General features: G+C 68.2%; 44 protein-coding genes and 7 pseudogenes. 32 read left to right on the plus strand and 19 right to left on the minus strand.

Going from position 1 to position 44,645, the window contains the following annotated elements:
• Positions 1–233 precede the first annotated feature (233 nt).
• The 3 genes and pseudogenes from ACFV2X_RS23195 to ACFV2X_RS23205 all read left to right on the plus strand — a co-directional run bounded on the left by ACFV2X_RS23195 (position 234) and on the right by ACFV2X_RS23205 (position 2,056).
• A complete protein-coding gene (locus tag ACFV2X_RS23195; protein ID WP_385619415.1) occupies positions 234–710 on the plus strand; it encodes a ferric reductase-like transmembrane domain-containing protein in 477 nt (158 codons plus the stop codon).
• A 98-nt stretch (positions 711–808) separates the two neighbouring features.
• A pseudogene (locus ACFV2X_RS23200) lies at positions 809–1,637 on the plus strand (IS5 family transposase).
• Positions 1,634–2,056: a hypothetical protein gene (locus ACFV2X_RS23205; RefSeq protein WP_385619417.1), complete on the plus strand. Its 423-nt coding sequence runs from the start codon at positions 1,634–1,636 to the stop codon at positions 2,054–2,056. The pseudogene ACFV2X_RS23200 and the gene ACFV2X_RS23205 overlap by 4 nt, the downstream one beginning before the upstream one ends.
• A gap of 414 nt (positions 2,057–2,470) precedes the next feature.
• On the opposite strand, the gene ACFV2X_RS23210 is transcribed toward ACFV2X_RS23205, so the two are convergent.
• Positions 2,471–3,658: an RNA polymerase sigma factor gene (locus ACFV2X_RS23210; protein WP_385619420.1), complete on the minus strand. Its 1,188-nt coding sequence runs from the start codon at positions 3,656–3,658 to the stop codon at positions 2,471–2,473.
• Positions 3,652–4,017, minus strand: a complete 366-nt coding sequence (locus ACFV2X_RS23215; RefSeq protein ID WP_385619422.1) for a YciI family protein — start codon at positions 4,015–4,017, stop codon at positions 3,652–3,654. The genes ACFV2X_RS23210 and ACFV2X_RS23215 overlap by 7 nt, the downstream gene beginning before the upstream one ends.
• A 680-nt stretch (positions 4,018–4,697) precedes the next feature.
• On the opposite strand from ACFV2X_RS23215, the gene ACFV2X_RS23220 reads away from it, so the two are divergent.
• Positions 4,698–6,278, plus strand: a complete 1,581-nt coding sequence (locus ACFV2X_RS23220) for a GMC oxidoreductase (RefSeq protein WP_385619425.1) — start codon at positions 4,698–4,700, stop codon at positions 6,276–6,278.
• A gap of 38 nt (positions 6,279–6,316) precedes the next feature.
• Here the strand turns inward: ACFV2X_RS23220 and ACFV2X_RS23225 are convergent, their stop codons facing one another.
• Complete coding sequence (locus tag ACFV2X_RS23225; RefSeq protein ID WP_385619427.1) at positions 6,317–7,882, minus strand: PucR family transcriptional regulator; 1,566 nt, start codon at positions 7,880–7,882, stop codon at positions 6,317–6,319.
• Positions 7,883–8,049: 167 nt separating this feature from the next.
• Here ACFV2X_RS23225 and hisD point away from each other — a divergent pair, with 167 nt between their 5' ends.
• From hisD to ACFV2X_RS23245, 4 genes are all read left to right on the plus strand, one after another.
• Positions 8,050–9,381 carry a histidinol dehydrogenase gene (gene hisD / locus ACFV2X_RS23230; protein WP_385619430.1) on the plus strand — a complete coding sequence of 444 codons (1,332 nt, stop codon included), beginning with the start codon at positions 8,050–8,052 and terminating at the stop codon, positions 9,379–9,381.
• A gap of 95 nt (positions 9,382–9,476) precedes the next feature.
• Positions 9,477–11,078: an APC family permease gene (locus ACFV2X_RS23235; RefSeq protein WP_385619432.1), complete on the plus strand. Its 1,602-nt coding sequence runs from the start codon at positions 9,477–9,479 to the stop codon at positions 11,076–11,078.
• Between the two features lie 2 nt (positions 11,079–11,080).
• Positions 11,081–11,749, plus strand: a complete 669-nt coding sequence (locus tag ACFV2X_RS23240; protein ID WP_385619434.1) for a ThuA domain-containing protein — start codon at positions 11,081–11,083, stop codon at positions 11,747–11,749.
• A gap of 38 nt (positions 11,750–11,787) precedes the next feature.
• Entirely contained in the window at positions 11,788–13,575 is a 1,788-nt protein-coding gene (locus ACFV2X_RS23245) for a thiamine pyrophosphate-binding protein (RefSeq protein ID WP_385619437.1), read from the plus strand.
• Positions 13,576–13,604: 29 nt separating this feature from the next.
• On the opposite strand, the pseudogene ACFV2X_RS23250 reads toward ACFV2X_RS23245, so the two are convergent.
• Together ACFV2X_RS23250 and ACFV2X_RS23255 are read right to left on the minus strand one after the other, a co-directional pair.
• Positions 13,605–13,706 (minus strand): annotated as a pseudogene (locus ACFV2X_RS23250) (IS5/IS1182 family transposase); the annotation flags it as partial.
• 26 nt (positions 13,707–13,732) lie between these two features.
• A pseudogene (locus tag ACFV2X_RS23255) lies at positions 13,733–14,120 on the minus strand (Fe-S oxidoreductase); the annotation flags it as partial.
• Positions 14,121–14,335: 215 nt separating this feature from the next.
• Here ACFV2X_RS23255 and ACFV2X_RS23260 point away from each other — a divergent pair.
• Positions 14,336–14,719: pseudogene (locus ACFV2X_RS23260) on the plus strand (integrase); the annotation flags it as partial.
• Positions 14,720–14,754: 35 nt separating this feature from the next.
• On the opposite strand, the gene ACFV2X_RS23265 reads toward ACFV2X_RS23260, so the two are convergent.
• A complete protein-coding gene (locus ACFV2X_RS23265) occupies positions 14,755–15,102 on the minus strand; it encodes a DUF2867 domain-containing protein (protein WP_385619440.1) in 348 nt (115 codons plus the stop codon).
• 24 nt (positions 15,103–15,126) lie between these two features.
• Positions 15,127–15,384 (minus strand): hypothetical protein, encoded by a 258-nt coding sequence (locus tag ACFV2X_RS23270; RefSeq protein WP_385619443.1) that lies wholly within the window; start codon positions 15,382–15,384, stop codon positions 15,127–15,129.
• A 251-nt stretch (positions 15,385–15,635) separates the two neighbouring features.
• On the opposite strand from ACFV2X_RS23270, the gene ACFV2X_RS23275 reads away from it, so the two are divergent.
• Positions 15,636–16,397, plus strand: a complete 762-nt coding sequence (locus ACFV2X_RS23275) for a DeoR/GlpR family DNA-binding transcription regulator (protein WP_385619444.1) — start codon at positions 15,636–15,638, stop codon at positions 16,395–16,397.
• 55 nt (positions 16,398–16,452) lie between these two features.
• Positions 16,453–17,460, plus strand: coding sequence for a glycoside hydrolase family 3 N-terminal domain-containing protein (locus tag ACFV2X_RS23280; RefSeq protein WP_385619446.1), 1,008 nt, complete (start codon positions 16,453–16,455; stop codon positions 17,458–17,460).
• Between the two features lie 140 nt (positions 17,461–17,600).
• Here the strand turns inward: ACFV2X_RS23280 and ACFV2X_RS23285 are convergent, their stop codons facing one another.
• The gene (locus ACFV2X_RS23285) at positions 17,601–17,762 is read right to left on the minus strand and encodes a GMC oxidoreductase (protein ID WP_385619449.1); all 162 of its coding nucleotides are present in this window, start codon (positions 17,760–17,762) and stop codon (positions 17,601–17,603) included.
• 18 nt (positions 17,763–17,780) lie between these two features.
• Between ACFV2X_RS23285 and ACFV2X_RS23290 the strand changes: the two genes are divergently transcribed.
• Positions 17,781–18,089 carry a hypothetical protein gene (locus ACFV2X_RS23290; protein WP_385619451.1) on the plus strand — a complete coding sequence of 103 codons (309 nt, stop codon included), beginning with the start codon at positions 17,781–17,783 and terminating at the stop codon, positions 18,087–18,089.
• 66 nt (positions 18,090–18,155) lie between these two features.
• Here the strand turns inward: ACFV2X_RS23290 and ACFV2X_RS23295 are convergent, their stop codons facing one another.
• Positions 18,156–18,449 carry a hypothetical protein gene (locus ACFV2X_RS23295; protein WP_385619522.1) on the minus strand — a complete coding sequence of 98 codons (294 nt, stop codon included), beginning with the start codon at positions 18,447–18,449 and terminating at the stop codon, positions 18,156–18,158.
• Here ACFV2X_RS23295 and ACFV2X_RS23300 point away from each other — a divergent pair.
• Positions 18,390–19,146, plus strand: a pseudogene (locus tag ACFV2X_RS23300) (integrase core domain-containing protein). The gene ACFV2X_RS23295 and the pseudogene ACFV2X_RS23300 overlap by 60 nt on opposite strands.
• Positions 19,147–19,809: 663 nt before the next feature.
• Here ACFV2X_RS23300 and ACFV2X_RS23305 read toward each other — a convergent pair.
• Both ACFV2X_RS23305 and ACFV2X_RS23310 read right to left on the minus strand, forming a co-directional pair.
• Positions 19,810–20,250: a hypothetical protein gene (locus ACFV2X_RS23305; RefSeq protein WP_385619453.1), complete on the minus strand. Its 441-nt coding sequence runs from the start codon at positions 20,248–20,250 to the stop codon at positions 19,810–19,812.
• A gap of 29 nt (positions 20,251–20,279) precedes the next feature.
• Positions 20,280–20,813 (minus strand): hypothetical protein, encoded by a 534-nt coding sequence (locus ACFV2X_RS23310; RefSeq protein WP_385619455.1) that lies wholly within the window; start codon positions 20,811–20,813, stop codon positions 20,280–20,282.
• A 664-nt stretch (positions 20,814–21,477) separates the two neighbouring features.
• Between ACFV2X_RS23310 and ACFV2X_RS23315 the strand changes: the two genes are divergently transcribed.
• The 7 genes and pseudogenes from ACFV2X_RS23315 (at position 21,478) to ACFV2X_RS23345 (ending at position 27,067) form a co-directional block, all read left to right on the plus strand.
• Positions 21,478–21,819, plus strand: coding sequence for a PadR family transcriptional regulator (locus ACFV2X_RS23315; protein WP_063731093.1), 342 nt, complete (start codon positions 21,478–21,480; stop codon positions 21,817–21,819).
• Positions 21,816–22,772 (plus strand): hypothetical protein, encoded by a 957-nt coding sequence (locus ACFV2X_RS23320; protein WP_385619458.1) that lies wholly within the window; start codon positions 21,816–21,818, stop codon positions 22,770–22,772. The genes ACFV2X_RS23315 and ACFV2X_RS23320 overlap by 4 nt, the downstream gene beginning before the upstream one ends.
• Positions 22,773–22,866: 94 nt before the next feature.
• On the plus strand, positions 22,867–23,781 hold the full coding sequence (locus tag ACFV2X_RS23325; protein WP_385619460.1) for a phosphatase PAP2 family protein: 915 nt from the start codon (positions 22,867–22,869) through the stop codon (positions 23,779–23,781).
• Positions 23,782–23,975: 194 nt separating this feature from the next.
• A pseudogene (locus ACFV2X_RS23330) lies at positions 23,976–24,488 on the plus strand (transposase); the annotation flags it as partial.
• Positions 24,489–24,541: 53 nt separating this feature from the next.
• A complete protein-coding gene (locus ACFV2X_RS23335) occupies positions 24,542–25,201 on the plus strand; it encodes an IS3 family transposase (RefSeq protein ID WP_385619462.1) in 660 nt (219 codons plus the stop codon).
• A gap of 123 nt (positions 25,202–25,324) precedes the next feature.
• Positions 25,325–25,609: an integrase core domain-containing protein gene (locus ACFV2X_RS23340; RefSeq protein ID WP_385619465.1), complete on the plus strand. Its 285-nt coding sequence runs from the start codon at positions 25,325–25,327 to the stop codon at positions 25,607–25,609.
• Between the two features lie 201 nt (positions 25,610–25,810).
• The gene (locus tag ACFV2X_RS23345; RefSeq protein WP_385619467.1) at positions 25,811–27,067 is read left to right on the plus strand and encodes a PucR family transcriptional regulator; all 1,257 of its coding nucleotides are present in this window, start codon (positions 25,811–25,813) and stop codon (positions 27,065–27,067) included.
• Positions 27,068–27,093: 26 nt separating this feature from the next.
• Here ACFV2X_RS23345 and ACFV2X_RS23350 read toward each other — a convergent pair whose 3' ends face one another.
• The 3 genes from ACFV2X_RS23350 to ACFV2X_RS23360 form a co-directional block, all read right to left on the minus strand.
• Positions 27,094–27,354: a hypothetical protein gene (locus ACFV2X_RS23350; protein ID WP_385619470.1), complete on the minus strand. Its 261-nt coding sequence runs from the start codon at positions 27,352–27,354 to the stop codon at positions 27,094–27,096.
• Between the two features lie 358 nt (positions 27,355–27,712).
• Positions 27,713–29,023 (minus strand): NAD(P)/FAD-dependent oxidoreductase, encoded by a 1,311-nt coding sequence (locus ACFV2X_RS23355; RefSeq protein ID WP_385619472.1) that lies wholly within the window; start codon positions 29,021–29,023, stop codon positions 27,713–27,715.
• A gap of 706 nt (positions 29,024–29,729) precedes the next feature.
• On the minus strand, positions 29,730–30,332 hold the full coding sequence (locus ACFV2X_RS23360) for a TetR/AcrR family transcriptional regulator (protein WP_385619474.1): 603 nt from the start codon (positions 30,330–30,332) through the stop codon (positions 29,730–29,732).
• An 86-nt stretch (positions 30,333–30,418) separates the two neighbouring features.
• Between ACFV2X_RS23360 and ACFV2X_RS23365 the strand changes: the two genes are divergently transcribed.
• From ACFV2X_RS23365 to ACFV2X_RS23375, 3 genes are all read left to right on the plus strand, one after another.
• Positions 30,419–31,645: an amidohydrolase family protein gene (locus tag ACFV2X_RS23365; RefSeq protein ID WP_385619476.1), complete on the plus strand. Its 1,227-nt coding sequence runs from the start codon at positions 30,419–30,421 to the stop codon at positions 31,643–31,645.
• Positions 31,642–32,496: an alpha/beta hydrolase gene (locus ACFV2X_RS23370; protein ID WP_385619478.1), complete on the plus strand. Its 855-nt coding sequence runs from the start codon at positions 31,642–31,644 to the stop codon at positions 32,494–32,496. The genes ACFV2X_RS23365 and ACFV2X_RS23370 overlap by 4 nt, the downstream gene beginning before the upstream one ends.
• Positions 32,497–32,832: 336 nt before the next feature.
• Complete coding sequence (locus tag ACFV2X_RS23375; RefSeq protein ID WP_385619517.1) at positions 32,833–34,203, plus strand: FAD-binding oxidoreductase; 1,371 nt, start codon at positions 32,833–32,835, stop codon at positions 34,201–34,203.
• A 33-nt stretch (positions 34,204–34,236) separates the two neighbouring features.
• Here the strand turns inward: ACFV2X_RS23375 and ACFV2X_RS23380 are convergent, their stop codons facing one another.
• From ACFV2X_RS23380 to rpmB, 3 genes are all read right to left on the minus strand, one after another.
• Positions 34,237–35,181: an integrase gene (locus tag ACFV2X_RS23380; RefSeq protein ID WP_385619481.1), complete on the minus strand. Its 945-nt coding sequence runs from the start codon at positions 35,179–35,181 to the stop codon at positions 34,237–34,239.
• A gap of 145 nt (positions 35,182–35,326) precedes the next feature.
• Positions 35,327–35,632: a 30S ribosomal protein S14 gene (gene rpsN, locus ACFV2X_RS23385; protein ID WP_385619483.1), complete on the minus strand. Its 306-nt coding sequence runs from the start codon at positions 35,630–35,632 to the stop codon at positions 35,327–35,329.
• The gene (rpmB, locus tag ACFV2X_RS23390; protein WP_385619485.1) at positions 35,632–35,868 is read right to left on the minus strand and encodes a 50S ribosomal protein L28; all 237 of its coding nucleotides are present in this window, start codon (positions 35,866–35,868) and stop codon (positions 35,632–35,634) included. Before rpmB ends, rpsN begins: the two co-directional genes overlap by 1 nt.
• 86 nt (positions 35,869–35,954) lie before the next feature.
• On the opposite strand from rpmB, the gene rpmG reads away from it, so the two are divergent.
• From rpmG to rpsR, 4 genes are read left to right on the plus strand one after another with little or no spacing between them, the layout of a single operon-like run.
• Positions 35,955–36,119 carry a 50S ribosomal protein L33 gene (rpmG, locus tag ACFV2X_RS23395; RefSeq protein ID WP_014174050.1) on the plus strand — a complete coding sequence of 55 codons (165 nt, stop codon included), beginning with the start codon at positions 35,955–35,957 and terminating at the stop codon, positions 36,117–36,119.
• A 5-nt stretch (positions 36,120–36,124) separates the two neighbouring features.
• Positions 36,125–36,382, plus strand: coding sequence for a type B 50S ribosomal protein L31 (locus ACFV2X_RS23400; protein ID WP_385619487.1), 258 nt, complete (start codon positions 36,125–36,127; stop codon positions 36,380–36,382).
• Positions 36,379–37,545: a GTP-binding protein gene (locus ACFV2X_RS23405; protein WP_385619489.1), complete on the plus strand. Its 1,167-nt coding sequence runs from the start codon at positions 36,379–36,381 to the stop codon at positions 37,543–37,545. Before ACFV2X_RS23400 ends, ACFV2X_RS23405 begins: the two co-directional genes overlap by 4 nt.
• Positions 37,546–37,584: 39 nt before the next feature.
• Complete coding sequence (rpsR, locus tag ACFV2X_RS23410; RefSeq protein WP_385619491.1) at positions 37,585–37,827, plus strand: 30S ribosomal protein S18; 243 nt, start codon at positions 37,585–37,587, stop codon at positions 37,825–37,827.
• On the opposite strand, the gene ACFV2X_RS23415 is transcribed toward rpsR, so the two are convergent.
• Complete coding sequence (locus ACFV2X_RS23415) at positions 37,812–38,069, minus strand: hypothetical protein (RefSeq protein ID WP_385619493.1); 258 nt, start codon at positions 38,067–38,069, stop codon at positions 37,812–37,814. The two genes, rpsR and ACFV2X_RS23415, sit on opposite strands and share 16 nt — an antisense overlap.
• 604 nt (positions 38,070–38,673) lie before the next feature.
• Here ACFV2X_RS23415 and ACFV2X_RS23420 point away from each other — a divergent pair.
• From ACFV2X_RS23420 to ACFV2X_RS23435, 4 genes and pseudogenes are all read left to right on the plus strand, one after another.
• On the plus strand, positions 38,674–39,741 hold the full coding sequence (locus ACFV2X_RS23420) for a permease (RefSeq protein WP_385619494.1): 1,068 nt from the start codon (positions 38,674–38,676) through the stop codon (positions 39,739–39,741).
• Positions 39,738–40,502 carry a TIGR03943 family putative permease subunit gene (locus tag ACFV2X_RS23425; protein ID WP_385619497.1) on the plus strand — a complete coding sequence of 255 codons (765 nt, stop codon included), beginning with the start codon at positions 39,738–39,740 and terminating at the stop codon, positions 40,500–40,502. Before ACFV2X_RS23420 ends, ACFV2X_RS23425 begins: the two co-directional genes overlap by 4 nt.
• Positions 40,503–40,713: 211 nt before the next feature.
• Positions 40,714–41,127, plus strand: a complete 414-nt coding sequence (locus tag ACFV2X_RS23430; protein ID WP_385619499.1) for a hypothetical protein — start codon at positions 40,714–40,716, stop codon at positions 41,125–41,127.
• A gap of 6 nt (positions 41,128–41,133) precedes the next feature.
• Positions 41,134–42,214: pseudogene (locus tag ACFV2X_RS23435) on the plus strand (integrase core domain-containing protein).
• Positions 42,215–42,483: 269 nt separating this feature from the next.
• Here ACFV2X_RS23435 and ACFV2X_RS23440 read toward each other — a convergent pair.
• A complete protein-coding gene (locus ACFV2X_RS23440) occupies positions 42,484–43,221 on the minus strand; it encodes an SDR family oxidoreductase (protein WP_385619519.1) in 738 nt (245 codons plus the stop codon).
• 94 nt (positions 43,222–43,315) lie between these two features.
• On the opposite strand from ACFV2X_RS23440, the gene ACFV2X_RS23445 reads away from it, so the two are divergent.
• On the plus strand, positions 43,316–44,155 hold the full coding sequence (locus ACFV2X_RS23445; RefSeq protein WP_385619502.1) for a LysR family transcriptional regulator: 840 nt from the start codon (positions 43,316–43,318) through the stop codon (positions 44,153–44,155).
• Positions 44,156–44,645 lie beyond the last annotated feature (490 nt).

Here is a 44,645-nt window from a genome sequence, read left to right on the forward strand (position 1 = left end):
GTTTTTGCCGCTCATTGTCCCCGATCAACCTGAGGCCAGGATTAGAGCGTCGCTGGGGACCTCGCTCTCACGGGTACCTAAAAAATGGAACCTACTTCGGCTCATGAGCAGGGGAGGACCAGATGACCAGCATCGCACCGGGCACCCAGACAGTAGATCCCCCGCGGCGGTCACGGGCGCTCGGCGTCCCCAGGTGACTCCCGCGCCCAACCCTCATCCTCGGAAACGCCGCGTTGCTGAGTCTCGCCGTGACGTTCGCGATCACGCCGGTCACCACGGTCACCGGCTGGCGATGGCACCAGATCCTGGCGCGGGACCTCGGATTGTGGACCTTCGCCCTCGCCGCCCTGGACCTGGTCCTCGCCGCCACGATGTCCACCGACGGCTGGCGCGCCGGGGTGGCCGGCCAGGCGTTCCTCGCCGCCGGTACCCTCGCCACCCTGTTGCTTGTCCCCCTCGCGATCACCTCCAGCCGGTGGTCGATGCGCCGGTTCGGCAGCGACTGGAAGCGACTGCACCGGCTCGTCCACGTCGTGCTGGCGCTCGTCACGCTCCACCTGCTCCTGCTGCCGGGTTGCCCCGAGGAATCCGGGCAGTTGATGGTGTTCGTCCCGTCCCTGCTGCTGCGGATCCCACCGGTGCGCCGCCGGGTGATCCAGGCCCGCGAATCCTTCCTCCGCTGGCGCGCCGGCGGACACCCGGAGGTCTGAGAGGGCGGAATCAGAGTACATAGGTTGTCGTCGCCTGAACGTGTGGCGGTGCGGCATCCCGGCCGGTTGGCGGCCATGGGCATGTTGGGCTGGGCACCGTGAGCGAGCGCAAGCCCTACAAGACCGATCTGTCCGACGAGCAGTGGTCGCTGGTCGAGCCGGTGATCGCTGTGTGGAAGGCCGCGCATCCCTCGGTCAGCGGCCATCGGGGCCGGTACGAGATGCGGGAGATCGTCAACGCGCTGCTCTACCAGGGCCGGACCGGTTGTCAGTGGGAGCTGCTCCCGCACGACTTTCCGCCGCCCGGCGCGGTGAAGTACTACTTCTACACCTGGCGTGACGACGGCATCGATCAGACCATTCACGATCTGCTGCGCTGGCAGGTGCGGGAAATGGCGCGTCGGAAGGCGGACCCGAGCCTGGTGGTGCTCGACGGCCAGAGCGTGCACGCGGCGGCCGGAGTGCCCGCTGAGTCGACGGGGCGTGATGCGGCAAAAAGTACCGGGCCGCAAGCGCGGCCTGGCCGTTGACGTTCTGGGGTTCGTGATCGCGGTGGTCGCGGCGCCCGCGTCGGCGCACGAGAACGCCGTCGGGATCGCGCTGCTGGACAAGGTCGCCGCCGGCACCGACGCCGTGGAGAAGGCCCTGGTCGACCAGGGCTTCAAGAACGCCGTCGTCGCGCACGGGGAGAAGGTGGGCATCGGGGTGGAGGTCGTGGAGCGCAATCCCGCGCAGACCGGGTTCGTTCCCCAGGCCAAGCGGTGGGTCGTGGAACGCGCCCATGGGATCTTGATGCTGCACCGCAGGCTGGTGCACGACTACGAGCATCTGCCCCGCAGTTCGGAGTCGCGGGTGTACTGGGCGATGACCGCGGTGATACTGCGTCGGCTGACCGGGGCGACCACACCGGCCTGGCGCACCGCATGACCGGCGGGGAGCTGACGCTCGGCGCGGTGCTGGCGCGGCTGGAGGAGCGGGAACGCGAGATCACCGCACAGGCCGAGACGATGCGGGAACAGGTCGCGCAGCTGACCGCACAGCTCGACGAACTCAGCCGGGCCGCCGAGGAAGTCCGGATCACCCGCAAGACACTGCTGGGGCTGCCCGACCCCGGGCCGCCCGCGCCGCCGGCACCGAAGCTGCCGGATCATCCGGCCTACCAGCAGATCATGGCGGTGTTCACCGCGGCCGACCACCCGCTGCGGGCCCGGCAGGTGTGCGAGGCCATGGACCTGGCGGTCGCGCCCAACAACATCAACAACGTCCGCCTCAAGCTCAAGCGGCTGGCCGGCCGCGGGATCCTGACCGAGACCGAGCCAGGCTTGTTCACCCAGCCTCGGCCGTAGCCGACCGACGTCGCCACGGCCTGCCCGCTCGTCCCGCACGAAACGAAGAATCGGACATAAAGCCTCATACCGCCCTCTGAGATGTGCGTCACATTCCTGGCTGGGGGTGCAATGCCTGTCTCCCTGGAGCTCTTGCACGAGCTGCCGACCGGTGTTCGCGATCCGTACGCGGACGCAGAGGATCGCTTGCTTGGCATCGTCGCGCGGCGACTCGCCGCTGACAATGGGGCCCCATTTGGACGCAGCGCGAGCTTGCCGCGATTCAGCCGCTCGGTGGGCAGCGCAGTCGGTCGTCCACGAGCTCGGCCGCGCCGTCTTCCTTGAGGTTTCGATGCGGTGGCCGATGCGTACAACCGGGGTGCCCTTGCCGGAAATCTCATCCGCCCTGATGCCGAAGGCAACCTGGCATTGCGGCTAACCCGATCCTGAGGTGCCTGCCAGCTCCGTCAGCCGGCGTTCGAGGAAGCGCCGTTCGGCGCCATCGTCGGTGAGCTCCCTGGCACGTCGGTATGCGTCACGCGCCTCCTCGATCCGGCCGAGACGTCGCAACAGTTCGCCCCTGGTCGAGTGCAGGTACCGGAAGTCGTCCAGGCCCAGTTGGTCGACGATGCGCAGGCCGGCCTCGGGGCCATCGGTCTCGCCGACGGCGATGGCGCGGTTGAGCTCCACGACCGGAGAGCCGGTCAGCCGGCCGAGCTCGCCGTACAGCGCCGCGATCTGCGCCCAGTCGCACGGCACCTCGGCATGCAGTGAGGCGATGGCAGCCTGCAGGACGTAGGGCCCGCGGCCGCCCAGGGCGAGCTCCCGGTCGAGCTCGGCGCGGCCACCGGCGATCTGGTCGGTGTTCCACCGGGAACGGTCCTGATCGCCGAGCAGCACGAGCTCCCCGTCGCGAAACCGCGCCTCGCGCCGGGAGTCGTGGAGGAGCATCGTCGCCAGCAGCCCGTGGACCTCCGGGTCGTCCGGAAGCAGCTCGGCGAGCGCACGTCCCAGCCAGATCGCCTCCGCCGCCAGCTCGTCCCGGCCGCCGTAGCCGTCGTTGAAGATCAGGTAGACGACCGCGAGGACGGCGTCGAGACGTTCCTGGAGCAGGTGGACCGGCGGCACGCGAAACGGGATCCCCGCAGCCTTGATCTTCCGTTTGGCCCGCACGAGCCGCTGCGCCATCGTGCGCTCCGGCACCAGAAAGGCGCGCGCGATCTCGTCGGTGGTGAGCCCTCCCAGAGTGCGCAAGGTGAGCGCAACCTGCGCCTCGGTCGCGAGCGCCGGATGGCAGCAGGTGAAGATGAGCTCCAGACGCTCATCCGGAAACGTGCTGATGTTCATCGGCGCCTCCGCACTTTCACCCGCGACAAGCAGGCTGTACTTGGCCGCGCGCGCCCCTTCGCGACGGATGTGATCCGTCGCGCGGTTGCGAGCCACCGTCATCAGCCAAGCACGCGGGTTCCTGGGGACACCGTCGCGCGGCCAGCGGTCGGCGGCCATGGCGAACGCCTCCTGCGCGGCTTCCTCGGCGAGGTCGAAGTCGCCGAGGAAGCCGATCAGAGTGGCCAGGACGCGGCCCCATTCCTCGCGGAAGACCTGGTCGAGCGTGGTTACCAAGACACTTCCGAGGGGCGGATCTCGACGGCGCCACCGTAACGTGCTGCGGGGACGCGGGCAGCCAACTCGATGGCCGCGTCGAGGTCGTCGGCCTCCAGGACGAAGAATCCGCCGAGGGCCTCCTTCATTCCGACGAACGGGCCGTCCGTGGTCAGGGTCTTGCCACTCTCGACCCGCACGGTGGTCGCAGTCTCGGGCTGGCCCAGCGGCGGCCCGGGGGTGACGCCCGGCGTCTGATTGATCCCGTGGTAGTCGGCGTAGACCTGCTTCTGCTCCTCCTCGGAGAGCGCGGCCTGCCGCTCCAGCGCGGTGCCCTGGTAGATCAGCACGACGTACTTCATCACTTGCTCCTCAGCCACTGCCGGATGGTTACGCACTAAGACGAACGACGAGCCAGGAAATCGACAGCTCGACTCCGGAAATCTTGAGCTCGTCACCACGACGCCCCGTCTGCGTCCCGTTTGGTGACCGCTGGGGACCGGCGACACAGCCTTGAGGGTCATATGTCCCGATTTTAAGGCGATTCTCGAACCCGACCAGCTGCACATCAGAACTACTCCGCCCCCGATCAATACCCGACCCCGCAATAAGCCGCAGACCCGCGGGCGGGGCGGAGATGATCGCCTTGGGGATGCCCAGCCGGTACAGAGCTTGTCCAGGGAGTCGACCAGGCGCTTGATGGCATTGCGGTCGAGTTGGTCCTCACGGCCGAAGGAGTGCAGCAGGCGCGGCACCGAGCGCGCGGCGACCGGGTCCCACTCGTTGTGGGCCAGGTGCAGGTAGCGCACGGTGCCGCTCTTGGCCTTCCGACCGCTGGTCTTCACATACATCGCTCTAGACCCCACCCAAGGAGCAGCGCTCGGCGCTCAGCATGAGGCGGCGGGTCATTGCGGCGAATCCCGGATCGCGCAGTGGGTGCACATAGTGTGCGTTTGGCCCGTCGAGGATTACTCATCTCGTGCATGGGCTGTGTTCGTGGGGCTGCCTAGTCTCATCAGGAACCCTATGAGCGCCGAGCGTATGTAAGGAATTCTGATACATGTCGAATCCCGTCCGTCAGGATTACCTACCACCGGAGCTTCAGCCCGACTCCCTCATCTCGGTGGGCGCCGATGAGATCAGCACGGATGTCCTGATCATCGGCTCCGGCATGGGTGGTTCCACTCTGGCCTGGGCGCTGAAGGACTCCGGCCTCGACGTACTCGTCGTGGAGCGGGGAAATTTCCTCCCGCGTGAGCCCGAGAACTCTCAGCCGACCGAGATGTACATCAAGGGCCGCTACAAGAACGCCGGGCATTGGTACGACGGCCGCACGGGCGAACCGTTCGCGCCGGGCGTCTACTACTGGGTGGGCGGAAACACGCGCTTCTACGGCGCCATGCTGCCCCGTTTCCGGCGCAGTGACTTCACCGAAGTCCAGCATCAGGAGGGGACCTCGCGCGCCTGGCCCTTCGGCTACGACGATCTCGAGCCCTTCTACGACACCATGGAGCGGCTGCTCCAGGTGCACGGGCAAACCGACGAGGACCCGACCGAGCCGCCGCACTCCAAGCCGTATCCCTACCCCGCGGTCGACCACGAGCCGGAGATCGAGAGATTCGCCCGGTCGCTGCGCGGGCAGGGCCTGCACCCCTTCCATACCCCGAACGCCCTGAACGTGAATACGCAGGCCGACCGTGCCGCCGTGACGACCGCCGACGGCTGTCCGGACGAGACCGGCATGAAGTCCGACGCCGAGAACAGGATTCTTCTTCCCGCGCTGCGCGACGGCGTCAAGATCCTCACGGGTGCGCAGATCACCCGCCTGCTCACCTCCCCGGACGGCCGGACGATCGTCGCCGCCGAGGCACGGCACGCCGGCCGTGTCGTCCGTATTCACGCGAAGACCTTCGCCGTCGCCGGTGGTGCGGTCAACTCCGCGGCGCTGCTGATCCGTTCGGCCAACGACGCGCACCCACAGGGCCTCGGCAACTCCTCGGGGCTGCTGGGCCGCAACTACATGGTCCACAACAGCACGTTCTTCGTCGGGGTCAACCCGCTGCGGACCAACCCTACGAAGTGGCAGAAGACGCTCGGCATCAACGACTGGTACGAAGCGGGCGCCGGAACGCCTTTCCCGCTTGGGAACCTCCAGATGCTGGGCAAGCTGCAGGCGCCCATGCTCAAGCCCGCCCGGCGGTGGGCGCCTACGTGGGCCCTGAAGTTCATGTCGGCCAGGAGCATCGACATCTACCTGACGACCGAGGATCTGCCCTCCCGTGACAACCGGGTACGGGTGGACGGCGACCGCATCCTCATCGACTGGACGCCGACCAACCTCGAACCGCACCACGAACTCGTGCGCCGGGTGACCGAGGCGGTCCGCAAGGCCGGCTATCCACTGATCTTCACCCAGCGCATGGGCATCGAGACCAACTCCCACATGTGCGGAACGGCCGTGGCGGGTCACGATCCGGCGGAGAGCGTCCTCGACCCCTCCTGCCGCAGCCACGACATCGAGAACCTGTGGGTGACCGACGCCTCGTTCTTCCCGTCCTCCGCGGCGCTCAACCCGGCGTTGACGATCGGCGCGAACGCGCTGCGTATCGCTCCCGCCCTCGCGAAGGCGACCAAGGGCTGAGCATCTCCGGCGGCCATGACAACTGCGACACCGCTCGCTCAGGTCCGTCGCAACGTCGGTTTACGCAGCAAGTCATGGCCGCGCACGGCCAGTTGCAGCCGCTGCTGGTTGTCGACCCGGGTGAGGTCGAGTCCGAGGATGTCGGACAGTTTGTCGAGGCGATGGTAGAGGGTCCGCCGCTGGACGAAGAGTTCGTCGGCGGCCCGTGCCTTGTTGCCGCCACAGTCGAGGAATGTGCGGAGAGTCGGAAGCAGGGGGTTCTTCACCAGGGCGTCGTGCTCCAGGAGCGGACCGAGCTCGTCCTCGACGTAGCGTCTGAGTTCCGGGCCTTCGGAGAGCGCGACCAGTAGACGCAGCGCGCCCAGATCGTCGAAGTGGCGCACCTCCGGAGCCGCGGCCGCCGCTGCCACGGAGGCCGCGCTGCGGCTCTGCCGCAGGGCCAGTGGCAGAGCCGCCGATTCCACGCGGCGGCTGATACCGGCCCGCACACCGTGATCGGTCAACACGGTCTGCACGGCGGCCACATCACCAGGTGCGGGCAGCCCGACGACAGCCATGTCGAAATCGCCGGTGTCGCCCACGATGGCGGTCCAGCCCGCGTCGTGCAGAAGACGGGCAAGGGTGTGGTCCTTGAAGGGCTCGCCGTCCCCGGCGCACGCCGTGACGACGATCAGGTCCCGCCCGCGCAGATCCTGCCCGAGTGCCAGACCGAGGCCGACGAATCTCTCTCCGGTGATGTCGCCGAGCAGCAGCCGGTTCAGCAGAGCGGTCTGGCGCTGGGACGCGCGAGCACCGCTCTCCCGCTCGCTCAGCAACGTGATGGCCAGTGCCGCGGCCGCCCGCTCCAGTGTCCGCAGTATGGCCGGACTGGGCTGCACTCCACCGTGCAGAAGGTGGAGCCAGCCCCATGACTCACCCCTCAGGATCACGGGCTGGCGGGCACAGGGCACGACCTCCCGAAACGAGGCGGCGGAGGCCGTGGGTACGTCGGGGCCGTGCGCGACGAGGGAGTGGTGACGTTCGTGAATGGCCCGGGAGTGGGCGCTCCACCCGTTCACGGCCTCGTCGGCCTCAGGAGTGGCGCCTCCGTAGGCGAGCATCTGGTGCGCCACGTCCTCCAGGACCACAGCATGCCCCGTGCGACGGGCCAGCTCCCTGACCACACCCACGTAGTCCTCGTCGGCCAGCAGCAGATCCATGAAGGCCTGACTGGTGGCCTCCTCGGCGATCAGCTGCTTCATGCGCATGCCGACCAGCACTTCATGGACCTGGGCCGAGGTCTCGACGAAGGGGATCTCGTCGGCCAGCCCCACCAGCGGTAGGCCGGCGGCTTCCGCCTCCTCGATGACGGCCTTGGGCATCGCGTCGAACATGCGGCCGGCCAGCTCGACGACCAGGACGGCCGCGTGCGCATCCGCGAGGCGCCTGATGAAGGCGCGCTGCTCGAGAGCCGTCTGCCCCATGCCGAGTCCGGCGGTCAGCAACATCTCCTGACCGGTGAGGAAGCGGTGGATGTCCGGGATCTCGCCGGTGTGCACCCAGCGAACGGGACGGTCCAGGTTCTTCTCCCCGGCGTACACACGCACCTCCGTGCGCGTGAACACCTCGAGCTCCAGAGCTGCGCGAACAGTAAGGACTTCAGCCATGATCAACCTCAGTGTGTGCAAGATCTGAGGCCAATATTGCACATCCTGTGCCTGTCGGTGCACCCCCTCGTTTACCCAGACTTCAGGTCAAGCCCGCAGGCACGACCACCTGCAAGGAGTGCAGAGTGTCATCAGTACGAAAGATCATTAAGGCTTCCGTCGCTGTCGAGGCGTCGCGGACCAGCCGTCCGGAAATCGTCGAAACCGTCGCCGATGTCATCGCCGACGTACGACAGAACGGCGATACCGCCGTGCGCCGGTGGTCGCAGAAGTTCGACGAGTGGAGCCCGGAATCCTTCCGGCTCAGTCCTGACCAGATCAATTCCGTGGTCTCCTCCGTCCCCGAGACGGTCCTCGACGACCTGCGCTTCGTCCAGCGGCAGGTCCGTGGGTTCGCCCAGGCGCAGCGGGACTCCCTCACCGACTTCGAGGTGGAGACGCTCCCCGGCGTGTTCCTGGGGCAGCGCAACATCCCCGTCGGCGCGGTCGGCGCGTATGTTCCCGGAGGCCGCTACCCCCTCACCGCGTCGGCCCATATGACCGTTCTGACGGCCAAGGTCACAGGCGTCGAAAGGGTCGCCGCCACCACCCCGCCCGACCGTGGCGCCCCGCCGCCCGTGAGTATCGCCGCGATGCACCTGGCCGGGGCCGACGAGATCTACGTGATGGGCGGTGTTCAGGCCGTCGCGGCCCTGGCGCTGGGCACCGAAACGATCGAAGCGGTCGACATGCTCGCCGGTCCCGGCAACGCCTACGTGGCGGAGGCCAAGCGCCAGCTCTTCGGCGAGGTCGGGATCGACCTGTTCGCCGGGCCGACGGAGGTGCTGATTGTCGCGGACGAGACCGCGGACCCGTTCGTGGTGGCGACCGACTTGTTGTCCCAGGCCGAGCACGGACCGGATTCCCCAGTGGTCCTGATCACGACATCGGAGGAGGTGGCCACGCGCACCATCTCCCACGTGGAGAAGCTGCTACCGGGCCTGCCCACCGGCGAGGTCGCCGGGCGGGCCTGGCGCGACCACGGCGAGGTGATCGTGGTCCCCACGCTCGACGCCGCCTACGCTCTCGCCGACGAGTACGCCAGCGAGCACGTCCAGATCCTCACGGCCGAGCCCCGCGAGGCTCTGCACCGGATGCGCAACTACGGCGCCCTGTTCCTCGGGGACAAGACGTGCGTCGCGTACGGCGACAAGGTCATCGGCACCAACCACGTCCTGCCCACCCTGGGAGCGGCCCGGTACACCGGCGGGCTCTGGGTCGGCAAGTACCTCAAGACGGTGACCTACCAGGAGATCAAGGACGCCACGTCCAGCGCCCAGCTCGGCGAGATCTGCGGCAGGGCCTCACGCATCGAGAACTTCGAAGGACACGCACGCTCGGGAGACGTTCGCGCGGCGCGCTACGGATCGGCCCAGCTGGACTGGACCGACCAGACCTTCGACTCCAGCCAGATCTGACCAGTGATGACAGATCAGGACTTACGCGGGCCCGTACGCACCGCGAGACAGCCGTTCGACAAGGAGCACCTTCCCTTAGCCCCACGGAGATCGTCATGTCAGCTACAGAGAACAAAGCGCAGGCGTCGAGAACCGCCGGCGTCAACCCCCCGGGCGGGACCACAGGTCCGGCCTCCTCGACCGAGGACGCGGAACTGCTCGCGGCGCTGGGCTATGAGCAGAAGTTCGACCGCAAGGTCAGCCTGTGGGCGAACTTCGCCCTCGGCTTCGTCTACCTCTCGCCCCTGGTGGGCGTCGTGGCCCTCTTTTCGCTCGGACTGTCCACCGCGGGCGGGCCGTCCATCTTCTGGATAGGCATCGTCGGCATCGGGCAGTTCCTGGTCGCCCTGGTCTTCGGCGAGGTCGTCTCGCAGTTCCCGCTCGCGGGCGGGCTCTACCAGTGGGTGCGCCGCTTGTGGAACGGCCGCTATGCCTGGTTCACCGCATGGACCTACATCTGTTGCATCACCATCGGCATCACCAGCACCGCGCTCTACAGCTCGGACTTCGTGGCCAGCCTCTTCGCCGGCACGGCCGACAACCCGGGCATCAGCTCCACCCCGGCCGAGCGCCTGTTCATCGCCATCGGCATGACGATCGTCTGTCTGATCTGCAACTGCTTCGGCACCCGGACCCTGGCCCTGATCTCGAAGATCGGTCTCGCCGCGGAGCTGATCGGCATCGTCCTCGTCGGCCTCTACCTCCTGATCTTCGAGCGGCACAACTCCGTCTCGATCTTCTTCGAGACCAGCAGCTCCAACCACAGCAACTACTTCTCGGCCTTCATCGCCGCCTCACTCGTCGGCCTCTTCCTCTTCTACGGCTTCGAAGCCTGCGGCGAGATCGCCGAGGAGGTCCCGAATCCCTCTCGCAGCATCCCGCGGGCGATGCAGCTGACGGTGGCGGTCGGCGGCGTGGCGGCACTCCTCGCGTTCGTCGGCTACGCGCTCGCCGCCCCCGACCTCGCCTCGATCCTCTCGGGCAAGGACTCCAATCCGATCCCGTCGATCCTGCAGAGCTCGATCGGCACCGTCGGCACCAAGCTGGTGCTCATGGTGACCCTCACCTCCTTCATCGCCGGTGTGATGAGCCAGCAGGCCGCCGCGAGCCGTATCGTCTTCTCCTTCGCCCGCGACGACATGTTCCCGGGCGCCCGCATCTTCTCGAAGATCTCCCGCGGGCACCGTGTCCCGATGAACGCGCTCCTGGCCGTCAACGTCGTTCCGCTGGTGATCTTCGTGTTCGTCTACTACTCGCCCGACTCCCTCAACAGGATCGCGGCCTTCCAGATGCTCGCCGGATACGCGGCCTTCATGATGGTCGTACTGGCCGCGTTGCGGATGCGGGTCAAGGGCTGGCGCCCCGCCGGAGCCTGGAGCCTGGGCCGCTGGGGATTCGTGGTCAACGTGGCGGCCCTGATCTACGGCATCCTCGGGATGGTGCTGCTGGCCTGGCCCACCGGCGACTCCGGAACCCCTCTCGTGGACCGCTGGATCGCGCTGATCGGCTTCCTCATCGTCTCGGCCGTGGGCCTCGCGTACCTGCTGACGGCCAAGCCGGAGGGAAAGTCCACTGCTCCGGAAGGCGATGCGCTGGAGGTGGCCGAGCGCCTGCGCAACCGCGCCGCACTCCTCGAAACCTCGACCGGAGGTAACTGAGCATGACCCGCGTTCTGTACCTGTACGGAGGCTGGCCTGGGCACAAGCCCTACCAGGTCGCCGAGGAATGGGCCCTCCCGATCTTCAAGAACCTGGGCTTCGACGTCGACGAGACCAACGACATCTTCGCCCTCGACGCCGATCTCAGCGCCTACGACCTCATCGCACTGAACTGGAACAACGCCCTGCTGTCCGAGGGGCTGACCGCAGCCCAGGAGACGAGTCTCCTCGCAGCGGTGGAAGCCGGCACCGGGATCGCCGCCTGGCACGGCGCGGCCGCCGCGTTCCGGATGAGCCTCAAGTACCACTGGCTGATCGGGGGCAGCTTCCTCGAGCACCCTGCCGGTGAAGGCGTGAAGTACCCCTACCAGGTCACCATCACGGACACCGACCATCCGATCACCGCGGGAGTTCAGGACTTCCGGGTCGCCTCCGAGCAGTACTACATGTCGGTTGACCCCAACAACCACGTGCTGGCGGAGAGCACCTTCACCGGCGAGCACCTGCCGTGGCTGGAGGGCAAGACCATCCCTCAGGCATGGACACGGACCTGGGGACGGGGCCGGATCTTCTACAGCGCGGTCGGACACGACCTCGACGACCTGCAGAACCCGGACGTGACCCGGCTGTGCGCCCAGGGTTTCGCCTGGGCCGCCCGCCGGGCCGCATGACCACACCAACCGCACCGAGCTGAGTGGGAGCAACCATCATGCCTGTCCTCACCGGAGGCCAGATCGTCGCGCGGACCCTGCGCAATTACGGAGTCGACGTCGTCGCCGGCATCCCCGGCCACGGCATCTGGTCGCTGACCGACGCCTTCCTCGACGAAGAATCCAAGATCCCCTTCATCCAGACCTTCCACGAGCAGAGCGCCGTCCACCTCGCGGACGGCTACTACCGCGTCACCGGCCGCCCGCAGGCCGCGGTGACCTCCATCGGCGCCGGCGCCAGCAACACCGTCATCGGCATGGGCACCGCCTTCACCGACTCCACCAGCGTCCTCGTCATCACCGGCGGCCCGCCCACCCACATGCGCGGCCACGGCCTGCTCCAGGAACTCGACCGCTACACGGCCAACGACTTCCCCAAGGTGGCCGAAGCCGTCAGCAAACGGCACTGGGTGGTCACCCGCGTCGAGGAGCTTCCCTTCGTCCTGCACCGCTGTTTCAACTCCATGCTGACCGGCCGTCCGGGCCCGGTGCACCTCGAAGTCCCGATGGACGTACAGGCCGAGGCCGCGCACGTCGAGCTCCACGACCTCGAACGGCGCATCCCCGTCGGCCGCCAGCACCCCGACCCGGAGGCCGTGGAACGCGCTGTCGACGTGCTGCGCGCGGCCACCCGGCCGGTCATCGTGGTCGGCGGCGGTGCGATCACCTCCGAGGCGTCCGACCAGGTCCTCGCTCTCGCCGAGCGGTGGAAGATCCCGGTCGTCACCACATGGAACGGGAAGAGTGCTTTCCCCGAGGACCACGAACTGTTCGCGGGCAGCGTCGGCCAGACCGGCACGATCGTCGGCAACGCCATCGCCGGCTCCGCCGACGTCGTCGTCTCCGTCGGCTGTCGCTTCACCGACTGGTCCGCCTCCAGCTACGCCAAGGGCGTCACCTTCTCCATCCCGCCCGCGAAGCTGATCCACATCGACATCGACCCGCACGAGATCGGCAAGAACTACCCGGCCGAGGTCGGCATCGTCGCGGACGCGCAACGGGCGGTCGCCGCGATCGTGGACTCGCTGCCCGCGAAGGGCGTGGACCGCTCCGAGTACCTGGCCGAACTCGCCGCGCTCAAGGAGCAGTGGGAGGAGAAGCTGGCCGGCCGCCGCGACAGCGACCGCTTCCCGTTCACCTCGCAGCGCCCGCTGGGCGCCCTGCGCTCCGTCCTCCCGCGCGATGCGATCATCGTTGCCGGTTCGGGCAACACCCAGGGCGCGGTCAAGCAGACCTTCCCGGTCTACTCGCCGCGCACGCACCTCACCTCCGGCGGCTTCTCGTCCATGGGCTGGGCCGTACCGGCCGCCATTGGCGCGAAACTGGCCCGGCCGGAGAGCCCCGTGGTGTGCGTGCTCGGCGACGGCGACTTCCTCATGACTGCCCAGGAGATCGCCCTGAGCGTCACCGCCGGAGCGCCGGTGGTCTTCGTCGTCCAGAACAACGCGGGTTACATGTCCATCCGCGGCGGCCAGCGCAAGCAGACCTCACGGCACATCGGCGTCGAGTTCTCCCGTCCCGACGGCTCACCGTACAGTCCCGACTTCGCCGCCATGGGCCGGTCCTTCGGGATCGAGTCGTGGAAGGTCAACGACGCCGAGTCCCTGGAGCCGACCCTGCACAAGGCCGTCCAGTCGGGGGAGCCCGCCCTGGTCGAGGTACCGACGGACCGCGACGCCGCCGGCCCCTGGGTGCCCGGCTGGTGGGACTTCCCGGTGCCGGCGTACATCACGGACGAGCGGCAGGACGAGTACCAGCGGACCAGGGCCACGGAACAGCACCTCTGAGAGGGCGTTTGATGTAGGTGAATTACCCCTTAAATGCTGGCAGTCCCTCGCCAGGCGGGTATGGTCTCGTCCGTTACCCGCTTGGCGAGGTTGTCGATCGAAGCGATGTGGATCATGGCTTCGCAGCTGGCATTGAGGTCGGGCACGTCGGGGTTGCCCCACCGGTGGCGTCGCGCTTGAACCAGATGTTCGGGGAGGCGAGGAAGCGGTGCCAGGCCACCTCCGTGCCTCGGCTCAGCGAGAACCACGATCACCACACGAAGGATGCGTCGATCCTGATCATCGCGCGAGGCGAAGTACGCGGCCTTGTCGTGGGGCACGCCGACGAGAGCGCCCCCGCAGCCCCCGCAGAGTCCTGATCGCGAGGCCGACGCATAGCTCGTACGGCAGCCAGTGCCCGATGACCGGCAGTACCCAGCCCGCCTGGAAGAGCGACACCGACGACACCCCACCGGTTCATCCGGGTGTGGCCGAGGAACTCCCTGGCCACCGTGGGCGTGCGGCTCTTTCCCGTCGTCCGTGCGGGTGCCTGCGGGCACGTCCTGTGCAGGAGAAGGCCTTCCTGACGTTCAGCCCTTGCGGGTTTGATCTCCTCGGTGAGCCGCGGGACGACGTCCGTGAAGTTCTTCGCGCGGTTGACGCCACGGCCGCCGGAGACCACGATCGCGGCCTCGGTCAGCTCCGGGCGGTGAAGGATGTCTTTATTGTCGTACGGTCGTTGACCTGCGGCTTTGCGGTCGTCTGCATGTGGGCATGATCAATGATTGTGGGTCTGCGACTGCTCTACCTGATCTTCTCTCGACTACTGGGCTGCTTACTCTTGCTGGGCCGGTCGACCGCCGCGAACCATGCTGAGATCCTCGTGCTTCGTCATGAGGTCGCTGTGCTTCGCCGGCAGGTCGAGCGGCCGCGGTTTTCGTGGGCTGATCGCGCCGTGCTCTCCGCTCTCGCGCGGCACCTGCCATCCGCCTTGCGCCGCTATCGGCTGGTCACCCCGGGCACGCTGCTGACCTGGCACCGGCGTCTGGTGCGCTGGAAGTGGCGCCAGATGGCGGTCGGCCCCGGTCGGCCACCGTTGCCGGAAGAGACGGTCGCGCTCATCCAGCGCTTGGCGCGAGAGAACCCGACCTGGGGGTACGTCAGAGCCGCGGACATCTCCTGCTCGTGATTTCCGGCGCGTCACACTCGCGAACTCCGCCCGAGCTGGACGTCGGCCCGCGCGTTCCGCTCCCCGGCGGGTCGGGCCGCGAACGCGATACGGCGGTGCGCCCGGCGGAGCGCGTGGCGGGCCAGGTAAGGGTGGACGCGGTGTGCCATCGCGAAGTAGAGCCGACCGCGCGTGTTGTGTCGCCGTACCGCGGTGGCCAGCGTCACTGAGTGGTCGTCGCACAGCACCGAGGCGCGGAAGTCCAGGTGGGACGCGTCCTCGCCGAGCATCAGCTCGTGGTCGTCGGCGCCCCGTTCAGGGAGGGGAAGGATGTGCTGCGAGGTCCGCGGGTCGCGGGGCATGCCAAGGGTGAGCGGCATGCGCCAGGCGTCGGTGAAGTCGGGTTACTCGAAAGCGCCGTGGAGCAGCCGGGCGTTCGCCGGGACCGGTACCTCGGTCGGCCGGGCGGCCCTCGCCCGCTGGGAGGATTTGTCCACCGAGCGGATCACCCAGGCCATGGAGGCCGCCCAGCCCGACCCCGCCGCCCGGCTCGGCGCGCTCCTGCGCGGGGCGACCGCCTCGGCCGCCGAGGGCCACCTGGAGGTGCGGCTGCTCGCCGCCGCCGACCACCCCGAGGTCGCGGCGGCGCTCGCCCGCATCACCGAGCGCCGGGTCGGCTACCTCGCCCACCTCTTCGAACTGCTCGGCTTCCCGCCGCCCGAGGCCCGTCGGCGCGGAGTACTCGCCTGCCTTGGCCGGCTCAAGCCCTGGCCGGCTCAGGGCATGGCCCCGGACACACCCGCTCCACCTCGCCGGGGGCGGCGGGCGGTGATAGGTTCAAACACTTTGCATGTTCGAAAGTGGCCTTACGAACATCTTGCATGTTCAATTGTGGCTGGTGTTCAATCGCGGCATGAGCAACGCAGACCGTCTCCGGCTGATCGCCCAGGCCGTCAAGGAGTCGGGCAGTGCCACGGTCCAGGAACTCGCCGAGCTGACCGGCGCCTCCGACATGACGATCCGACGCGACCTCGACACACTGTCCGCGCAAGGCGTCCTCGAACGCGTCCGCGGCGGGGCGCGCACCCTACTGCTCAGGGGGGAGGAGCCGCCCTTCGCACTACGCGCCCACGAGGCCCTCGACGCCAAGCGCCGGATCGCGGCCGAGGTGTCCTCGCTCATCGCCGACGGCGAGACCGTCGTCCTCGACAGCGGCACCACCTGCCTGGAGGTCGCCCGCCTGCTGTGTGGACGGCAGGTCACCGTGATGCCCCTGTCCTTGCAGGCAATTCACGTACTCGGCGGCTCTCCGAGCCCGACCACCCTGATGGTGCCGGGCGGACGGCCCCGCGCCGCCGAAGGCGCCCTGACCGGCTCCCTCGCCCTCGCCTCCCTTACGGCGCTGCGCTTCGACACCGCGGTCCTCGGCTGCTGCGGCTTGAGCGCGGCCGAGGGCCTGACCGCCTACGACCTCGACGACGCGGCGGTGAAGAAGGCGATCATCGCCTCCACGCGCCGTGTCATCGCTGCCGCCGACGCGAGCAAGCTCGGCCGCACCGCCCACGCCCACGTCGGCCCCTCCGCGCTCCTGCACACCCTCGTCACCGACACGACGGCGCCCGCCGATGAGGTGGCCGGGCTGGAAGAGGGCGGCACTGTCGTCAAAACCGTCTGACGAGGCCACCGCGCGGGGCGCACCGCACCGCGAACCGAGTAAGGACTTGCCCAACATGACCACCACCATCACGCAGGACGCTCACGCCGTCCTGCTGCCCGCGGTCGACGGATTCACCATCCCCGACTCCTTGGCCTCACTGCTCGCCTCCGGCACCCGCTCCGTGATCATCGGAGAGTCCCGCGCCGAGTACGTAGCCCGTGCCATGACCGAGGAGCGGCAGACAACCGAGACCCCGCAGCAGTTCATCGACTTCACCACACGGCTGCGCGTCATCGCCGGCGCGAGCGTGCTCGTCGCCGTCGACCAGGAGCCCTGGGGGACCAAGCGGCTGCACCGTCTCGTCCCCGGCCTGCCCGACTTCGGACCGGACACCGACCCGGCGGACGTGGAGCGTTCCGCCCACGAACTGGGCCGTGCCGCCCTGCGACTGGGCGTCAACACCTTCTTGTCCCCTGTGTGCGACCGCCTGACGGGAGACAACCCCTGGCTGCGGGGGCGCACCCTGGACCTCCCTCCGGCCCGTATCGGAGAACTGGCGGCAGCCTTCGTCACCGGCGTGCAGCGCGCAGGTGTCACAGCCGTCACCAAGCACTTCCCCGGCTTTCCAGAGGTCACCGCGGATCCTGCTCTGGACGTGGCACACGTTCCCGAAGGTTGCTGGACCGAAAGCGCCCTCATCCCCTTCGCCGCCTGCGTCCGGGCCGGCACACGAGCCGTCATGATGGGCCCGGCCCCCGTCGCCGGGCTCGACGGCGACGAAGCCGCCCTCGCTTCCTCCGCCACAGTCGCGCTCCTTCGGGACCTGGGCTTCGACGGCCTGATCGTCAGCGACGACCTCGATGCCCCCGCCACCCTCCGGGGGCGCACCGCCCCCCGGACCGCGGTGGCCGCCATCCGCGCCGGTGTGCACCTTCTGCTCGCGCCCGAGGACGGACACCTCGGCGACGTCGCCGCCGCCCTGATCGAGACCGCCGAAGGCGACACCGCCTTCGCCCACACCCTTCACAGCGCGGCCGAACGCGTCCGCGCCCTGGCCGGCCGGCAGCGTTCGGCGAGGTGACCGACCCGTGGCACGCCCCCGGCGGTTCAGCCGCCCTTGGTCGCCCGCGCGAGAGCAGGGGCGACGCGCAGCGCGTTCGCCCCGATCGTCAGGGCCGGATTGAGCGGCGCGGAGGACGGGAAGAACGAGGAGTCGGTCACTCAGAGGTTTTCGACGTCGTGGCTGCGGCAGAACGGATCGAGGACGCTTTGTGCCGGGTCATGACCTGCCACGGCCGTTCCGCACATATGGGAGTTGGTCTCGATGCCCATGCGCTGAGTGAAGATCAGCGGATAGCCCGCCTTGCGGACCGTCCTGGTCACCCGAGCATTCCCCGTGCGATGCAGCTGACCATGGCCGTCGGCGGAGTGGCGGCGCTCCTCGCGTTCGTCGGCTACGCACTCGCCGCCCCGGACCTCGCCTCCATCCTCTCGGGCGCGGACTCCAACCCGATCCCGGCGATCCTGCAGAGCTCGCTCGGCACCGTGGGCACGAAGCTGCTGCTCCTGGTCGCCCTCACCTCCTTCACCACCGGTGTGATGAGTCAGCAGGCCGCCGCGAGCCGGATCACCTTCTCCTTCGCCCGCGACAACATGTTCCCCGGCGCCCTGCGGGTGCCGATAAATCATCCACGCAGGTCGGGAGCCTGATCACGGATCTTCGGCTCTCCTTGTCATTCGCCCAAGTGCCTTCACCCGCAAAGGGCCGGGGCGGCATCATGATCTGTCGTGCTGCTGCGCCTGGCCTACCTCGCCGCGACCAACGCCCTGGCGTTCCTGCGCCTCCTGCCGATGAGCGACAGAGACAAGGACATCGAGATCCTCGTACTCCGGCAGCAGCTGCTGGTCCTGCGGCGTCAGGTCGGCAAGCCGGGCTTCACCGACAGCGACCGTGCCGTCCTCGCCGGCCTGCTGCACCACCTCCCCAAAGACAGACGGCGGCACCATCTGCTGCTGGTCCGCCCCGAGACCATCTTGCACTGGCATCGTGAACTGCTCAGGCGGCGCCATGCCGCAACCTGCGTACCCAGGCGACGCGGTCACCGCCTCCACGGTCTGGGAGATCCTCCGCGAGCACGGCATCCCACCCGCACCCGAACGGCAGAGCACCACCTGGGCCGACTTCCTCCGCAGCCAGGCCAAGGCCATTCTCGCCTGCGACCTGTTCGAAGTCCGCACGCTGACGGGGGCACGCCTGTACGTCTTTGCGGTCATCGAGCACTCCACCCGTCGCATCCGGGTCCTCGGCGCCACGGCACACCCCACTGCGGAGTGGATCGTGCAGCTCGGGCGCAACCTCCTCATGGACCTCGATGACGCAGACAGCAGGGTGAAGTTCCTGATCCGAGACCGCGACTCGAAGTTCACAGCCGCCTTCGACGCCCTGATGGCCGATGCCGGTCTCAAGATCGTCACCACCGGCATTCGGATACCCCGGATGAATTCACTTATGGAGCGCTGGATACAGGCCTGCCGCAGGGAACTCCTGGACCGGACCTTGATCTGGAACCAGAGCCACCTCCTCCACGCCCTGCGCGAGTACGAATCCCTCTACAACGAACACCGCCCACACAGAGCCCTGGAACAAGCCGCCCCCTGCCGCCCACTACCCGAACCCATCACCCAACAAGCCCAACTCGCCCACCAGGAAGTCAGCCGACGAGACCGACTCGGCGGAACCCTCCACGAATACCAGCACGCCGCCTGAGCTGCGCGGATGATTTATCGGCACGCGCAATGCCCTCGGGCTCGTCCTGTTGTCGGCGTACCAACTCCTCGCCGGCACGGATGCGCCGGACGAGCCGGGCGGTGTCCGCCCGTGCGGCAGAAGTCAGTCGGTCCAGTTCGCTAGCCGAGTATCCGCCTTCGGGACTGGTCGTGGGCCCGGGCAGGCGCCTTGCGAACGCGTTCCGAGCCTCCGTGGGGATCTGGTCGCGGATCTTCTCCTGCCCGAACAACACGTGCAGTTCCGCCATGTCCTTCTGTCGTGTGCCCGCCGCAGAGTTCGTGCGGGTATGGAAGGCGTTGACGTGATAGCGCGTGAGTTGCGCCGGCATCACGGGCTGAGGGTCGAGCGAGGCCAGGAAATGCGTCCATCGCCGCAGGGGCAACCACCTGTTCTGGGCTCCAGAGAGAGTGCGAAGTCCGCCGCCAGGGCCGGTCCGCATCGCGAATGCCTCGGCGAGGAGAGGGTGCCACCCGGGCAGCGGCAGCTTGCCGACATCGAACGTGCACCGTCGGCCGTCCTCACCGTGGAAGTCGACGACGAGTCCCCCTGATGCGCCTTCGTGAACGAGCGATGGGGCCTCGTAAGCCGTGGTCGGCAGAGCTGACCGGCGGCCCGGTCCGGTGCTGCCCCGGCCCCGGCGGGTTACCACGTCGTCTCCTTCTCCCCAGGCAGGTCCCGCGGGGGCTTCTCGTCGCCCAGGGCCGCAGCCGGGGTGTCGCGGGGGTCCTCCCAGGTGTCGGGAACCAGGGCCATGCGGGTCTCCATCTCCAATTCCTGCAGAGCGTGCAGATAGATCAAGGTCGACAGCTGCGAGGCGTGTCCGAGTCTGCGACGGACCCAGTCCATGGGGTCACCGAAGATCCGCTGGTAGTGCAGGCGTTGGGCCGGGTTCATGTCGCCGAGTGCGGCGATGTGGCCACGCTGAAGCTGTTCGAGGGTAATGACAGCAAATGTGTGTCTTAGCAGGTGGGCGTGGGCATGAAGGTCCAGGCCCTGTTCCTCGCAGCGGCGGTTGGCGTCGGTGAACATGTCCTTCCAGGTCGACAAGGACAGCGGCATCCCTCTCTCGCCGAGCCAGAACATCGCGGGCTCCAAACCGTGTTCGGTGTCGATCAGCAGCCGCTGACGCTCGCGCGGGCCAAGGAGCCGGACGTCGACCTTCTCGCCGCGGTTGATGCCGCTCGTGACTGAGCCAGGTGCGGCCTCTTCGAATCGAAGATCACAATCGGTCGGCGGATCTTCCGGTAGCGGCCTGCATCGCGGGCCTCCTCGATGACCCACCGACGGTCCTCGGCCGCGTAGGCCGTCAAGTCCCGCCGAACCGAGGCCGGCTCATAGACCCAGCGTGCTGAGTCCCGTTTCGCGATCGCCTTGGGCAGCCAGGACTTGCTGTAGCCGGCCGGGGCGGGACCGATCGGCACTTCCGTGGTCAGACGACTGGCCTGCTCTTCCAACCGCAGGCCGGTGCGGACGGTGGAGTCGGTGAAGGTGCCGTTGCGTGGCGCCCACCGACCGCGGAAGTTGTCCCGGGGCAGGCCCTCGCGGTCGTAGCCGAGGACTCCCACGTCCCGCCATCGTCGGTAAGGCGGGGCGGGCAGCCACTCGATGACCTCGCCACCAGTGTCGTGGGCGTAGGTGGCTGGCACTGTCTCCGGCGTGTGGTCCGGCTTCGAGCGCCGCCTGCGTCCCTTCTTCGTCCTTCCCGTCGCGTCGGGGCCGCTGCGGGATCGGCACCTCCGGCACCAACAACTTCTTCTTCGCGTATACGTAGAACTGCTGGACGTGGGAGACCTCCTGGCTCCACGTGTCGCCGTCGACTCGCGGCCCGCGGGGTATCAAGACGCCGACAGTAGTGGTGGGCCGTGTGATCGGCCTCGGTCGCGTCCCGCCAGTCCTTCCCGCCACGGCTCTGATGCAGGAAGTTCAGCTTCCGGCAGAGGGCCGACGCCCGGTTGATCTGACTGTTCAGCGGGCCCTCCAGTAGGTTCACCCGATGGAAGTACGAGTTCAGGTCCGCGTCGTAGACGAAGCGCGGCGACAACAGGTACGGCGTGCCGTCAGGAACGCCCAGGTCGTCGAGCCACAACTGCCACTCTTCTGGGGAAAGTTGCAGGTGCCAGGGCTGCGGCTCAGGCTGCGGCAGGGTCCCGCGAGTTGTAGTGGACTGACCAGGCTCGATGCCTCAACACCTGCGGACCGTACAGCTACTTGGTCACTGACCGAGCGTGCACAAGCCGCGGGCGTGGAGGTGTTGCCGGTGACCACCCAGGGCTGACAGATATATTTCGTAGCTCGATATATGCTCGATGCATGACCAGACAGAATCCGCCCTTGACGGAACCGCAGTACTTCATCCTTGCTGCACTCATGGATGGTCCGTTGCACGGTTACGGCATCATCAAGGCTGCCGAGCAGGCCACCGACGGGCGGCTCCGGATCGCTGTCGGCACTCTCTACGGCGCGCTGGAGCGGATGGAGCGGGCCGGGCTGGTGGCCGCCGGCCATGAGGAGATCGTGGACGGGCGGGCGCGGCGCTACTACCGGCTCACCGAGGACGGCACCGAGGCGCTCGGCCGGGAGGCGCTGCGGATGCAGCAGGCGGCGGCCGTCGTCATCGGACACTCGCGGGATGCCGGAGCAGCCCCGGCATGAATCGCCTGCTGCTTGCGGCCTATCCCGAGCCCTACCGTTCCCGGCAGGGAGAGGAGGTGCTGGCCTGCCTGGCCGAGGCGTATCCCGGCCGCTCCTGGCCCCCGCCGCGGGAAGTTGCCGCCTTGGTGCGCGCCGGGGTGCAGGCCCGTGCCCGCGCCGTCGTCGACGACACGGCCCGGCCGTGGTGGTTGGACGGCATCCATCTGGCCGCCCTGACCGTCGCCGCGCTGGCGCTGGTTCCGTACTTGCAGGACGTGTGGCACTGGGCACTGCACATCGACCCCGGACAGCACGCCATCGCCTTCCGCTTCTCCGGCTGGTACCCGTGGGCCGAAGGGCCCACGCGGATACGGCTGCTGCCCTACGGGCTGCTCCCGCTGGGCTGCCTGATCGCTCTGCTGCGTGGCAGACCGTGGATCGCGCTGCCGGCCGCGGCAGCCATGATCTGGGCCGGCGCCACGTCCCACGGCCGCACCGTCTTCGGCGACGAGGGCAAGGCGGGCCTGGGCTACTACGGTCTTGGCGCCCCGATAACGGCCCGTGACCTGGTGCTCTCGGGGGCACTGTGCGCCGCGTGCGCCGTGCTGGCGCTCTGCCGTCCCAGCCGTCTGCGACGCCGCTCGTACCGCTGGCTGGCCCCCGTCGTGCTCGCCATGTTCGTGGCCGGGGGCCTGCACATCATCTCCGTCAGTCCGGCCTTCCAACGCGGCTTGTTCGTCCTCGAAGTCGCGGCGCTGATCGCCGCGTGGGTGGCGACGGCCGCCACCGGCGACTACCGGTGGCTGATCCCCGTCGCGGCGGTCGCGTTCATCCGCACGCAGGCGATCGTCGTCCAGCCGGACGCGTTCATGCAGTCCTTTCCGGACCTGGTCGTCCTCCTTCTCCTGATCGCACCCCTCCCGGTCCTGGCGATCACCGCCCAGCGCCGGGAGAACCGGGCGCTCGCCGAATAGGAGCGGACCCCCGGTGGGCCGACCGAGCCCGGCGGCTCACGTCGTGCCGCAAGACGTGCATGACCGAACTCCCCCCAACGGAAGAAACAGAACGATGACTCAGCACGATTCCCCGTCCCTACCCGCGCACCGTCCGGGGGCCTCAAGGCAGACCCCCGACGACCCCAGCCCGTCGCGTACGACACGGCCGTGGATGCCGGCTCTGCTGTACACCCTGGGGTTCCTGACGGTCTACCTGCTCGCCATCTGCACCCCGTGGGGGCAACGAGCTGAGAACCCCTGGTTTTATCTCGGTAAACAGGGCGGCGAAGAAGCATGGATCTACCCCCTGTCAGGAGCGGCCTACGGCTCGACGCCCCTGCCGCCGCTGGAATTGAGTGCCAAGCCCACCCTGATGGCGGGCCTGGCCGTCATCGTGGTCCTCACCCTGGTGCGGCGGTGCTGGCGGCAGGGGTGCGCGGCGCTCGGGGTCGTCATTCTCACGGCCGGAGGCAACGATGTGCTCAAATCGACCATCCTGCCCCGCCCCGATCTGGTGGGCGCGCCCGAGAATCTCCTTGATCAGGGTTTCCCCAGCGGGCACTCGGCCATCCCCGCCGCGCTGACCCTCGCCGCCGTCCTCGTGGTTTCCCCCCGCATCCGCCCCTACGTCGCCACGGCCGGTGTGCTGTGGCTCGCCTGCATCGCCGCCGCCAGCGCGACCATGGGCGGCCACCGGCCCAGCGAAGTGCTGGGAGCCACACTGTTGGCCTGTGCCTGTTACGGCCTCGCGACCTGGCTGCTGCCGCCAGCCGCCGCGCCAGGCGCCACGCGGAGCTCCCGTGCGCTGCCCGTCATCACCCTGACGCTGGCACTGGCCGTCGCCCTCGTTTCCGGCGCACGGAACGACACCCTCACAAGGTCACTGGTCTCCGCGGCGACGGCCTTCATATGTGCGACCCTGGTCTGGTACGCCGCAGTCGGGCGGCCCGCACACACCGCACGCCGCACACGCCCCGCACTGGACTGACCACCCGGCCGGCTCCGGGCGGGAACCGGCGCATCCTGGCAAAGCGGCGGTCCGACGCCACCGCCCAGTCGTAGAAGCCGTCGACGCCCGAGCGGGGATGCACTCCCGCCCTGTGTGTCGTCCCGTACTCCGGTCAACAAGCCGGTGTCGCCCGGCGCGGCAACCGGGCGGCACCGGACGGCCAGAATGATCACGTGGCTGAACGCGTGCGGGTCCGGGAGATCGATGACGACGAGGGCAGGCGGTTGCCGCGGATCATCCGCAGAGGCACCGGTTCCGTGGTGACCTGGCGGCGGGCCCAGATGGTGCTGTTATCGGCGCAGGGCATGCCCGTTGCGAAGATCGCCGAGGTGACGTTCACCAGTGTGGACCGGATCCGGGACGTGATCCACAACTTCAATACCGACGGCTTCGACTCGCTCTACCCCAAGTACAAAGGCGGCCGGCCCAAGACCTTCACCCTCCCGGAACGCCGGGAGATCAAGAAGATCGTCAAGTCCAAGCCTGCCGAGCACGGCCTGCCGTTCTCGACCTGGAGCCTGGCCAAGCTGGCCGACTTCCTGGTCGCCGAGGGGGTGGTCGACGACATCAGCCACGAGGGCCTACGGCTCCTCCTCCGCGAGGAGGGCGTCTCGTTTCAACGCATAAAGACCTGGAAAACCTCACGCGACCCGGACTACGCGCGTACCGCTTCAGAATTGCTGCACGCTCTCCGACCTGAGGCGATGCCTGTAGGGCCGATCCGGCACCATCGGAGGTTGTGCTTGTACGAGTGGTCTACCTGATCGCCACGCGGATCTTCACGTGGCTGGTTCTGCTGTCCCGAACCTCCGTGGCCAAGGAGGCCGAGATACTGATCTTGCGGCACGAGGTCGCGGTCCTGCGTCGGCAGGTCGCCGCTCCCAAGCCCACATGGCCCGACCGGGCGCTGCCCGCCGCCCTGGCCCGGCTCCTGCCGCGGGCGTTGCGCCAGCATCGCATCGTCTCCCCGCGCACCCTCCTGGCCTGGCACCAGCGTCTGATCAAGGACAAGTGGAGGCAACCCGCCTCGCCGGGACGCCCGCCTATGCCCGAGGAACTGCGCGACCTGATCATCCGGCTCGGCGCCGAGAACCCACGATGGGGCTTCCGGCGAGTCCACGGCGAACTCCGTCGCCTGGGACACAGCGTCAGTCAGGCCAGCGTCCGCCGGACCCTGCGTGCCGCTGGCCTTGGCCCAGCCCCGCGGCGGCATCCGGTGCGCGGCGAATGGGCCGCCTTCCTCAAGGCCCAGGCCCATGGCCTGCTTGCTACCGATCTCTTCCACGTCGACACCATCAGCCTGCGGCGGCTGTACGTTCTGTTCGTTATGGAGGTACGCACCCGCACGGTGCATATCCTGGGTGTCACCGCCCACCCCACCGCCGTCTGGGCCACGTAGCAGGCTCGACAGCTCATATGGCAACTCGGCCAGCATGCTGGCGACTTCACCCACCGGATCCGTGACCGGGACGCGAAAATCACCGCAGCTTTCGACGCCGTCTTCGCCAGCGAGGACATCACCGTGACCAAGATCCCTCCGCGGAGCCCCAACTGCAACCCGCACGCCGAGCGGTTCGTGCGCTCGGTCCGCGAAGAATGCACCGACCGGCTCCTGATCTTTGATCGGGGCCATGCCGAGAAGATCCTCCACGACTACGCGAGGCACTTCAATACTCATCGGCCGCACCAGGGCCGGAACCAGCTCGCGCCTCTCGACGACCCCAATGTCATCCCGCTGCCCGCAGCTCGGATCCAGCGCCGACAAGCCGTCGCGGGCCTCATCAATCAGTACCACCGAGCAGGCTGATCACCCGGCAAAGCCACAGCTCACGGGATGTGCAGAGAATCTGAATCGATACGGGGCCCGCCTCCACCGATCGGCGTGCTGTCGTTCGAGACTTTAGGAACACGCGGTCCTGATGCCCCGCTTCGTATGTCGCGTCCCTGATGGATGGCTGGCGCCGTATGTCGATCTGTGGAAAGTTCATGCCCCCTATACAGTGCCGAGATGGTTTCGGAGCTGCAGCGACTTGTCGACGCGTTCGGTGCCCGCCTTGGTCGGTCGATCGCCATCGACGACACGCGACTCAAGCTGCTCGCGTACAACGCGCACACTGGCGACGTGGACGACGCCCGGATCGAATCGGTCATGCACCGTGGTGTGTCGACCGCGCTGGTCGCGCACGTCCGCGAGCAGGGCGCTGCCCAGGCTTCCGATGTCTTCACTCTTCCGCCGTGCCCCCAGATCGGCATCACGATGGAACGGGTCGGCATGCCGATCCGCTACGACGATGCCCTGCTCGGCTACGTATGGCTGATCGGCTCCGATGGCCCTATCGGCGACCGGGCCGTCGAGTTGCTGCGCGAGGCGGCTGCGCAAGCCGCCCTGGTCCTGCACCGCGGCTACCTTGGCATCGAAGTGACTCGCAGCCACGCCAGGGAGCTGGTCCGCGACCTGATCGCCCCGGACCAGGCACTCCGGACGGAGGCGGGTGCCGCGCTCGTCGAGGAGGAACACGCCGTGGCCGGCCCGGTCACCGTCCTGGTAGCCATGGTGGCGCGCGAAGAGGGCGAGCCTCTGGCTGAAGAACGCCGTCTGGCCCTGGAACTCGCCGTCGACCGCTGTCGACGACGGCTTCCCCCCTCGCACGGATTGGCCCTGACTCGTCCGGATCACGCGCTTCTGCTGACGATCTGGCCTGGGGCACGTTCCCAGGTCATCGAGCGCAATGCCGCCGAGCTTGCCGAGGTGCTGCGCGAAAAGCTGGTCGCAGAACTCGGCCTGGGACGGGCCGCCCTCTGCTGGGTAGGCATAGGCGGGCCACGCCCACGCCTCACGGAGGCCCACTCGTCCTACGAGGAAGCCCGCCGCGCTGCCGAGGTCGCCCGCACCACGGGCACCCTGGGTCAAGTGGTGGCTCATACACAGCTGGGCGTGTACGCGCTATTGGGCAAGCTCACCCCCGACGAGCTTGCCGAGGGCATCCACCCGGGGCTGCGCTCCCTGCTTTTGAACCCCGTGCACCGTGGGCTGGTTGAAACCCTGCGGGTGTATCTCGATCACGCCGGCGATGCCCAGGATGCCGCCACCGCCCTACATATCCACCGCTCCACACTCTACAAACGGCTGCATCGCGTTGAGCAGCTCACTGGACTGCAACTGGACGTCGGCGATGAGCGACTGGCCGCGCACCTCGGCCTGAAGATGGCAGAGTTGCACCCCGGCTTGCCGACATCGATGAAAGCGCCGGACGTGGTGTTCTGAGCACGGGCAGCAGCTAGGCAACGTTGCTACGGTTGCCGCAGAACCTGCGGCGTTCGCCGTGCCGTCACCCCCGTGACGTGTACGAGCCTGCCCAGTGCCGCAACGAGATGGTCAAGGCGCGCGGGATCCGCGCATACTACGGCGCTGACGACGAACGTGCCTGCGGGGCTGCGCCGGAAGCTCACCTCGTGGATGTCGGCGTTGCGGCTGTGCAAAGTCGCCATGATGCGCAGAAACGTTGACCGGTTACCCGGCACCAGGTCGGCCGAGACGATGTAGTGGTCCATGCAGGTGGGCTCCTTCAGCTGGGTGTGCTTTCTCGCCCGTCAGGCGGCTGATGCGCTGCCGGATGGCCGCGAGCGCGCCCGACCGGCCCCCGGCGGCCCGGACCGCGACCGGGGACAGGCGACACCCCCACCACACCGGTCGTTGACTCCAGCAGAGAAGAGAACTGCTGTTGACGCTTTCGGGGCGGCAACGGCGAGCAGGATCCGCCAGCTCGTCGAAGACGTCGCTGGTGACGCTGATGTGAGCTTCGCACAGTGCGTGGGGTTGCTCAGCTCCGGCTCGCCAGGTTTGCACAGGTGGTCGACCGCCGGGTACGAGCCATCCTCTTCGACGGGGAACCCGGCTCAGCGGCCGGCGTCAGCCGAGGACTGTGCCCGTGGATGGGGCCGGCCGACGTCGGCGTGAGAACGCACCGAGGTCGATGGTTTGGCCGGTGTGTTCGCAGGTGTGCGTGAGCGCACTCCGGTCGTGGTCGTGCCCGCCTTCGACACCGTGGATCAGGGTGGTCATGAGGCGGCCTACCAGAGGGGCGTTCTTGAACTGATTGCCGCTGGTGCCGATGGCTACGTAGAAGCCGGCAAGTTCGGTTCGGTCGTATACGGGGGTCCAGTCGTCGGTCACGTCGTATACGCCTGCCACACCACGAGGCTTGTTGGGAACGCGCAGGCCGGGCAGTCGGCGAGCCGCCCGCGTCACCTGCGTCCTGAACTGCGACACGGTCGGAGTGGGACTCCCGTCGTCCGGATCGTCGAGCCATTCCAGCGGGTCGCACTCGGGTTCCGTGCCGCCGACGAGCAGGAACTCCGCGCCCTCGGGCCGTATATACGTGCCGAGGTCCATATCGACCAGCACCGGTGCGTGCCCGTCGCCGCCGGCGTCGTGGTAGCCGGCGGGCGCCGCTACGTGGTGCACCTCCTGGCGAAGCGGCCGCAGACCGACGGTGAAGTCGCCGCCCACTTCAGCGAGCCGGTTCAGCTGTCCCGACCATGGGCCGGCCGAGTTGACGACCACCCCGGCGGACAGTTCGGTTCCATCCTTGAGGCGCACCCCGCGCACGCGTCCCCCGCGCCGCATCACCGCGGTGACCTCGGTCTTCCAGCGGAAGGTGGCTCCGTGCCGCTGGGCCGCCGTAGCAAGGTTGTGCGCGGCGAGTTGCGGGTCGTCGACAAAGCCTCCGTCGGGTGTGTGGAGAGCACCGAGCCGAGCGGACGCGTCGGCGAAGAACTCGTCGTCATCCACCGGGCGGGGCGGGAAATACCGGCCGGTGTCCAAGGCGGGCAACCGCTCGGACAGCTCTCGTGCACCCCATTCCTCGTACGGGACGCCGACGTTGTCGAAGTGTCGCGTGAACATGCCGCAGGGTGCGAAGTCCACGTCCAGCATGGTGACGCCGCAGCGGTTGAACGCTGCGAGGGGTTCACTGGCGGGTGCTTGGAGATGGTCGCGCCATGCTTCCCAGCAGTGACGGGACTCCCAAGCAGCTTTGACGCCCGCGATCGTGGGATAGGTGAAGCGGACCACGGCGCTCGAGGCGCTGGTGGAGCCGTTGCCTGCGCCGCCGAACTTGTCGACCACGACGACCCGCAGACCGCTCCGCACCAGTTCGAGAGCGATAGAGGATCCGATTGCCCCGGCCCCGACGACGACAGCGTCTGTGCTCTCCGCCATGTTCCAACCCACCTTCTCGTTGCCGGACCAGACGGTTCCGTTGGCGGCGCGGAGGGTCGCCGCTCCGCCCGTTGTCCGCACATTACTCAGCTCAGGGGCCATGTTCCGGCGACTGTTGTCGCCACTTTCTGTCGTCGTACCCAACAGTTGTCGCGGGCGTGTGCCCCGATGCTCAGCTGTCAGAACCCACCATGAGCCTGGCAGAGGCGGGAAAGGACTGGCTGGTGAGGTCGTATCCCGCGGCGACCTCGGATGGTTCGAGAGCCAAGCCGCGCGCTCCTCGGCGGTCGCCGTGAGGACATCCCCGCCATAGCCAGGGCCACAAAGGTGAGGTCAGCTCCGGACGCGACAGCTACGGGGCCGTGGCTGTTGCAGGCGTGCGCGAAGACCGACTCTGCCAGCAGGAAGATGTAGCCACCGTGCGCCATCCCAGGGTTGTTGATCATGCCCGCCGTCATGGTCATGTGGTTGTGCGCTGGCCTCACCCACGTCCAGCATGTCAATTCCGAGCAGTCGCGAAGCACGGTCCTCGTCGCACATACTGCCCCCCCCGCAGCTATGACGAGCAGCCCTCCCTTCGCGTAAACCGAACATTCGGTTAGCACGTGGAAAGGTGAAGCAACCAATGGTCGAGGCTGCTTGTCAGCGCGTTCGCAGACAGGGTCCGAGGGATCAGGTGAGGCGGCGGCAAGGGCCGAGGGCCTGCTTAAAGTTCCGGACGTGATCGTGGAACGGATCGGTCCTCTCTCATGCGCAGGATCAAGGTGACCGCGTCCTCCGAGCGGGTTCCGGGAGTCAGGACTTCCTGCAAGAGGAGGCCGCGAATCGCGGCAACGGTGACGGTGGCCACATCCCGCGCTTCCTTCGTGTCGAGCCCTTCGCGTTCCGCGAGTGAGGACAGCATCACGGTCAGGTCGCCGATCGACTCCACGAACTCACGGAAGTCCTCGGGGCCGTACGCGGCCAGTCCGACGACGTAGAAGAAGCCGCGGGCACGCGACAGCTGCTCTGGCCGGGTGTAAGTACGCCAGATCGCCACGACGAAATCGTCGAAGGTGCCCTGCTGGGCGGCCTCCAAAAGTGCCTCGTTGTCACGGGATCGCTGCGCCGTGAGCATGGCGGCCAAGACGCCCGAGAGTGATCCGAAGTGGTATCGCAACAGGGCGTGGCTGGTCTCGATCCGGGCGGCGATCTCACGGAGCGACATCTCCGGCGGGGGAAGGGCGTCACCGAAGGCGTCGAGAAGCCGTGCCAGGAGTCGCTCGCGCGCGCTGCCCTTGCGTTCCGAGGTTGACAGGATCACTCCCACAGTTTATCCATTGGAAAAGACAGATTGGCGGTTCCGTGTTGCTTCGCACATGGTCGCAGTCAGCTCGCAACGGCGGAGGATCGGCTATGGGACCTGCTCATGTAGTCGGCGCGGCGGTCATCGACGGATCAGGGCGCGATCCCAGCAACGTCGACATCACTATCGAGAACGGCCGCATCACCCGACTCGGGGCCTCCAGCGCGCACGGCGAGCGTCTCGATGCCGAGGGATTGACGATGACGCCCGGCCTGATCGACGCTCACGTCCACCTGGGCCTGTCGAGCCCGATCCAGCCGCACTTCTCGTTTCGGATAAGCGCCGCCGAGATCGCGGCGGACATCTTCGCCACGGCCGGCGCGGCGCTCGACGCCGGCTTCACCACCGTTCGCGACACCGGCGGGATCGACGGCGGTGTCGTCACCGCGATCGCGAAGGGCAAGGTCAGAGGGCCGCGCGTCCTGTCGTGCGGACCTGTTCAGTGCCAGATCGGTGGGCACGGCTACTACGGAGCCGAATGGGAACCCACCGAGCTGTGGAGCAGCCACCACATCGCGGGCCTGTGCGCCCTCTCCATGATGGCGGGCAACGCGGACGAGCTGCGGCACAACGTCCGCGAAGCCTTCCGTCGCGGAGCCTCCTTCCTGAAGCTCTGCGTGACCGGCGGAGTGGTGGGCGCACATGATCGACTGAGCGACACCCAGTTCACCGTCGAAGAGATCGCTGTCGCAGTTCAAGAAGCTGCGGCACGGAACACCTATGTGACAGTCCACGCCCACAACAGCGAGGGCATACGAAATGCGGTCGAGGCCGGGGTGCGCTGTGTCGAGCACGGCACCAGCCTCGACGAATCCACAGCGACCCTGATGGCCGCTCGCGAGGTTGCCCTCGTGCCCACGTTCGCTGTCGTCGAGCAACTGCTGCACGACACCGCCGGAGCCGGTCTCGCCGAGTCGACCCGCGACCGAGCCAAGGGCGTACGCGAGCAGATGACGCAGGCGCTCGCTGTCGCCAAGCACGCGGGAGTACGGATCGGGCTGGGTTCCGATCTCATCGGTCCGGCCCAGGACCGTCGCGGCAAAGAACTCAGCCTGCGCGCAGCCCTCGAGACGCCGATGGAAGCGCTCGTGGCGGCGACCCGGACCAACGCCGAGATCCTCGGCCTGTCCGGCCAGGTGGGTGTCATCACTCCCGGCGCGCAGGCAGACCTCGTTCTGTGGAACGGCAACCCGCTCGAAGACCCAGAACTGTTCTCCGACCCCACCAACGCCGTCCTCGTGATCCAGGCCGGCCGAATCGTAAAGGACCTCAGATGAGCACCATGTGGCAGGGCTGCCTCCCCCACACCGACTACTTCGAGATGCGCTCCAGCAGTGGGCACGACTACGGCGTCTGGGTCACCACGCCACCGGGCTACGACCCTGCCGCGGCGCAAGCGCCTGTGGTGTACGTGCTCGACGGCAACTGGGCCGTGGGCATGACCGCCCCACTCATCGTCACGCAACTGGACCCCATGCAGTCGATTCAGCCCTACGTCCAAGTCAGCGTGGGTTACGCAGGCGAGGAAGCAGAGCACTGGGACCGGTTGCGCAACCGCGACCTCGTGCCCCCCGGCGAACCCATCGCGAAGGAGTACATCGATGCGGTGGAGATGGGGGTCGAAACGGGCAGGATGACTCGCGAGCAAGCCGACGCCTACCTCGCTGAATTGAGCGACAGCCGCGGGGACATGTTCCTGAACTTCCTTACCGACGACCTGCACCCGCGGATCGAACGCGACTACGGCACAGCCCCGAGCGGTCACGGCCTCTTCGGCTATTCCTACGGCGGACTCTTCAGCCTCTACGCCTGGCTCACCAAGAGCACCTTCTTCGAGAGCATCGGCGCGGGCAGCCCCGGCATTGTCAATGCAGACAGTCAGGTCTTCGCTCGTCTTCAAGCAATGGGTGACACCCTGCCCGCCACCAAGCTTCACGTGACCTTCAACGACCGAGAGATCCTCGGGGACCTGGCGGTCTACCAGAATCTCACGAAGAACACGGCCACGTTCCTTCACCGCCTCACCTCACGCAGCGGATCCGTCACCAGCGCACTCATGCACGAAACGCACGTGACTGGGCTGCAGGCATCGTTCCTCAGCTACCTCAGGACCTGCCGTGCCCAGTAAGCCCGGACGCCGCGGCTCTGCCTGACCGCCGCGCTGGGCGGCGGCGCTCCTGGCCAGTGCCGCCGCCCCGAGTGCCTGGCACCACTCGCCGCACCCGACCGGTACGCATTTCGAGCCCGAGCCGGTCGCGCCGGGACGCGCGCCACCCAGGGGGAGGAACGGAACGGAGCAAGAGGCGCTGCAAGACTTCCCTCGGTCTTTCGTGCATATCGTCCACGAACCGGCTGCCCGGCGGCGTTGTGCCAACTGTGTTGCATTCATATGTGAGTCAACTTCTCTGGAGGTGTGCGGGTGGCCGAGCGGGACTTCGTCAGCACGACACCCCCTGCCGTGGGTATCGCCGAAGTACTCAGGCGACGGCTGCGCGCTGGCCGGGTGGTGACTGATCCGGACATCGTCGCCGGTCTCTCCCACGACCAGGCGGTGTGGGCGCCTGTTGGCCGAGCGGTGGCCGTCGTGCGCGCCAAGAACACCGACGAGGTCCGGACCGTGGTTCGTGCGTGCCTGGAGCAAGGAGTCCCGTTGGTTGCACGCGGCGCCGGTACTGGATTGTCGGGGGGCGCCAATGCCGTCGAAGGCGGCGTGATCCTCGCGCTGGACGGCATGGATCGGGTGCTGGAGGTCGACGAGCTGGAGCGCCTCGCCGTCGTGCAGCCCGGTGTGGTCAACGACGACCTGCGCGCCCATGTAGCGGCGCTCGGCCTGTGGTACCCGCCTGACCCCGCTAGTTCGCCCTGGTCGACCATTGGAGGAAATGTCGCGACGAACGCTGGCGGAGTGTGCTGCGTCAAGTACGGCGTCACTCGCGACTATGTCCTCGGTTTGGAGGTCGTGACCGGCACGGGCGAGGTGGTCCGGCTCGGGCGCCGTACGTCGAAGGGCGTTGCCGGCTATGACCTTGTGGGCCTCATGGTGGGTGCCGAGGGCACTCTTGGTGTCGTCACCGAGATCACGGTCCGGCTGCGACGCCTGCCTCCGGTCGGCGTGACCGCCGTCGGCTACTTCGACAGCGTCGGGCAGGCCGGTGACGCGGTGCGTGCGACGGCTGCCGCCGGGCTGCGGCCGGCCGCGCTGGAACTCGTCGACCGGCACTGTCTGCGCGCGGTCGATGCCTGGAAGAACATGGGGCTCTCCGCCGAGGCGGACGTGGTCCTCCTGGCCCGTTTCGACGATGATGGCCGCGCCGCCGAGGAGGGCGCCCGCCGGATGGTCGACTGCTTCCGCGGGGCTGGCTCTACTTGGGCGGACCGGTCGGAGACAGAGGAAGAGGCCGAGATGCTCTTCGCGGCCCGCCGGCTGGCCTTCCCCGCGCTCGAGCGGCTGGGGCCGGTACTCACGGAGGACGTCTGTGTGCCCATCGGGGGGGTGGCGGAGATGCTGGCTCGCATCGACCGGACCGCGGAGAGGCACCGGATCACCATCGCTAACATCGCGCACGTCGGCGACGGCAACTTGCATCCGCTGCTTGTGACGGAACACGGTGACGCGGCGGCTCAGGTCCGGGCCCGCGCGGCGTTCGACGACATCATCGCGGACGCCCTTGAATTGGGTGGGACGGTGACTGGTGAGCACGGTGTGGGACTGCTCAAGCGGCCCGGCCTCACCCGTGAACTCGGCCCGGCCGTCCTGGAGATGCATCGCGCGGTGAAGCGTGCTCTTGACCCGGCCGGGATTCTCAACCCTGGCAAAGTTTTCGGGCCGGCATGACCCTGCGCTTGCCGGAAATCACATCCTGACAGGTCATGCGGCATGTCGGTACTCGTGGAGGATGCCGCTGATGCGCTCGCGCCGTCGTATATCGAGGCTGGCGATCTGGGCCGGGTCGGTGATCGGCGCGGGTAACGGGTGCAGCGGGCGGTCGTTCGCGATGCCCTGGTGCCGGCGATGAATGTTGTAGAACTGCTCGAGAATGGCGTCGAAGAGGGCGGGGAACCTCCCGTCCCTGTCCCGGATCAGGAACCGCATCCGGCAGCCCGCGTCCTCGAGGTCCATGACCAGGTTCTTGGCCACCTGCCCGACCCATGGAGCGGTCGGGTGCGCGGTCGCACCCAGGATCCGGATGCGTCGGCTGGCGTGTTCGATCACCGCCAACACGTACAGTCGGGCCCCGGACAAGGTGACCGTTTCCAGGAAGTCGCAGGCCAGCAGGGCATCAGCCTGGGAGCGGAGGAAGCCGGCCCACGTGCTGCAGGCTCGCCCGGGCGCCGGGTCGATCCCGGCCTCCTTCAGCATCTCCCAGACCGTGGATGCGGCGACCTTCACTCCCAGGACGAGCAGTTCGCCGTGCACTCTCCTGTAGCCCCAACTGGGATTCTCCCTCGCCAAGCGCAGCACCAGGATCCTGACGGAGCGCACGGTGCGCGGCCTACCCGGGCGCCTGGGCCGGGAGACGGCCGCGTGGCGGCGTGCCGCCAGGCTGCGGTGCCAGCGCAGCACCGTGTCGGGTCGGACCACCAGGCGCAGTCTACGCAGCACGTCCCGTGGCAGCCGGTGCAGCAGAGCGGTCAGGATCGCCCGGTCGCCCGGAGTGAACCGCACCCTCTCCTTGCCGAGTTGCCGCTCCAGCACCATGAGCTGATGGCGCAGAGCAAGGATCTCTGCATCCTTGTGGTGATCGCTCATCGGTAGCAGGCGCAGCAAGGCGAACGCGTTGGTCACAGCCAGGTAGCCCAGTCGCAGCAGCACGGTCGACCATCATGCCGCGGCGATCGAAACAGCTGCGCGAGGGCACGGTTCGAGCGACCTCAGACGAGGTTCCTACATCTCCACACCGCCTCTCACCAAGGCGGATGGGTTTTCCGGCAGGCGCAGGGTTGGCCCTGGTTGAGGGCTACCAGCTGCTCTTGGTCACGCCGGGGAGTTCGCCCGCGTGGGCCATCTCGCGCAGCCGGATGCGGGACAGGCCGAAGGTACGCAGATGGCCGCGGGGGCGGCCGTCGATGGAGTCGCGGTTGCGCACCCGGGTGGCGCTGGCGTCGCGTGGCTGGCGGCGCAGTTCCCGCTGGGCGGCGGTGCGTTCCTCGTCGGGGCTGTTGGGGGCGGCGATGATCGCCTTCAACTCGGCGCGGCGCTCAGCGTAGCGGGCGACGATCGCGCGGCGCCGCTCATTCTTGGCGACCTTGCTCTTCTTTGCCATCAGACCTTTCCTCCCTTGGTGCGGATACGGGCCACGGCGGCCTCGACGCCGATCACGTCGACGGTCTTGATGCCCTTGACGCTCAGGGTGAGCCGGATGTGGCGGCCCTCGCTCGGCAGCCAGTAGCGCTTGCGCTGGATGTTGGGGTCGAACCGGCGCTTGGTGCGGCGGTGTGAGTGGGAGACGTGGTTGCCGAAGCCGGGTTGCCGGCCGGTGAGTTGGCAGTGTGTGGACATGGTGTCCCTCTCGCTCCGATGGGTGCTGATGGCGGCACCCTAGCCATTTTTGAAAATGAAAACCAACTCCATATATGCTGTCGAGCATGGCACGGAACGAACTACGCCCGATCGTCAAGCTGAGGTCCACCGCCGGCACCGGCTACACGTATGTGACCCGCAAGAACCGCCGCAACGACCCCGACCGGATGACCCTGCGCAAGTACGACCCGGTCGTCGGCCGCCACGTCGACTTCCGCGAGGAGCGCTGACCGCCATGAAGCCCGGTATCCATCCCGAGTACCGGCCGGTCGTCTTCCGCGACCGGGCCGCCGACTTCGCCTTCCTCACCCGCTCCACGGCCACCAGCGACAAGACCGTCGAGTGGGAGGACGGCAGTACCTACCCGGTCATCGACGTCGAGATCTCCTCGGCGAGCCACCCCTTCTACACCGGCAACCAGCGGGTCGTGGACACCGCGGGCCGTGTCGAGCGCTTCGAGCGGCGCTACGGGCGCGCACGGAGGGGCCGGTGAACGGGGACGAGCCTCGGCTGGCCGTCGCGATCGTGGGCGGGCTGCACGTCGACGCCCGGCGCGCCGCCGTCGAAGAGGTCCTGCGCACGGTGCCCGGCTCCATCGCGCTGCACCACGACTTGTCGGCCACCGCCGACGGCGCCGTGCGCCGCTCCGTACGCGATGCCTCGGGGCCGCTCAGCAGTGGCGAGGCGCCGCTGGTGAACGACTGCGCGTGCTGCGCGCTCCGTGAGGACATGGTCCCCGAGCTGTTGCGGCTGGCCGCGGGCGGCGGCCACCGGCTGGCCGTCGTCGAGCTGTGGGACTCGGTGGAACCCCAGGCCATGGCCGCCGTCATCGCGGCCGAGGGCGCGCCGCTGGAGCTGACCGGGGTGGCCACCGCGATCGATCCGGCCTTGACGGTGCCGTACCTGTCCAACGGCGACGACCTGGCCGAGGTGGGCCTGGCCGCCGCCCCGACCGATGAACGCACCGTCGCCGACACCTTCGCCCGGCAGCTGGAGTACCCCACGGTGATCGCCGTCGTCGAGGACGAGACGTCCGAGGAGCCCGCGGACGATGGCGACCACGCCCTGCTCGCACAACTCACCCCGGGCGCGCGGAAGGTGCGCATCGGCGACGGAGACATGGGGCCCGCCCTGCTGGCCGGGTTCGATGTGGAGGCAGCGGCCGCCCGGCAGCATCCGGCGTGCGCGCTGCTGCCACAGGAGCGCGACGACCACGGCGTGAGCACCCTCGTCTGGCGGCGCGACCGCCCCTTCCACCCGGGGCGGCTCTACGAGGCGCTGGAGCACCTCAGCTGCGCCGCGGCCCGCAGCCGGGGCCGCTTCTGGCTGGCGGACCGGGGCGACACGCTGCTGTCGTGGGATGCCGCGGGCGGCGCACTGTGTGTGGAATCGGCCGGGCCCTGGCTGGCCGCGCTGCCGGACGCCGCCTGGGAGATGGTGCCGGTCGAGCGCCGCGTCGCCGCGTCGCTGGACTGGCATCCCGAACACGGTGACCGCTGTCAGCACCTGACCTTCACCTCGCCCGCCCTCGACCGTGACAGGCTGCTGGCGCTACTCGACTCGTGTCTGCTCACCGATGCCGAGTACGCGGCGGGGCCGGACGCATGGCGAGAGCTGCCGCACGCCTTCGACGAACTGCTCGCTCCGGTCTCCTGAACACACCACACCCCTCCCCGCACGGAAAGGCCCCCTGTTATGCCCCGCCGCAGCACCACCGACCGGCGCACCTCCAAGCGCCCGCGCGTCAATCCGCTGGACGCCGCCGGCATCACCTACGTCGACTACAAGAACACCGATCTGCTGCGGAAGTTCATCTCCGACCGCGGCAAGATACGCAGCCGACGGGTCACTCATGTGACGCGGCAGCAGCAGCGCCAGATCTCCCGCGCCATAAAGAACGCGCGGGAGATGGCGCTGCAGCCCTACGGCTCGCGATAGCCATTCCGGTCGGCTGGGCGGTTTTTGGAGCGGATCCCTCGGCCGACGGCGGACTGTTCCATGGCGACCTCGGATGCGAGTTCGGTGACGGAGCGGGACGAGCGCCGCAGTGTGGTGAGGAGCAGCAGCCGGAACGGGATGGCCAGGGCCTGGAGGGTGGCGGCCACGGATGCCGCCGTGACGTCGTCGAGGCAGGCGGCCGCGAGGATGCCGCGGCCGCCCATGGCCGCATCGGCGTGCACGACCGGGCCCGCGTCCGCGTGCCCGTGTACGGGCTTCGCCGGGTGCGCAGATGAACTGCGGCTCGAGCGTGGCCGGCGGCTGGGCCAGGCCCGGACCGCCGACGGTCGCCCAGGGGAGGAGGTCGTCCACGTGGTTGTCGGCCTTGGTCCAGCCGATCCAGGTCGCCCGGCCGCACTTCGCAACGCGCAGCTGTGGGCTCGGCCGCGGGCGGGCTCCCAGCGGCATGGCGGTGGTTCTCCTTCGCCAGAGAGTTGGCAGTCGGCGCAGATGCCGGTGAGTTCGACGGTGTGCTCCACCGCGGCGAACCCGGCTGTCCGCACCAGTCCGCTCGGCCCACTGCTCCACCACCTCGGAGTCCACCGGCCGACTGCGGCCACAGCAGCGGCACATCAGGTAGCGGCGATGCCCGTCGGCGGGCCGCCGACGGTAAAGCCGCTCCCCGTCCCCATCCCGTACGGCATCGACACCACCGGTCGCCTCCAGATCCCGCAACGCGCCGAGACGAAGTCCTGACAATGCTTGGTGTCATGCCTGCCGCTCATCCGCCGCCGCTAAGGTGAGCGCCGTATGCCGCCGTGGCGAAGAGCCCAGTGGGGAGTCCTGATGGACAGCGATGTGGACATAGTGCCGCCGCGCGAACGCGGCCACGGCGACCGGGCGTCACCTCGGAGCCCCGAAGGGGCCGGAGGACTGCCGGCGGCCGCACGCGTTACCTCCCATGCGCTGATCGCGGGGCTCCCTGTGGTGGTGCTCGGTGTCGTCGCTGCGGTGCTCGGACCTCAGATCACCGCAGCGCTCGGTGATCGGGCGGTGGCGGCGTGGCGTACGGTGTTCACCGCGATCGTGATCCAGGGGGTGCCGTTTCTGCTGCTGGGCACGGTGGTGTCGGCCGCGATCAGCGCGTTCGTACCGGCGTGGGTCTTCACCCGGGTGCTCCCGCGCAACCCGGCGCTCGCGGTGCCGGTGGCGGGCGTCGCCGGGGCGGTGCTGCCGGGGTGTGAATGCGCGTCGGTTCCCGTGGCCGGCAGTCTGATGCGGCGCGGGGTGGCCCCGGCGGCGGCGCTGGCCTTTCTGCTGTCGGCGCCGGCCATCAACCCGATCGTGCTGGTCGCGACCTATGTGGCCTTCCCTGGTAATCCGCAGATGGTCGCGGCCCGCCTGATCGCCTCACTGTTCACCTCCGTCGTCATGGGGTGGCTGTGGATCCGGCTGGGGCGGGAGGAGTGGTTGCGGCTGCCCAAGGGGCCCACCGGGCACACTCCCGGCGCGAGCCGCGCGGAGGAGTTCCGGGTCTCGCTCCAGCACGACTTTCTGCACGCCGGAGGTTTTCTCGTGGTCGGCGCGGCGGCCGCTGCCACCTTCAACGTCGCGGTGCCGCACTCCGTACTGCGGCTCTTCTCCGACTCCCTGTGGCTTTCGCTGCCCATGCTGGGGCTGCTCGCGGTGCTCCTCGCGGTCTGCTCCGAGGCCGACGCCTTCGTCGCCGCCTCGCTCACCGGGTTCTCACCCACCGCTCGGCTCGCCTTCATGGTCGTCGGCCCCATGGTCGACCTGAAGCTCATCGCCCTCCAGTCGGGCACCTTCGGGCGCGCCTTCGCCCTGCGCTTCTCCTCGGTCACCTGGGTGGTGGCGGTGCTGAGCAGCGCACTGGTGGGGTGGTGGCTGCTGTGAAGCGCAACATTCAGGTGCTGCTGCTCCTCTTCCTCGGTGTCGGTCTGCTGCACATTTCCCTGTTGACGGACCTGTATCTGCGCTACGTCCGGCCGGGGCTCCGGCCCGCGCTCATCGCCTCCGGAGTGCTGCTCATCGTGCTCGGAGCGGTCAGTGCCGCCCGCGACGGTTTCCCGTTCAACCGTCCCCGTACACGCTACGGCCACGATCACGGCGACGGCCACGGGCATGGTCACGCAGGCGGTCCGAAGGTCGCCTGGCTGCTGTACGTACCGGCGCTGACCATCCTGTTCCTGGCGCCACCCGCCCTCGGCTCGTACACCGCCTCCCGCGACGACGCGACGGCCCCGAAAGCCCCCTCCTCGGGCGACAGCCTCTTCCCCGCCCTGCAGGACACCGGCGTGGTGCCGATGTCGCTGAACGACTTCAGCGCCCGCGCGGTCTGGGACACCAGCCGCACCCTGAAGGGCCACACCGTCCGGCTCACCGGATTCGTCACACCCGGACGCCACGGCACCTGGTACGTCAGCCGCCTCGTCATCAGCTGCTGCGCCGCCGACGCTCAGGTGCGCAAGGTGCGGGTGCACGGGGACGCGGCGCCGCCCGCCGACGCCTGGGTGAACGTCACCGGCACCTGGCACCCCACGGGAAAGATCGGCACGGACGACGCGAGCCCGGCTCTGGACGCCACCACCGTCACACGGGTCCCCGCCCCCAAGGATCCCTACAACGACGTGGTGGTCACGCGGCCGGGTCGCTGAGACCCGGCCGCGCATGCGGCGGCCCCAGTCCGTGGGCCTGGGGCTTCGCGGTCTCTGGGGTCGGGGTGTGGGGTGTGAGCAGGCGCGGTACTCGGGGCATTGGTCAAGTACCTGGGACCGCGTCAAAGTGAACTTCTCGTACGTCGAGCTGTCCTCGGTGCCGGGGCCCGGAACACAGCTACCCGGTGGGGCCGGCCAGTGCGGCCGGTCCGTGCCGGAAGTCCTGGTCGGCGCCTGCGCGGCCGAGGCCACCCAGGCGGTCGGATTTCTGCTGCTGCTCGTCCCGCTCGCCGCGCCCGTCAGAACCGCCCGCCCGTGCCACGCCCTGGCCCTGCCGGCCGGACTGGACGTGGCCGAGATCTGGGCCGGGCTGGGACTGAGCTACGCGGCGCCGCGGCTGCTGCCGAGCTTCGACATCCTGGCCGTCGCCACGGCCGTCTACTTCGCGGCGCTCCTCAGTGTGTGGCCCCGGAAGGGGGCCGCACACGCAACGACGAAGGAATGCGGAAACGTTGCGGGTGCCGAAAAATCAACCATGCAGGTGGGGGGCTTGATCAGTAATCTTCGGCTCTGCATGAGCTGGCCCAGGCGTCTTCTCCTGCCCAACGCACCGGCGGCATCATGATGTGCCGTGCTGCTGCGTCTGGCCTACCTCACCGCGACCAACGCCCTGGCGTTCCTACGCCTCCTGCCGATGAGCGACAGAGACAAGGACATCGAGATCCTCGTGCTCCGGCACCAGTTGCTGGTCCTGCAGCGTCAGGTCGGCAGGCCGAGCTTCATCGACAGCGACCGTGCCGTCCTGGCCGGCCTGCTCCACCGCCTCCCCAAAGACAGACTGCGGCGCCTTCTGCTCTTGGTCCGCCCCGAGACGGTGTTGCGCTGGCATCGCGAGCTGCTACGGCGCGCCATGCCGTGGCCTGCGTACCCAGGCGACGTGGACGCCCTCGCACCGTCCGGTCGATCCGCGCCCTGGTTCTTCGTCTGGCCAGGGAGAATGCCTCGTGGGGGTATCGCCGGATCCACGGCGAACTCGCAGCGCTGGGGATCAAGGTTGCCGCCTCCACGGTCTGGGAGATCCTCCGCGAGCACGGCATCCCACCCGCACCCGAACGGCAGAGCACCACCTGGGCGGACTTCTTCCGCAGCCAGGCCGAGGCTCGTCTCGCCTGCGATCTCTTCGAAGTCCGCACGCTGACCGGAGCACGCCCGTACGTCTTCGCCGTCATCGAGCACGCCACCAGGCGCATCCGGATCCTCGGCGCCACCGCACACCCCACCGCGGAGTGGATCGTGCAGCTCGGGCGCAACCTCCTCATGGACCTCGATGACGCAGACAGCAGGGTGAAGTTCCTGATCCGCGACCGCGACTCGAAGTTCGCAGCCGCCTTCGACGCCCTGATGACCGATGCCGGAGTGAAGGTTGTTACCACCGGCATTCGGATACCCCGGATGAACTCACTCATCGAGCGCTGGATACAGGCCTGCCGCACCGAACTCCTGGACCGGACCCTGATCTGGAACCAGAGCCACCTCCTCCACGCACTACGCGAGTACGAATCCCTCTACAACGAGCACCGCCCGCACAGAGCCCAGGAGCAAGCCGCCCCCTACCCACACCCATCACTCAACAAGCTCAACTCGCCCACCTGGAAGTCAGCCGACGAGACCGACTCGGCGGAACCCTCCACGAATACCAACGAGCGGTGTGAACTGCACGGATGATTTATCGGCACCCGCACACCGCACGCACGACGAGCAGAACGCCGCCATCGCCGCCGACATACGCTGGCACCACAACGCCCGCGCCGAGCCGAAGACTCGCATCGCATCTGAGTCACCCATCCGGCAGTGGACCGCATACCCGGCCAAGGCTGAGTGACAAAGGCCGGAGCAGCGATCTTGGCGTGGTGCACGTGGTGCACGTGGGGCCGACGGGCGGCCGCGGTCTGATCGACGGGGAACGCATCCGAAGGTCAGGTCACCAGGGCACGACCCCGTTGTCGTCGAAGAGCTGGCCGGTCGGACCGTCGTCCGGCAGGGTCGCCAGTCGGATGGCGATCGCCGCGCCCTGTTCGGGGGTCTGGGTCCCGCTGAATCCGTTGAGGTCGGTGGCCACGTAACCGGGGCAGGCGTTGTTGATCAGGATGTTGGTGCCGCTCAGCTCCTTGGCGTACTGGATGGTGACGGCGTTGAGGTAGGTCTTCGTCGGCGCGTAGGCCCCGCTGATCCCCCCGAGGTCGACGCCGGGCGTGGTCTGCAGTGTCAGGGAGCCGACGTGGCTGGACTGGTTGACGATCCGCGGGTGCGCCGAACGGCGCAGCAACGGCAGCATCGCGTTGGTGACCCTGATGACGCCGATGACGTTGGTCTCCACCAGTCGCCGCACGGTCTCGAGGTCGATGGTGGTGGGTTCCTCCGGCCAGCCGCCGGCAATGCCGGCGTTGTTGACCAGTACGTCGAGCCGTCCTGCACGCTCCTCGATCAGTTGGACTGCGGCGGTCACGCTCGCGCTGTCGGTCACGTCCAGGGGTACGCCGAACGCGTCGGCACCAGCCGCGCGCAACTTCGCCACGGCGTCCTCCCGGCGCTGCTCGTCCCGGGCGCCGACACCGACACTCCAGCCCCGCGCACCCAGCCCGGCCGCGATCTCATACCCGATTCCCTTGTTCGCGCCGGTGACCAGCGCGATCGTCTTCTCGCTCATGACAGCGAGCATGCCTGCGCCGCAGTCGGGCACCAACACCATCTCGGTAGTGCAGCAATACCCGAGCGATATCGATCAGCCGTCTGCCCGTCATTAGCCTGGGCTCATGGAAATACGCGAGCTGCGGTACTTCGTCGCCGTCGCCGAGGAACTGCACTTCGGCAAGGCTGCCCAGCGCCTGGGGATAGCCCAGCCGCCGCTGTCGCGCACGATCACCCAGCTCGAGCGGCGGCTCGGAATCGCACTGCTGGAACGCAACAGCCGCAAGGTCACGCTCACCGAGGCCGGAGCCGTGCTGCTGGCCGAAGGACGCGCGATCCTCAGCGCAGTGACCGCAGCTGAGCGGCGCACCCAACGGGCCGCGGCAGCACATCCCGGCCTCGTCCTCGCCGTCAAATCCGGCACCGTCGGCGAGCTGCTGACAAAGTTGCTCGACGCCTACGCGGCGGACCCCGGCGCAGCCACCGTGGATCTGCTGCTCTGCGAGGCGCATCAGCACCAGCAGCTGCTGCAGGACGGGCAAGCCGATGTGGCTCTGCTCCACCTGCCCTTCGACTCAGCAGTCGGGCTCGACACCGAAACCCTGTACACCGAGGGGCAGGTCGCGATCCTGCCGGCCTCACACCCGCTCGCCACCCGCTCCCAGGTCCGGATGGACGACGTCACCACACTGCCCAAGCTCCCGATGGCCCGCTGGCCCGGCCCCGGCGGCAGCTACCCAGAAGGACCTGGCGCAGAGGTACGGAACCTGACACAGCTCTTCCAGCTGATCGCGCTCGGCCGCACCACCGCGGTCATCCCCGAGTCAGCCGGCGCCGACCTGCGCCGAGACCTCGCCGCCGTGCCGGTCCTGGACGCTCCGCCCGTGACAACGGTGATCGCCTGGCCGCCCCACAGCCGCCTTCGTCCAGTTGCCGACCTCATCCGCGTTGCAACACGTCTCTGAACCCATCGCTGCTGGTCAGGCTACATGACTGTGCTCATTGATGAGGTTGTCGAGGATGTGCGTGCAGGGTGGGCGTGGCGGTGTGCTTGTGCCGGCGAAGACTGTGCTGAACGACTCGGTCTACTTGCTGTCCTTGTCGCGAGGGTCAGGTGTCGTGCTTGCCGCGTTGTCCTGTGCCGTTCAGAAATCCGTCGCGGCTGGTCAGGCCGCGTACTTGTACTCGTTGATCAGGCCGCTGAGGACGCGAGTCTGGAGTAGTCGTCGCGGAGTACTCGAGTCGGTCAAGGCTGCGAACTGTGCGCTTGCCGAATACCTCGTCCGTGCAGGTCACGCGGCATGTTTGTATGCGTGGAGGATGCCGCCAAGACGGTCGTGGCGTCGTATGTCGAGGTGGCTTACTGACTTCGGCGTATTAGGGTCCGTCCGGTCTGTCGAGAGTGAGGCCCGTCCCGGCGAGGAGTCCGCCGAGGATGCTGTGCCGGTACTGCAG

The sequence above is a fragment of the Streptomyces sp. NPDC059679 genome (genome assembly GCF_042734105.1).
GTDB lineage: Bacteria > Actinomycetota > Actinomycetes > Streptomycetales > Streptomycetaceae > Streptomyces.

Bases quoted from the DNA above. Each gene is read 5' to 3' on its own strand.
- ACFV2X_RS23365 (WP_385619476.1), top strand. From the start codon at position 30,419: ATGGGACCTGCTCATGTAGTCGGCGCGGCGGTCATCGACGGATCAGGG.
- ACFV2X_RS23240 (WP_385619434.1), top strand. From the start codon at position 11,081: ATGACCCGCGTTCTGTACCTGTACGGAGGCTGGCCTGGGCACAAGCCC.
- ACFV2X_RS23320 (WP_385619458.1), top strand. From the start codon at position 21,816: ATGAATCGCCTGCTGCTTGCGGCCTATCCCGAGCCCTACCGTTCCCGG.
- ACFV2X_RS23265 (WP_385619440.1), bottom strand. From the start codon at position 15,102: ATGCCGCTCACCCTTGGCATGCCCCGCGACCCGCGGACCTCGCAGCAC.
- ACFV2X_RS23205 (WP_385619417.1), top strand. From the start codon at position 1,634: ATGACCGGCGGGGAGCTGACGCTCGGCGCGGTGCTGGCGCGGCTGGAG.
- ACFV2X_RS23290 (WP_385619451.1), top strand. From the start codon at position 17,781: ATGCAGCTGACCATGGCCGTCGGCGGAGTGGCGGCGCTCCTCGCGTTC.
- ACFV2X_RS23370 (WP_385619478.1), top strand. From the start codon at position 31,642: ATGAGCACCATGTGGCAGGGCTGCCTCCCCCACACCGACTACTTCGAG.
- ACFV2X_RS23350 (WP_385619470.1), bottom strand. From the start codon at position 27,354: ATGGACCACTACATCGTCTCGGCCGACCTGGTGCCGGGTAACCGGTCA.
- ACFV2X_RS23400 (WP_385619487.1), top strand. From the start codon at position 36,125: ATGAAGCCCGGTATCCATCCCGAGTACCGGCCGGTCGTCTTCCGCGAC.
- ACFV2X_RS23295 (WP_385619522.1), bottom strand. From the start codon at position 18,449: ATGGCGCCGCCTGAGCAGTTCACGATGCCAGTGCAAGATGGTCTCGGG.
- ACFV2X_RS23315 (WP_063731093.1), top strand. From the start codon at position 21,478: ATGACCAGACAGAATCCGCCCTTGACGGAACCGCAGTACTTCATCCTT.
- rpsN (WP_385619483.1), bottom strand. From the start codon at position 35,632: ATGGCAAAGAAGAGCAAGGTCGCCAAGAATGAGCGGCGCCGCGCGATC.
- ACFV2X_RS23245 (WP_385619437.1), top strand. From the start codon at position 11,788: ATGCCTGTCCTCACCGGAGGCCAGATCGTCGCGCGGACCCTGCGCAAT.
- rpmB (WP_385619485.1), bottom strand. From the start codon at position 35,868: ATGTCCACACACTGCCAACTCACCGGCCGGCAACCCGGCTTCGGCAAC.
- ACFV2X_RS23345 (WP_385619467.1), top strand. From the start codon at position 25,811: ATGGTTTCGGAGCTGCAGCGACTTGTCGACGCGTTCGGTGCCCGCCTT.
- rpmG (WP_014174050.1), top strand. From the start codon at position 35,955: ATGGCACGGAACGAACTACGCCCGATCGTCAAGCTGAGGTCCACCGCC.
- ACFV2X_RS23420 (WP_385619494.1), top strand. From the start codon at position 38,674: ATGGACAGCGATGTGGACATAGTGCCGCCGCGCGAACGCGGCCACGGC.
- ACFV2X_RS23445 (WP_385619502.1), top strand. From the start codon at position 43,316: ATGGAAATACGCGAGCTGCGGTACTTCGTCGCCGTCGCCGAGGAACTG.
- ACFV2X_RS23235 (WP_385619432.1), top strand. From the start codon at position 9,477: ATGTCAGCTACAGAGAACAAAGCGCAGGCGTCGAGAACCGCCGGCGTC.
- ACFV2X_RS23220 (WP_385619425.1), top strand. From the start codon at position 4,698: ATGTCGAATCCCGTCCGTCAGGATTACCTACCACCGGAGCTTCAGCCC.
- rpsR (WP_385619491.1), top strand. From the start codon at position 37,585: ATGCCCCGCCGCAGCACCACCGACCGGCGCACCTCCAAGCGCCCGCGC.
- ACFV2X_RS23440 (WP_385619519.1), bottom strand. From the start codon at position 43,221: ATGCTCGCTGTCATGAGCGAGAAGACGATCGCGCTGGTCACCGGCGCG.
- ACFV2X_RS23280 (WP_385619446.1), top strand. From the start codon at position 16,453: ATGACCACCACCATCACGCAGGACGCTCACGCCGTCCTGCTGCCCGCG.
- ACFV2X_RS23275 (WP_385619444.1), top strand. From the start codon at position 15,636: ATGAGCAACGCAGACCGTCTCCGGCTGATCGCCCAGGCCGTCAAGGAG.
- ACFV2X_RS23355 (WP_385619472.1), bottom strand. From the start codon at position 29,023: ATGGCGGAGAGCACAGACGCTGTCGTCGTCGGGGCCGGGGCAATCGGA.
- ACFV2X_RS23305 (WP_385619453.1), bottom strand. From the start codon at position 20,250: ATGTTCTGGCTCGGCGAGAGAGGGATGCCGCTGTCCTTGTCGACCTGG.
- ACFV2X_RS23325 (WP_385619460.1), top strand. From the start codon at position 22,867: ATGACTCAGCACGATTCCCCGTCCCTACCCGCGCACCGTCCGGGGGCC.